58 protein-coding genes, 1 tRNA gene, 1 pseudogene and 1 other annotated feature (1 of these 61 running past the window's edge) are annotated in these 57,671 nt (G+C 36.9%); of the genes and pseudogenes, 47 read left to right on the forward strand and 13 right to left on the reverse strand.

The window, feature by feature from the left end; translation table 11 throughout:
• The 11 genes from H3T47_RS05015 to H3T47_RS05065 all read left to right on the forward strand — a co-directional run.
• On the forward strand, nt 1–1,918 hold a 1,918-nt coding region (locus tag H3T47_RS05015; RefSeq protein ID WP_199282741.1), incomplete at its 5' end, for a type I restriction endonuclease subunit R.
• Between the two features lie 125 nt (nt 1,919–2,043).
• Nucleotides 2,044–2,928 (forward strand): restriction endonuclease, encoded by an 885-nt coding sequence (locus tag H3T47_RS05020; protein ID WP_199282742.1) that lies wholly within the window; start codon nt 2,044–2,046, stop codon nt 2,926–2,928.
• Between the two features lie 29 nt (nt 2,929–2,957).
• Nucleotides 2,958–3,455: a prolyl-tRNA synthetase associated domain-containing protein gene (locus tag H3T47_RS05025; RefSeq protein WP_199282743.1), complete on the forward strand. Its 498-nt coding sequence runs from the start codon at nt 2,958–2,960 to the stop codon at nt 3,453–3,455.
• Between the two features lie 958 nt (nt 3,456–4,413).
• Nucleotides 4,414–4,653, forward strand: a binding site (T-box leader).
• A 47-nt stretch (nt 4,654–4,700) separates the two neighbouring features.
• Nucleotides 4,701–5,885 (forward strand): amidohydrolase family protein, encoded by a 1,185-nt coding sequence (locus tag H3T47_RS05030; RefSeq protein ID WP_199282744.1) that lies wholly within the window; start codon nt 4,701–4,703, stop codon nt 5,883–5,885.
• Between the two features lie 93 nt (nt 5,886–5,978).
• Nucleotides 5,979–6,350, forward strand: a complete 372-nt coding sequence (locus H3T47_RS05035; protein ID WP_199282745.1) for a pyridoxamine 5'-phosphate oxidase family protein — start codon at nt 5,979–5,981, stop codon at nt 6,348–6,350.
• 153 nt (nt 6,351–6,503) lie between these two features.
• On the forward strand, nt 6,504–7,505 hold the full coding sequence (locus H3T47_RS05040) for a D-2-hydroxyacid dehydrogenase (protein WP_046326864.1): 1,002 nt from the start codon (nt 6,504–6,506) through the stop codon (nt 7,503–7,505).
• A gap of 128 nt (nt 7,506–7,633) precedes the next feature.
• Nucleotides 7,634–8,341 carry a GH25 family lysozyme gene (locus H3T47_RS05045; RefSeq protein ID WP_199282746.1) on the forward strand — a complete coding sequence of 236 codons (708 nt, stop codon included), beginning with the start codon at nt 7,634–7,636 and terminating at the stop codon, nt 8,339–8,341.
• Complete coding sequence (locus H3T47_RS05050; RefSeq protein WP_233335852.1) at nt 8,341–9,573, forward strand: DEAD/DEAH box helicase; 1,233 nt, start codon at nt 8,341–8,343, stop codon at nt 9,571–9,573. Before H3T47_RS05045 ends, H3T47_RS05050 begins: the two co-directional genes overlap by 1 nt.
• The gene (locus H3T47_RS05055; RefSeq protein ID WP_199282747.1) at nt 9,570–10,898 is read left to right on the forward strand and encodes a PTS sugar transporter subunit IIC; all 1,329 of its coding nucleotides are present in this window, start codon (nt 9,570–9,572) and stop codon (nt 10,896–10,898) included. Before H3T47_RS05050 ends, H3T47_RS05055 begins: the two co-directional genes overlap by 4 nt.
• 53 nt (nt 10,899–10,951) lie before the next feature.
• A tRNA-Arg gene (locus H3T47_RS05060) sits at nt 10,952–11,024 on the forward strand.
• Between the two features lie 59 nt (nt 11,025–11,083).
• Nucleotides 11,084–11,242 carry a hypothetical protein gene (locus tag H3T47_RS05065; protein ID WP_199282748.1) on the forward strand — a complete coding sequence of 53 codons (159 nt, stop codon included), beginning with the start codon at nt 11,084–11,086 and terminating at the stop codon, nt 11,240–11,242.
• A 196-nt stretch (nt 11,243–11,438) separates the two neighbouring features.
• Here the strand turns inward: H3T47_RS05065 and H3T47_RS05070 are convergent, their stop codons facing one another.
• Complete coding sequence (locus H3T47_RS05070; RefSeq protein ID WP_038521742.1) at nt 11,439–11,675, reverse strand: DUF2188 domain-containing protein; 237 nt, start codon at nt 11,673–11,675, stop codon at nt 11,439–11,441.
• Between the two features lie 306 nt (nt 11,676–11,981).
• On the opposite strand from H3T47_RS05070, the gene H3T47_RS05075 reads away from it, so the two are divergent.
• The 7 genes from H3T47_RS05075 (at nt 11,982) to wecB (ending at nt 17,814) form a co-directional block, all read left to right on the forward strand.
• Nucleotides 11,982–12,473: a PTS sugar transporter subunit IIB gene (locus H3T47_RS05075; protein WP_038521745.1), complete on the forward strand. Its 492-nt coding sequence runs from the start codon at nt 11,982–11,984 to the stop codon at nt 12,471–12,473.
• A 1-nt stretch (nt 12,474) separates the two neighbouring features.
• A complete protein-coding gene (locus H3T47_RS05080; RefSeq protein ID WP_109918154.1) occupies nt 12,475–13,275 on the forward strand; it encodes a PTS sugar transporter subunit IIC in 801 nt (266 codons plus the stop codon).
• A complete protein-coding gene (locus H3T47_RS05085; RefSeq protein ID WP_038521749.1) occupies nt 13,268–14,062 on the forward strand; it encodes a PTS system mannose/fructose/sorbose family transporter subunit IID in 795 nt (264 codons plus the stop codon). The genes H3T47_RS05080 and H3T47_RS05085 overlap by 8 nt, the downstream gene beginning before the upstream one ends.
• A gap of 28 nt (nt 14,063–14,090) precedes the next feature.
• Entirely contained in the window at nt 14,091–14,507 is a 417-nt protein-coding gene (locus H3T47_RS05090; RefSeq protein ID WP_046326871.1) for a PTS sugar transporter subunit IIA, read from the forward strand.
• A gap of 28 nt (nt 14,508–14,535) precedes the next feature.
• Nucleotides 14,536–15,420 (forward strand): PRD domain-containing protein, encoded by an 885-nt coding sequence (locus H3T47_RS05095; RefSeq protein WP_199282749.1) that lies wholly within the window; start codon nt 14,536–14,538, stop codon nt 15,418–15,420.
• Nucleotides 15,410–16,285, forward strand: a complete 876-nt coding sequence (locus tag H3T47_RS05100) for a Nif3-like dinuclear metal center hexameric protein (protein ID WP_199282750.1) — start codon at nt 15,410–15,412, stop codon at nt 16,283–16,285. Before H3T47_RS05095 ends, H3T47_RS05100 begins: the two co-directional genes overlap by 11 nt.
• A 386-nt stretch (nt 16,286–16,671) precedes the next feature.
• Nucleotides 16,672–17,814 (forward strand): non-hydrolyzing UDP-N-acetylglucosamine 2-epimerase, encoded by a 1,143-nt coding sequence (gene wecB / locus H3T47_RS05105; protein ID WP_199282751.1) that lies wholly within the window; start codon nt 16,672–16,674, stop codon nt 17,812–17,814.
• Nucleotides 17,815–17,965: 151 nt separating this feature from the next.
• Here wecB and H3T47_RS05110 read toward each other — a convergent pair whose 3' ends face one another.
• A complete protein-coding gene (locus H3T47_RS05110; RefSeq protein WP_038521767.1) occupies nt 17,966–18,493 on the reverse strand; it encodes a GtrA family protein in 528 nt (175 codons plus the stop codon).
• Nucleotides 18,486–18,932, reverse strand: coding sequence for a flavodoxin (locus tag H3T47_RS05115; RefSeq protein ID WP_046326876.1), 447 nt, complete (start codon nt 18,930–18,932; stop codon nt 18,486–18,488). Before H3T47_RS05115 ends, H3T47_RS05110 begins: the two co-directional genes overlap by 8 nt.
• A 136-nt stretch (nt 18,933–19,068) precedes the next feature.
• Here H3T47_RS05115 and map point away from each other — a divergent pair, with 136 nt between their 5' ends.
• The 6 genes from map to H3T47_RS05145 all read left to right on the forward strand — a co-directional run bounded on the left by map (nt 19,069) and on the right by H3T47_RS05145 (nt 25,451).
• Nucleotides 19,069–19,896: a type I methionyl aminopeptidase gene (map, locus tag H3T47_RS05120; protein ID WP_109918158.1), complete on the forward strand. Its 828-nt coding sequence runs from the start codon at nt 19,069–19,071 to the stop codon at nt 19,894–19,896.
• 5 nt (nt 19,897–19,901) lie between these two features.
• Entirely contained in the window at nt 19,902–20,819 is a 918-nt protein-coding gene (locus H3T47_RS05125; protein WP_046326878.1) for a YihY/virulence factor BrkB family protein, read from the forward strand.
• A gap of 64 nt (nt 20,820–20,883) precedes the next feature.
• On the forward strand, nt 20,884–21,777 hold the full coding sequence (galU, locus tag H3T47_RS05130; protein ID WP_199282752.1) for a UTP--glucose-1-phosphate uridylyltransferase GalU: 894 nt from the start codon (nt 20,884–20,886) through the stop codon (nt 21,775–21,777).
• Between the two features lie 150 nt (nt 21,778–21,927).
• Nucleotides 21,928–23,076, forward strand: coding sequence for a thiolase family protein (locus H3T47_RS05135; protein WP_199282753.1), 1,149 nt, complete (start codon nt 21,928–21,930; stop codon nt 23,074–23,076).
• A gap of 1 nt (nt 23,077) precedes the next feature.
• Complete coding sequence (locus H3T47_RS05140; protein WP_199282754.1) at nt 23,078–24,304, forward strand: hydroxymethylglutaryl-CoA reductase, degradative; 1,227 nt, start codon at nt 23,078–23,080, stop codon at nt 24,302–24,304.
• Nucleotides 24,288–25,451 carry a hydroxymethylglutaryl-CoA synthase gene (locus H3T47_RS05145; RefSeq protein WP_199282755.1) on the forward strand — a complete coding sequence of 388 codons (1,164 nt, stop codon included), beginning with the start codon at nt 24,288–24,290 and terminating at the stop codon, nt 25,449–25,451. The genes H3T47_RS05140 and H3T47_RS05145 overlap by 17 nt, the downstream gene beginning before the upstream one ends.
• A gap of 34 nt (nt 25,452–25,485) precedes the next feature.
• Here the strand turns inward: H3T47_RS05145 and H3T47_RS05150 are convergent, their stop codons facing one another.
• Nucleotides 25,486–25,770 carry a hypothetical protein gene (locus tag H3T47_RS05150; protein ID WP_187159188.1) on the reverse strand — a complete coding sequence of 95 codons (285 nt, stop codon included), beginning with the start codon at nt 25,768–25,770 and terminating at the stop codon, nt 25,486–25,488.
• Nucleotides 25,771–25,840: 70 nt separating this feature from the next.
• Here H3T47_RS05150 and H3T47_RS05155 point away from each other — a divergent pair, with 70 nt between their 5' ends.
• Nucleotides 25,841–26,797 (forward strand): alpha/beta hydrolase, encoded by a 957-nt coding sequence (locus tag H3T47_RS05155; protein ID WP_199282756.1) that lies wholly within the window; start codon nt 25,841–25,843, stop codon nt 26,795–26,797.
• Between the two features lie 231 nt (nt 26,798–27,028).
• Here H3T47_RS05155 and rlmD read toward each other — a convergent pair whose 3' ends face one another.
• Nucleotides 27,029–28,405 (reverse strand): 23S rRNA (uracil(1939)-C(5))-methyltransferase RlmD, encoded by a 1,377-nt coding sequence (gene rlmD / locus H3T47_RS05160; RefSeq protein ID WP_038521786.1) that lies wholly within the window; start codon nt 28,403–28,405, stop codon nt 27,029–27,031.
• 122 nt (nt 28,406–28,527) lie between these two features.
• Between rlmD and recX the strand changes: the two genes are divergently transcribed.
• Together recX and H3T47_RS05170 are read left to right on the forward strand one after the other, a co-directional pair.
• Nucleotides 28,528–29,343 (forward strand): recombination regulator RecX, encoded by an 816-nt coding sequence (gene recX / locus H3T47_RS05165; RefSeq protein WP_038521789.1) that lies wholly within the window; start codon nt 28,528–28,530, stop codon nt 29,341–29,343.
• Nucleotides 29,344–29,351: 8 nt separating this feature from the next.
• Complete coding sequence (locus tag H3T47_RS05170) at nt 29,352–29,831, forward strand: hypothetical protein (RefSeq protein WP_038521792.1); 480 nt, start codon at nt 29,352–29,354, stop codon at nt 29,829–29,831.
• A gap of 3 nt (nt 29,832–29,834) precedes the next feature.
• On the opposite strand, the gene H3T47_RS05175 is transcribed toward H3T47_RS05170, so the two are convergent.
• The gene (locus H3T47_RS05175) at nt 29,835–30,296 is read right to left on the reverse strand and encodes a hypothetical protein (RefSeq protein WP_046326887.1); all 462 of its coding nucleotides are present in this window, start codon (nt 30,294–30,296) and stop codon (nt 29,835–29,837) included.
• A 99-nt stretch (nt 30,297–30,395) separates the two neighbouring features.
• Here H3T47_RS05175 and H3T47_RS05180 point away from each other — a divergent pair, with 99 nt between their 5' ends.
• Together H3T47_RS05180 and H3T47_RS05185 are read left to right on the forward strand one after the other, a co-directional pair.
• A complete protein-coding gene (locus H3T47_RS05180) occupies nt 30,396–31,268 on the forward strand; it encodes a hemolysin family protein (RefSeq protein WP_199282757.1) in 873 nt (290 codons plus the stop codon).
• Entirely contained in the window at nt 31,268–32,839 is a 1,572-nt protein-coding gene (locus tag H3T47_RS05185; RefSeq protein ID WP_199282758.1) for a peptide chain release factor 3, read from the forward strand. The genes H3T47_RS05180 and H3T47_RS05185 overlap by 1 nt, the downstream gene beginning before the upstream one ends.
• Before the next feature lie 49 nt (nt 32,840–32,888).
• Here the strand turns inward: H3T47_RS05185 and H3T47_RS05190 are convergent.
• Nucleotides 32,889–33,110 (reverse strand): annotated as a pseudogene (locus tag H3T47_RS05190) (IS3 family transposase); the annotation flags it as partial.
• 780 nt (nt 33,111–33,890) lie between these two features.
• Here H3T47_RS05190 and H3T47_RS05195 point away from each other — a divergent pair.
• From H3T47_RS05195 to H3T47_RS05205, 3 genes are all read left to right on the forward strand, one after another.
• Nucleotides 33,891–34,319, forward strand: a complete 429-nt coding sequence (locus tag H3T47_RS05195) for a hypothetical protein (RefSeq protein ID WP_199282760.1) — start codon at nt 33,891–33,893, stop codon at nt 34,317–34,319.
• Nucleotides 34,320–34,487: 168 nt separating this feature from the next.
• Nucleotides 34,488–35,333 carry a helix-turn-helix domain-containing protein gene (locus H3T47_RS05200; RefSeq protein WP_199282761.1) on the forward strand — a complete coding sequence of 282 codons (846 nt, stop codon included), beginning with the start codon at nt 34,488–34,490 and terminating at the stop codon, nt 35,331–35,333.
• Between the two features lie 103 nt (nt 35,334–35,436).
• Nucleotides 35,437–36,663 (forward strand): MFS transporter, encoded by a 1,227-nt coding sequence (locus H3T47_RS05205; RefSeq protein ID WP_199282762.1) that lies wholly within the window; start codon nt 35,437–35,439, stop codon nt 36,661–36,663.
• A 213-nt stretch (nt 36,664–36,876) separates the two neighbouring features.
• Here H3T47_RS05205 and H3T47_RS05210 read toward each other — a convergent pair whose 3' ends face one another.
• The 3 genes from H3T47_RS05210 to H3T47_RS05220 form a co-directional block, all read right to left on the reverse strand.
• Complete coding sequence (locus tag H3T47_RS05210) at nt 36,877–37,116, reverse strand: hypothetical protein (RefSeq protein ID WP_199282763.1); 240 nt, start codon at nt 37,114–37,116, stop codon at nt 36,877–36,879.
• Between the two features lie 183 nt (nt 37,117–37,299).
• Nucleotides 37,300–37,581: a DUF1827 family protein gene (locus tag H3T47_RS05215; RefSeq protein WP_038521802.1), complete on the reverse strand. Its 282-nt coding sequence runs from the start codon at nt 37,579–37,581 to the stop codon at nt 37,300–37,302.
• A gap of 128 nt (nt 37,582–37,709) precedes the next feature.
• A complete protein-coding gene (locus tag H3T47_RS05220) occupies nt 37,710–39,911 on the reverse strand; it encodes an ATP-dependent Clp protease ATP-binding subunit (protein WP_199282764.1) in 2,202 nt (733 codons plus the stop codon).
• Between the two features lie 174 nt (nt 39,912–40,085).
• Here H3T47_RS05220 and H3T47_RS05225 point away from each other — a divergent pair, with 174 nt between their 5' ends.
• The 6 genes from H3T47_RS05225 (at nt 40,086) to H3T47_RS05250 (ending at nt 44,714) form a co-directional block, all read left to right on the forward strand.
• Nucleotides 40,086–40,268 carry a hypothetical protein gene (locus H3T47_RS05225; protein ID WP_038521808.1) on the forward strand — a complete coding sequence of 61 codons (183 nt, stop codon included), beginning with the start codon at nt 40,086–40,088 and terminating at the stop codon, nt 40,266–40,268.
• 113 nt (nt 40,269–40,381) lie between these two features.
• On the forward strand, nt 40,382–40,648 hold the full coding sequence (locus H3T47_RS05230; RefSeq protein WP_034977366.1) for a phosphocarrier protein HPr: 267 nt from the start codon (nt 40,382–40,384) through the stop codon (nt 40,646–40,648).
• Complete coding sequence (gene ptsP, locus H3T47_RS05235) at nt 40,648–42,381, forward strand: phosphoenolpyruvate--protein phosphotransferase (protein ID WP_199282765.1); 1,734 nt, start codon at nt 40,648–40,650, stop codon at nt 42,379–42,381. The genes H3T47_RS05230 and ptsP overlap by 1 nt, the downstream gene beginning before the upstream one ends.
• 204 nt (nt 42,382–42,585) lie before the next feature.
• Nucleotides 42,586–42,984, forward strand: coding sequence for a transcriptional regulator SpxA (gene spxA, locus H3T47_RS05240; RefSeq protein ID WP_038521818.1), 399 nt, complete (start codon nt 42,586–42,588; stop codon nt 42,982–42,984).
• 107 nt (nt 42,985–43,091) lie between these two features.
• Nucleotides 43,092–43,799 (forward strand): adaptor protein MecA, encoded by a 708-nt coding sequence (locus H3T47_RS05245; protein WP_038521820.1) that lies wholly within the window; start codon nt 43,092–43,094, stop codon nt 43,797–43,799.
• 75 nt (nt 43,800–43,874) lie between these two features.
• A complete protein-coding gene (locus H3T47_RS05250) occupies nt 43,875–44,714 on the forward strand; it encodes a competence protein CoiA family protein (protein WP_038521823.1) in 840 nt (279 codons plus the stop codon).
• Here H3T47_RS05250 and H3T47_RS05255 read toward each other — a convergent pair.
• Both H3T47_RS05255 and H3T47_RS05260 read right to left on the reverse strand, forming a co-directional pair.
• Nucleotides 44,700–45,320 carry a DsbA family protein gene (locus H3T47_RS05255; RefSeq protein ID WP_038521826.1) on the reverse strand — a complete coding sequence of 207 codons (621 nt, stop codon included), beginning with the start codon at nt 45,318–45,320 and terminating at the stop codon, nt 44,700–44,702. The two genes, H3T47_RS05250 and H3T47_RS05255, sit on opposite strands and share 15 nt — an antisense overlap.
• 80 nt (nt 45,321–45,400) lie before the next feature.
• On the reverse strand, nt 45,401–46,024 hold the full coding sequence (locus H3T47_RS05260; protein ID WP_038521829.1) for a CYTH domain-containing protein: 624 nt from the start codon (nt 46,022–46,024) through the stop codon (nt 45,401–45,403).
• Nucleotides 46,025–46,388: 364 nt separating this feature from the next.
• Between H3T47_RS05260 and H3T47_RS05265 the strand changes: the two genes are divergently transcribed.
• Genes H3T47_RS05265 through H3T47_RS05275 form a run of 3 tightly spaced genes read left to right on the forward strand, consistent with a single transcriptional unit; the run spans nt 46,389 to nt 48,701 of the window.
• Nucleotides 46,389–47,018: a GTP pyrophosphokinase family protein gene (locus H3T47_RS05265; RefSeq protein ID WP_038521832.1), complete on the forward strand. Its 630-nt coding sequence runs from the start codon at nt 46,389–46,391 to the stop codon at nt 47,016–47,018.
• Nucleotides 47,018–47,824: an NAD kinase gene (locus H3T47_RS05270; protein ID WP_038521835.1), complete on the forward strand. Its 807-nt coding sequence runs from the start codon at nt 47,018–47,020 to the stop codon at nt 47,822–47,824. Before H3T47_RS05265 ends, H3T47_RS05270 begins: the two co-directional genes overlap by 1 nt.
• On the forward strand, nt 47,811–48,701 hold the full coding sequence (locus H3T47_RS05275) for an RluA family pseudouridine synthase (RefSeq protein WP_199282766.1): 891 nt from the start codon (nt 47,811–47,813) through the stop codon (nt 48,699–48,701). The genes H3T47_RS05270 and H3T47_RS05275 overlap by 14 nt, the downstream gene beginning before the upstream one ends.
• A 50-nt stretch (nt 48,702–48,751) precedes the next feature.
• Here H3T47_RS05275 and H3T47_RS05280 read toward each other — a convergent pair whose 3' ends face one another.
• The gene (locus H3T47_RS05280) at nt 48,752–49,783 is read right to left on the reverse strand and encodes a lactonase family protein (protein ID WP_038521841.1); all 1,032 of its coding nucleotides are present in this window, start codon (nt 49,781–49,783) and stop codon (nt 48,752–48,754) included.
• A 169-nt stretch (nt 49,784–49,952) separates the two neighbouring features.
• Here H3T47_RS05280 and H3T47_RS05285 point away from each other — a divergent pair, with 169 nt between their 5' ends.
• The 6 genes from H3T47_RS05285 to H3T47_RS05310 all read left to right on the forward strand — a co-directional run.
• Complete coding sequence (locus H3T47_RS05285; RefSeq protein ID WP_038521844.1) at nt 49,953–52,709, forward strand: cation-transporting P-type ATPase; 2,757 nt, start codon at nt 49,953–49,955, stop codon at nt 52,707–52,709.
• An 80-nt stretch (nt 52,710–52,789) separates the two neighbouring features.
• Nucleotides 52,790–53,170, forward strand: a complete 381-nt coding sequence (locus tag H3T47_RS05290) for a PTS glucitol/sorbitol transporter subunit IIA (protein WP_038521847.1) — start codon at nt 52,790–52,792, stop codon at nt 53,168–53,170.
• Nucleotides 53,171–53,183: 13 nt separating this feature from the next.
• Complete coding sequence (locus H3T47_RS05295; protein WP_046326906.1) at nt 53,184–54,410, forward strand: AI-2E family transporter; 1,227 nt, start codon at nt 53,184–53,186, stop codon at nt 54,408–54,410.
• A gap of 42 nt (nt 54,411–54,452) precedes the next feature.
• Nucleotides 54,453–55,010: a tRNA (cytidine(34)-2'-O)-methyltransferase gene (locus tag H3T47_RS05300; protein ID WP_038521850.1), complete on the forward strand. Its 558-nt coding sequence runs from the start codon at nt 54,453–54,455 to the stop codon at nt 55,008–55,010.
• A gap of 1 nt (nt 55,011) precedes the next feature.
• The gene (locus H3T47_RS05305; RefSeq protein ID WP_038521853.1) at nt 55,012–55,404 is read left to right on the forward strand and encodes a DUF1149 family protein; all 393 of its coding nucleotides are present in this window, start codon (nt 55,012–55,014) and stop codon (nt 55,402–55,404) included.
• Nucleotides 55,405–55,423: 19 nt separating this feature from the next.
• Nucleotides 55,424–57,671, forward strand: partial view of a DNA translocase FtsK gene (locus H3T47_RS05310; RefSeq protein WP_199282767.1) — the 5' portion only. 212 nt of this gene lie beyond the right edge of the window; only the first 2,248 of its 2,460 coding nucleotides appear in the window; the start codon lies at nt 55,424–55,426; the stop codon falls past the right edge of the window.

Consider the following 57,671-nt stretch of genomic DNA (forward strand, 5'->3'; position numbering starts at 1 on the left):
AAACGACATTATTGTTATTGCTGATGAGGCCCATAGGAGTCAATATGGTTTAAAGCCCAAGTTTACTAGTAATGGTTTGAGATATGGCTTTGCTGAGTATCTAAGAGATGCATTGCCTAATGCTTCGTTTATAGGCTTTACTGGCACCCCTTTGTCTACAGCAGATAAGTCAACAGTGGCTGTTTTTGGGAATTACATCGATGTATATGACATTACGCAAGCTGTTAATGATCATGCAACCGTAAAAATTTATTATGAAAGTCATGTATTTCCCCTTAAGTTAAAAAGTGATGCGGATGAAAAATATCAAAGGCTTATACAACAAGTTGACTTAGATGATGACCCTACTAATGAAGATAATGCCAGACGAAATCGTGAATTTTCGCGTTTAGAAGCTTTGGCAGGAGCACAACCACGTTTAAAAAGTATTGCAAAACATTTTGTGAATCATTTTGAAACTCGTCAAAAAGAAACGTTTGGCAAATCAATGATTGTTGAAATGTCACGTCGTAACGCGGTTAGATTGTATGACGAAATAATAAAATTGCGTCCAGATTGGGAGAGTAAGGACTTAAAAAAAGGCAAAATTAAAGTTGTAATGACGTCTTCTGCTGCGGATGGTCCAGAGATGTCCAAGTTTCAAACAAATAAATCCGAAAGACGAATCTTGCAGCAACGAATGAAAGACGATAACGATGAATTACAAATAGTGATAGTCGTTGACATGTGGCTGACTGGTTTTGATGTACCTTCATTGAATACTATGTACATTGATAAGCCGATGAAAGGTCATAATTTAATTCAAGCAATCGCACGGGTTAATCGCGTATTCAAAGATAAAGATAGTGGCTTAATAGTTGATTATATTGGTATTGCAGAAAATCTAAAGGACGCTTTAAAAGTTTATTCTACAGATGATCAAGGGCAAGTTGCTATTAATATGGATAAAGCGCTTGCCGTATTGAAAGAAAAATATGACATTATTACCAATGATTATCTTTATGGAATTGACTATTCTGATTTTAATTCTCCTGATGGTGCAGTTAGACTGAAAGTTACGCAAAAAGTCGCAAATGAAATTTTGCATGAGGATGAACAACGTCAGAAAAAGTTCTTAGACGTGGTTACCGAGTTAGAAAAAGCCTATGCTTTAACTGCAACGCAGCCTCAAGCACAAGCTTATGGTAAAGAAATTGCTTTTTTTAAAACTGTTAAAGTTTTTATTATGAAATTAAAAGCGCCTGATAATTCAACGAACTTTGGTAACCATAAAGATATTAAATATCAAATGCAACAGTTGCTTGATCAATCAATTATTTCTGAACCAGATATCGATATTTACAATGAATTGGGTATCAAAAGACAAAGTGTTGATCTTATTTCTGATGAATTTTTGCAAAAAGTCAAAAGCATGCCTGAAAAAGACATTGCAATCACTTTATTAGAAAAGTTACTTAAAGGTAAAGTAAAAGCGATGATGAAAACTAATAAGGTAATGTCAGCAAGATTTCAGGAAATGCTTCAAAAAGCCATTGATGAATACAATAAGCGTGGAATTACTAGTGAATTGGTGATACGAAAGCTTATTGAAATGGCGAAGAAAATTAATGCTGAACAAGAAAGAGGAAAAGATCTTGGACTTAGCCAAGAAGAAATTGCATTTTATGATGCTTTAGCTGATCATAAGAAGGCAGTTGAAGTTTTAGGAGAAGAAAAATTACATTTAATTGCTCAAGAACTTGTTAAACTAGTTAAAAAAGAGGCTGGTGTTGATTGGGAAAAACGTAGAAATATCCAAGCAAAAATGAGAGTTGCAGTCAAACATTTATTAAGAAAATACGGTTACCCACCGGATATAGCTCCAGCAGCAGTTGATACCGTTGTTGAGCAGGCAGAGTTGATGGCAGCAGATGATTAATACAGCTCTTATGGAACCAAGATAGCAATTAATTTTATCTGCTATGTTTTCTTGAATCAAAAAATTTTGCTAAAATTAATTATAGTGTAAGAGACAATAATAATTAAAAACAGGTGAGTATTTAAATGGCTAATCGACAAATTAATCTTCAGAATATAACTATGAAAGAAATTCTGATTGCAATGCGTCGTTTGGGTGGTCAAGTTACAAGACGGGAAATTAGTTCAGATATTCGTGACAATTCCACTGCAATCTCAGAACAAGAAGTAGATAAAATTAAAGTGTCTAAGAAAACGGGTAATAAATATAAACCTTTTGACTATACGCTGAATTATGCGGTTATCTATTTGGTGAGAACAGGCTATTTAGCTGAAGACGGTCATCAAGTAGAGCTAACTGAAAAAGGGCGTAAAGTTGATCTTGATACTTTTGATCCGGAAAAGGATGTACGGCCATTCTTAGAAGATAATGATTCTCAGGAATTAAAGAAAAAGAACTTGGCTGAAATTGATTCTGCTAAGGAAACTACGGATGAAGATACAGAAGAAGATCAGTGGAGACAAGATTTGCTAGATGCCCTGATGAAAATGAGTCCGAAAAAGTTTGAACTTTTTTGCCGCGGTTTACTTACCAAAATGGGGATTGACGTTGATAAGACGATTGGTGTTAACTATGTTGCTGACGGTGGTCTTGATGGTTTTGGCTATGTTCGTTCAAACGATTACCGTACTACCAGAGTGGCTCTGCAAGCAAAACGCTGGCAATCTAATGTGCCCGCTCCTGAAATAGATAAGTTTCGCGGAGCAATGGATAAATACAACGCGGAATTTGGTATTTTTATTACTAATTCTGATTTTACTCGCGGCGCAATTAAGACAGCACGTCAGGGAACCAGAATTATCACTTTGATTGATGGTGAGGAAATCTGTGACCTGGTGGCAAAATATAATTATTACGTGGAGCCTGTGACTACGTATCGATTGAAATCATTTTATACAGAAAAAGATTAAACTATTTAACACGAATTTAGTAAAACTGAATGAACAAAAACGAAACATTACATTACCTTGATCAACACGGAATTAAATATGAAATAGTAGAGCACCAGGCTGTTTATAATATGGCAGAAATGGAAAAAATTGCTCTGCCGCATCCTGAAGCAGATGCTAAAAACCTGTTTGTGAGGGATGACAAGAAACGTAACTACTACCTTTTAACTATTAAGGGCGATAAAAGAGTCAACTTACAGCAATTTCGTGAGGAAAATGGCACACGCAGGCTTAGTTTTGCCTCACCGCAAGATTTAAAAGAAAAATTGGGCTTGGAACCGGGCTCAGTCACACCTTTAGGACTGTTAAATGATTCTGAGCATCAAATATCCTTTTACCTTGAATCATATTTTAGGCAACAATCGAGAATTGCCGTTCATCCCAACGACAATACAGCTAATATTTGGTTAAAGCCGCAAGCTCTAATTCATTTCATAAAGGATTTGGGCAATCCAGTCAAAGTAGTGAAAATGTCGTCCAAACAATAACTCCTGATATTAAGACACAAGATTATCAACTTGTGCCTTTTTAGTTTTAAAACATACAGTATTTATGTTTGTATACAATTATTAAATAAGTAATATTAAATTGTTACGAAATGGTAAACTTTTATATTTATGATTTTAATTAGTTAAAAAAAAACTACTTTCATTGTAGAATTTACAATCGTTACTGCTAATATCTGGTCAGAACTAGTAATTTACTTAGGCAGGTACCAAGAATCTACAGCCTATTGTTAGGCAAGAGCAGTAACGCTGCTAGTATTAAGTTTGTAGTTTGAAAATTAAGCGTGACAGTAATTTCCGTAACTTATATAACTCTACTTTCTCATAAATAAAACATCTTTCTTGTGTATAATCCAATTCTTAAAAACCATTTTAGTTAAAGTTACTCAGGAACAAATTTAGTCATTTGAAAATAAATCCTCTATCAGTTTAAATAAAATATCTAATATCTCATCAACGTTTAAATATCAGAGATAGGATGGTAAAAAGCTAGTTGTCTTGATTTTTCGGCAAAAGGTCAATTAGTAGCCAAATTATTATTTTGTAAAAGAAAAGCGCATGTGAGTCAGGGATAGATTAATTATTAGCATTTTTTATTAAGCTGTCAGTTCAACAGGTAAGAGAAACTAATTTTACAGTCATCAATGGAGGTGCGACGTTTAGTTCAGTTTCGCCATTATCAGTTGACAGAAAAATATTACCTAGCATCAAAGTGACTAAATTAAATTGGAAAAGATTGTTGCATTAATTTCAACTGCTATGAACTTGGTCATTCAGCATTTAAAAGATTAAAACTATAAACTAGTTGGCAAGCGCAAAAGTTTGTGGTTTTAATCAAGTAGTTTATGCTATACCCCTAAATTTAAACTGCCTTTTTGTTTTTTACTTCGTAGAGTTGACATGATTAAGAAATAATGATAAATTAAAAGTCAATTAAATATTAAGCATCTTGCAAAGCAGAGTAACTATCTTATTGCTAATAAAGAGAGCTATCATTTTGGTGAAAGTTAGCTAGTGGTGGTTAGTGAACATGGGCTTCTAATTGATGTCTACTGGTGATAATCAGCCTGTAGCGGAGTTGCGTCCGTTAATTTTGCAAGCTATTGTTTGATAGTTAATGAGGTTTATTACGTGAGTAATAAATGAATAAAAGGTGGTAACGCGAGCACTCGTCCTTAAGAAGAAAAGGATGAGTGCTTTTTTAATACAAAAATTGGAGGTTTGTTGATGACTAAAACTGCATATACTAATGTTAATTTATTTAATGGGGTTGATAATAAAATTCAACCCAATACGACTTTAGTAGTTGATGATGATAGCGGTAAAATTACCGCAATAACGAAGAACTCTGCACCGCAAGCAGACAAGACAGTTGATTTAAATAATAAATACGTGATTCCCGGTTTAATCAATTGCCACACGCATATCATTATGGATCCGTTAACTCCAGATGGCGGCAGTGAAACTGATGTAGTTTCTTCAACTGTTCGTGCAGTAAGTAATTTGCATGATTTGCTTAGGTCCGGAGTAACTTATATCCGTGAGTGTGGTAGTACCTATAATATTGACATCGCCCTTAATAACTTAATTAAGCAAAATAAATTGACCAAGGTCCCGGAAATTGTCCCTTCTGGTCACCCATTTTCTATGACTGGTGGTCACGGTGATATGCCTAATTTTGGTGTTTTGGTAGATTCACCTGATGAAATGCGTAAAGCTGTCCGCCAAGGAATTAAAGCAGGTGCCAAAGCAATTAAGGTCATGGCTACAGGCGGCGTAATGACAGAAAATGACTTTATGGATGACCCCCAATTAAGTGAAGCTGAAATGCACGTTGCCGTGGAAGAAGCTCATCACAAAGGTTTAACTGTGGCCGCACATGCAGAAGGCAACCCAGGAATTCTGAATGCAATTAAAGCCGGCGTTGATAGTATTGAGCACGGCTTTTACGTTAATGATGAAGAAATTAAGTTGATGCTGGAAAAGGAAACATACTTGACCCCAACGATTGTTGGTGCTTGGGCATTCATCGAATATGCACCGGGTAAAATTCCTGACTGGGAAATGAACAAGATTGCGGTTGCTTGGAAAGACTTGCGCGGTAATATTACTAAGGCCAAAAATGCTGGTGTTAAAATTACTCTTGGTACTGATGCTGGAACTCCGTTTAACGACTTCACGATGACACCTGAAGAACTGCCTTTACTGGTTGAACAAGGCTTTACTAACTTTGAGGCTTTGGAAACCAGCTATAATTCGGCCAAACTCCTCAAAATCGCTGATGAATATGGTTCATTAGAGGAGGGTAAATACGCAGACTTTTTGGTACTTGATGAAAATCCGCTAGAAAAAATTAGCGCGGTTGTGCAAAAGGATAAGGCAGTTTATAAGAAAGGTAAGAGAGCTTACTAATTATAAGCAAATGATTTTGCAATTTCGAACAAATGTTCTATAATAAAAGAAGCTACTGAAAAAGTAGCTTTTTTATTATGGGGAGGAGAAAAAATGAATCAAAAATTTTTAGACGTCATGAGTGATGAAGGCCCAGTCACAATTGTTACTATTAACGCCAATCCTGCCAGCGTAGTAAACACTTGGATGTCCTATGTTAAAATCGACGAAAAGAATAATTTGCTTTATATTCCTGCTGCGGGGATGCACAGCATTGAGAACGATTTTGCCAAAGATAATCATGTCCTGTTAACTATGGGTTCTAAAAAAGTTGAGGGCACAGCTGGACCTGGAGCCGGTTTTCATGTTAGGGGAACTGGTCAGTTTTTGGCAGAAGGGACAGAATTTGACGAAATGAAAAAGCGCTTTCCGTGGATGCGTGAAGTTTTGCAAGTCAAAATTGATCAGATTGAACAAAAGATATAAGACAAGTCACTTAGTTAAAACAAAAATAGATTCCCAATTTAGTTTTTAAGCAAAAATTATTAATCGCTCTTTTTTAAATTTATCTTTAATTTTATCTTAATTTTAGATACAATAATAGATATAAATTTTTTATCCAAAAAAGGAGGATTAATAATGAAAGCTTTACTTTACAATATGACCCCGGAGCAAAAGGTCTATGTAGATAAGTGGAACGAAAATCATCCAGAAGATGATTTGGTCACAACTGATGACAAGCTCGATGCTAAGACTGTGGAGATGGCAAAAGGTTATGATGTTGTTAGTGTTTTGCAGGTCTTTGATATAGATGAGGAAGAGGTCTATCGTAAATTAAGCTCTTATGGTATCAAACAGATTGCCTTAAGGTCTGTTGGCTACAATATCGTCAATTTTGACTTTATTCACAAGTATCACATGATCGTTACTAATACCCCTGCATATTCTCCCCGTGCAGTTGCGGAAAATACTCTCACTTCTGCAATGTACTTGTTAAGAAAATGGGGTCCAATTTTAAATAATGAAAAAGAACACCTGAATTTTGTCCGTGAAGAAAATTTGATGAGCGATGAAATTTATAACCAAACAGTTGGTATTATTGGTGTTGGTCGTATTGGTTCTTGTGTAGCTGAAATGTTTCATGCTTTAGGAGCAAAAGTTATTGGCTATGACTTGGTTGAGAATCCTGCTAATGAGGCGTTTTTGGAATATACTGATTTCGACACAGTAATTAAAAATTCTGATATTTTAACTCTGCATACACCGCTTGAACCTTCAATGGAGGACATGATCAGTGCTAAGCAATTTAAAGAAATGAAGAATACTGCATATTTGATTAATGCAGCTAGAGGACCCTTAGTTAATAATCATGATTTGATTGCAGCGCTGAAGAACAAAGAAATTGCCGGTGCTTCTCTTGATGTAATGACTGGTGAAGAAGCAATTGTCATGAAAAAGTTCAATGATATTTCGGAACTACCTGTTGATTATCAAGAATTAGCCCAAATGCCTAACGTAGTATTCACGCCGCATTCGGCATACTACACCAAGACATCTGTTAAAAACATGATTGAGCAAAGTATGACGGACGTCAAAAGAGTTTTAAATGGTCAAAAACCAATATATTTAGTAGAGGAATAGTTTTAACACAAAAGGTGCCTGACTTTTTTTAGTCAGTCGCCTTTTTTAATATGACAAATTGTAGTTACCAATTATAATTAAAATGTTGGTATAATGGACAAGTGTAGAAAAAACAAACGGAGAAAAAGTTGAAAAGGTTTCATCACAAATTCACATTACCAGCAATTTTAATACTACTGGCAGCTGCAATAGGTCTCCTTTTTGCTGGCATCAGCAACATGCGTAATCAAACAACTTTACCACCCAATGGGACTGCCAGTGCTATTGGCGTTGAGCTAAATCAGAGCTTTGGCTTTATTGATTTGCATGAACTGCAAGCAAACGGTGTTTCCTTTGTCTATTTGCGCGGGACTCAAGGAAGATCATATTTTGATGATGATTACTTAACTTACCGCGATCAAATTTTAGGAACTAAAATGGCTTTTGGCACCATTGTTGCCTACAGTAACGAATCAACCCCGTTGCAACATTATCAATTTTTTATGAAAAAGGTGGGCACAAATACAGGTAGCCTCCCAATCTGGATTGAACCTGCAATAGATGACTATGATTTGAACTACATTAAACAAATGGCCCAATTTGCTAGGATGTTGCAACAACAAAATAAGCGGGTAATGGTGGATGTTGATATTAAATATAAAAAGTACTTTGGCCAGGATGTTCAATTTATTACAGGTGGCAGGAAGGCGCCCAACAAATTACAGTACTCTTTTTGGCGTTATACCAATAATGGGCGTGTAAAATCAGTGAGGAATTTTGAAAATGGGGTCACTATGCTTACTTATAACGGTACAGTGACGCAATATAAGGAAAAATACGGACAACTAACACAATAATGAAAAAAGAAATCCAAACAGTTTTAACAAATTTAAAAATGACTGAACCAACTTTAATTCAGGAGAAAACGCGTACCCCAATCTTAAATGGCGCAAGCTGTATTGCGCTGGCTAAAACCGGAACGGGAAAGACGCTGGCTTATGCTCTACCGTCGCTTGAAAAAGTTGCGCAGGGTAAACCAAATAGTTTAGTCATTATTGCGCCTACCACTGAATTAGCTGTGCAAATTCGTCACGCCATTAATCCCTTTATCCATGCCTTGAAGTTGACGGGAATCACACTTGTGGGTGCTGGCAATCGTCAACGTCAAGAAGATAATTTAAAAAAGAAGCACCCAGAAGTTGTGGTTGCAACTCCCGGCAGGTTTTTTGATTTCTTTTCGGCTGGTCGAATTAAGGTAGACCAGATCAGGACTTTGGTAATTGATGAAGCGGATGATGTTTTAGAGTTTAATAAAATGGAACTACTAAGTTCTTTAGGACAAAACATGACGCCCGATTCCCAAATTTTGCTTTTTGGTGCCACTGAGTCTGAAATAACCCAACAAGCACCAGAAATTTTTGCTCGGCAGTTTGAAAAAATTGATGTCAGACCGGATCAGAAAACAACTGTTAAAAATTATTTCTTACAAATAGATAATGCGCATAAAATTGACTTTATTCAGCGCTTACTTAGACTTGATGGTTTCAAAGGAATTTTATTTTTTGATTCCAATCAAACTATGATGCGGTTTGCCGGTATTTTGGCTCACACAAAAACCAAATTCGGCATACTGGCTAATGATTTTGGCAAGCAAAAAAGAGCAGCAGCTCTCAATGACTTTAAAGTTGGAAAAATCAAACTGCTTTTAGCAACAGATTTAGCTGCTCGGGGTTTGGATATTGCGGGTGTCACTTACGTGGTAAACTATGATATTCCTAGTGAAGAAAACACCTATTTGCATCGTGCTGGTCGGACTGGCAGAATGGGGGCCACGGGTTATGTTGTGACTCTAGGTGACGACCATGATTTGCGCGATTTAAGAAAATTGTTGGGTACCAAAATAAAAATTGAGCGCGTGTATTTTGCCGGTTTTCGGCTAACAGAAAAATTACCGCAGAAAAAAGCTCAAAAGAATGATTCGGCGAATAAAAAAGCAGCTTTAACAACTAAAAAGAAAAAGCATAAAAAACACAAAAACAAGAATAAGGGTTATCATCCCCATTATTTAAAGAAAAAGGAGCAAAAATGAGTCGATTAGTTACTTGGCTGGAAGACTATATTTTGCCTTTAGCAAATAAATTAGGACAAACCCACTGGTTAGTGGCTTTACGGGATGCGTTTATTTCTGTAATGCCAATAACTATCGCCGGTTCAGTTGCGGTACTCTTAAGAAGTCTGATTGCAGCTGCCAAAAGCGAACTGGGCTGGCATACCTTTGCCTGGGCCATGCAGCCACTGGTTTTGGTTTGTAACGTAGTTTGGCGGGGAACTTTTGCTTTATTTGCACTTTTCTTAGCCATGTCTTTGGGATACCATTTAGCCAAAAGTATGGAGGTAGATCCGATAGCGGGGGCAATTGTTTCATTGTCATCTTTGGCGATGAGCATTGCTAATTTTACTAAAATAAAAGTTAACGGCAAACTTGTCCCGATACATAAAGTATTTAATATTTCGCAGTTTTCAACTACAGGAATTTTTACGGCAATTGTGTTCGGCACGATTGGTGTTGCTATTTTTGCAATTTGCTTTAGGGCCCGCATTAGACTGCGTCTTTCCGCTAATTTGCCCTATGCCGAACAAATGGCTTTTGATTCACTTGTTCCCGCGATTATTGCAATCTTTTTTGTTGGTATGATCAATTTCGTGTTTCAAACCATCACTGGTACCTTTTTTGGAAATTGGCTGCTTAATTCAATCCAAAAACCGTTGGTAAAACTAGGACAGGGCTTTGGCATGGTAATGCTGGTGACACTACTGGTACAAATATTCAGCTTCTTTGGCTTTAATGGTCTGAGCGTGTGGGCACCATTACTGGATTCAATTTGGCTAACCGCCCAGAATGTCAATGTAACCGCTGCTCGCGAAGGCACGGTAATGCCATTTATTTGGGTTCGCGGCTCTTTTGATGCTTTCGCTTGGTTCGGCGGAGCGGGTGGCACATTAATGCTGATTGTTGCTATCCTGCTTTTTTCAAAAAGAAGCGATTATCGGACAATTGCTAAAGTTGCTTTGGCACCAGGAATTTTTAACATTAATGAACCAATCGTGTTTGGTCTGCCCGTAGTATTAAATCCCGTTTACTTCATACCTTTTGTACTTGCTCCAATGGTCAATGTCGCATTTTCTTATGGCGTAAGTATGATGAATTTGGTTAATCCGGTGCAAGTAGCAGTGCCGGCAATTGTGCCACCAATTATTGGTCCTTTTTTGGCATGTAATTACGATTGGCGCGCAATTGTATTGGCGGTAATCAATATGCTAATAGCTTTAGCGATATGGACTCCCTTTGTTTTCGCTGCAGATAAAATTGCTGAGTCGAATAATCCGCAACCATATTTTACCCGTCAATATTAATTACTAAAAAAGTTGGCTTTTACCAGCTAAATTTGGTAAAGTTAATCTGTTGCGACCCTGTAGTTTATCTGGATAGAACAATGGTCTCCTAAACCGTAGAGGTGAGTTCGAATCTCACCGGGGTCATATAATATACGTTCTAAATTGTTAATGCCACAGTATTCAGTGTGATATTAACAATTTTTTTGATTAATCTAACTTTAATTGTTTTTCCTTGCAGCCTTTTAAGTGCCTGGTTAGCACCAAATACTAATGATCGTGATTTAAATGATTTATATGATCCGGTGATAACCAAACATGGTAAAAAGCGTCATTTTAATGAAATAGAAGAAGCTAATTCATAAAGTTAAACTTTAATTGATGGTAATCAAAAAGTCCGATTATCAAATTAATAATCAGACTTTTATAAGAAAATTTTGTAAAAAATAAAATATGAATAAAATTTGTGTTTTAAAATTAGAAAGATAAAAAATAATTATAATGCCAGTTTTTAGTAAAGATACCTACAAAATAGTTTAATACAGGATGTATTAATACATTCTATCCTTTAGTTTTGGGACTATCGTGACCGTATGAATTTTTTAAATTAATACGGCCATTTCTTTTTTGACTGATTAATTCTGTCTTTTCTTTTTTAGCTAAACCTTTAGCGTATTCAAGAGCATCTTCTTTGCGATCAAAAAGTTTAGAAATTTTATCACTACCTGCAATTTTCACTGCCCATTGGTCACCGTGTGTTGTAACCCACACGTTTTTGGTGACTTCTTCTTTACTCATTATTTATTCACCTCTTTTCATGCTAATTATACAGCTAGTTGTACTATAAAGTGAAAGGATACACATTTAATAAATAATAATATATCAAAAAGCGATTCATAATCTCGCATACTGCAGAATTATTTACTAATTAAAACGCTTACTTGACAGTGAGCGAAAATAAGGTTATTATGCACTTAAATCAGGATTGTAATCGCATACTTTTATAGTAATGTGAGCAAAACCAAAATAATTGCAACTTTGTTGCGCTTATTTTGGTTTTTTTTATGCCCTAATTTAATTATTAGTTTTAGGAGGAATAAATGAATGGTAGTTGTAGGTACAAGAATAGACAATAGATTATTGCACGGAATTGTAGCGACTTCATGGGCCCCACAATCTGGCGCAACAAGAGTAATGGTAATTGACGACGAAACTGCATCAAGTCCAGTTTTAAAAGACGCGATGAAACTTGGTCGTCCAGCAGGAATGGCGGTTTCTGTAATTACTGCAGCAACTGCTTTGGCAAATTTCAAGCGTAATAAATACGACCACCAAAAAGTATTTATTTTAGCTAAAACGCCAAACATTTTTCTCGAACTGAGAAAAAATGGGGTTTTGTTTAATGAATTAATTTTAGGAGGAACCCTGACCTATGAAAATTCTGTCCGCATAACGAACAGAGCATACGTTAAGAAAGAAGACATTCCTGTTTATAGTGAACTGGCTCAATTAGGAGTGACGATTAAATCCATGTATACCACGAAAGATAATCCTATTGATGTCATGGCTGTTTTAAAGGAAAAAGGGGAAATATAAAATGGGACTAACAATTAAAGAAGTTATCTTAATATCATTACTCGCCTATGTCTATTCTTTAGATAGGCACAGCACGCAAATTGCCGGGAAAATCACGATATTATACGGTGCATTGGCTGGCTTAATTCTAGGCGATTTTAAACAGGGACTTGAGATTGGTGCCACGTTGCAATTAATGTCACTAGGAGTGGCAAATTTAGGTGGTGCATCAATGCCTGATTATCCTACTGCTGCGATTATTTCAGCTACAATCGCTATCACTTCAGGCAAAGGGATGGCAGCAGGAATGGCAATTGGCTTGCCCGTGGGCATGTTAGGTATGAACTTTGATGTTTTAATCAAACTGATTAATTCAGCAATCGCCAAAAGAGCTCAAAATTTTGCTCATAAAAAGCAATTTGGCAAGATGACGAGAACTATTCCACTTGCTACCATAATCTATCCGCTAGAATCAACAATACCAGTTTTCATTGCGATTGTTTTTGGTAAATCAGTAGTTCAAGCGATTTTAAATTTCATGCCTCAATGGTTTACCGTTGGGCTAAATGTAGCAGGAGGGATGCTGCCAGCAGTTGGTTTTGCTATGCTGCTGGTCTACATGCCATTAAAAAAATATGGTTATTGGCTAATCGTGGGCTTTGTCGCTACAGCTTATTTAAAAATGCCAGTTTTAGGAGTCGCACTACTAGGTGCAGCTGCAGCTATACATCTTTACTTAAGTCTTTCAAGTAAGAATAAAGTAGTGGTTAATACCCATAATAATGTAGGTAATTTATCAGAGGAGGATATGGAAGATGAGTGATCATAAACTGACCAAAAAGGATATTTTGAGAACCGCTTTAAGGCATTATTTAGGAGTTACAACTTTCAATTATGACACAGGAATTGCTCCGACAATTGTTTGGGAATTGTTTCCGGCTTTAAGAAAAATATACGCAAATGATGATGATTTAGTTTTATCTTTAGATAATCATTTTAGATACTACAATTGTAATCCGTGGCTATCTCCTTTAATCACCGGTGCTACTTTAGCAATGGAAGAAAAAGATGGCGTCAAGTCTATTGAAGCTGTTCAGAACCTGAAAACAGGATTAATGGGTCCGTTATCTGGCATTGGTGACACCATTATTTGGGTGATGATGCCGACCATATTTGGTGCTATTGCGGGATCAATGGGTAAAAAAGGCAACCCCCTGGGTATGTGGCTATTCCTAGCTGTTTTTCTCATTTGCTTTTTCTTAAGACCCTACCTTTATTTTGTGGGTTACCAAACGGGAACAAATCTTATTGCGAAATTAGGTCAGAAGCTTGATGCTTTTACAGACGCGGTTTCGGTATTGGGTATCATGGTTATAGGATCGATAGTATCGTCAACTGTTAACGTGCAAACGGGCTGGGCTTTTCAGACTGGTGGGGTCAAAATTACATTGCAGAGCATTCTTGACCAAATCTGTCCGTCTCTATTACCCGCAATCTTAGTCGCTGCTCTCTATTATATGTTGAAAAAGAAAGTTAAAATGGCAACCTTAATTTTAGCAGTGATTGTAATAGCCATGTTAGGAGCTGCCATCGGGCTTTTTAAAGCCTAAATAAAGTATAAAAGTGGAGAAATTGATTTTGGTAAAAATAATTATTGTCACTCACAAAACTTTGGCTCAGGGATTTAAAGATTCCCTCAACTTTTTTACAGGACTTGATAAGCAAATTGTCGCCATCTGTGCTTATGAAAATAGTAACCAGTTTCCGGAAAAAGAATTGGCTGCAGAAATAAGCAAAGTGAAGTCAAACGAAAAATGTCTTATTCTTACTGATTTATTAGGTGGTAGCGTTAATCAGAATGCCGCTAAATACATTAAAGAAAATATTTTTTTAATCACAGGAATTAATTTAATTGTTGCTATTCAATTGGCACTGCTACCTGCAGACAAATTAACATCTGACAGCATTATGCAGGTTGTACAAGATGCCAGAAAACAAATAGTGTTTGTAAATGATTACTTAAAAAATAAAAAAAGTGACTTCGAAGATGAATAGCTAATCAGCCCTTTTGTGGAGTAATTAAATGATCATTGTGAAAGTTTTTAATAATAATATTGTTTTAGTTAAAAATAAAAAAACCGCTAAAGAAAGTATTCTTTGGGGCAAAGGAGTTGGTTTTCAGAAAAAAGCTGGACAAAAAATTGTCATGAACAAAAACGATGCGATTTTTGTTAAAGAAGCAGAATCAGATTGGTCTAGATCGTTTCTCTCACTAAGTGAAGAAATACCCCTCAAATACTTCGAAGTGGCCAAAAAAATAGTTCAAGATGCTAGTGCAAATATGCAAGCCACTTTTAACCCGTTTTTACTGATTTCTTTAGCAGATCACATCTTCTTTACCATTAAACGGGCAAAAGAAAAAAATGGGGAAACTGAATTACCAATTAGTGAAATAAAAGAAGACTACTATAAAGAATTTAAGCAAGCACAACTAGCCAAAAATTACATTGAGCAGGAATTTGATGTTGCTCTGCCTGAAAGCGAAGCTGGTTTTTTAGCCATTCATTTTGTAGAGAATGAAAAAGAGTCAGTAAAAAATTACGATGATAGTAAGCAAATTAAAAATCGTGCTACTAATGACATTTTAGAGATTATTGCAGAAAATTTGCACCTTGATATGACTAATGAAAAAGTCAATTTTCGGCGCCTGAAAACTCATTTAAAGTTTTTGCTAACCAGAATTCAGAATAAGGAATTTTTTAGAGATAGTAAGGAAGATAAAAAACTTTACCGGCAAATAATAAAGAATTATCCGGAACTATTAGACTGCGAACAGGCAATTAGTGACTATTTAGCAGAAACCTTTAATTATCACCTTAGTAAATCGGAGCAAATATATTTGATTATGCATCTCAGGCAAATAGTGAAACAAAAAGATACTCAGAAAGAAGCAAAAAATGAAGATTAAAGAAGTTATCGATAAAATGATAAATTATCATTCCGGTCAAAAACTCAGTTCGGATATGAAACGGGATCAGATTTTGTTTGGCAATGAATTTAGCAATAAAGAATGCACCGGTATTGTGACTACTACATGGGCTAATATTGACGTGATTAAAGCAGCGATTAAACGGGGCGCAAATTTGATTATCTCTCACGAGGCTCTGTTTTGGAACCACGGCGATCACACTGATTGGCTGACGGCTAATAAAAATAAAACTTTTGCTCTGAAAAAGCAGCTGTTGGAAGACAATCAGATTGTAGTTTGGCGTGATCATGACCACATTCATTTTGGTGGCATACCCGTTAAAGATCAATACTTCGATGGTATTTTTTATGGCTTTGCCCAAGAAATGGGCTGGGCTGAATATGCGACAGGAGGTGTAAAGGGAACGGCTGGATATTTAAGAGCTAAGTATCGTGAATATCAAATTCCGCAAACGACAGTTGCTAGTGTAGCCCAAAAATTAATGGCAAAAGGAGATTTGAATGGCTGCAAGATTTTTGGTGCCCCTATGACGCCGGTAAGTAAAGTGCTGATACCGACACATAATTTAGGGGATGCTAAAGAATTAATCACCAAAATTGATCAGGAAAATTTTGACTTAGTTTTAGGACTTGAAGTCATAGACTTCACGTTAAGTGAGTACATTAGAGATAGTAATATGTTAGGACTTAATAAAGCATTGTTGACTGTCGGTCATTTTAATTTGGAGGAGTTTGGGGTTAAGTATATGATGAATTATTTGCCGCAGATTTTTGCTAATCAAATACCATGCAGTTTTGTTAAAGCTGGAGATAGTTATAACTATATATTAAATAAAAATCAATAGGATCATACTTACTGTTTTATTTAATAAATCGTAACACTTGTTAGTGTTACGATTTTTGTTTAATTACCAAACTTTTAGACGAAATGCTAACTTAGAAATATTATTCTAATGGTGAATACCAAATTTTCATTACTAAAAGGCCAATGATAAGAAAAAGAATTAAGGCAATTGCTAACAAAGTTTTTCTTTGCTTTGGCTTTTTTTTGGAATCGCAACTAAAGACTAGGCAAAAACTGGCTACAACAATCAATAAACCAGTGATTAACAATAAGGTAAAACTATAATTCATTTTTTCACCAACTTTTGCTTAAGAATAAAAATTAAGGAAATAATAACTTGTCTTTTTGTGAATATTTTATTAATATGATAATGATGTGGAGGACTTTATGAGTAGAATTAAAGTAATGACGGTTTTTGGAACTAGACCAGAAGCTATTAAGATGGCTCCTTTAGTGCAAAAACTAAAAAAAGATGAACGTTTTACAGAAGTCACAGTAGTAACTGCCCAGCATCGAGAGATGTTGGACCAGGTACTTAACATTTTTAAAATTAAACCTGATTATGACTTTAACATTATGAAGAAAAATCAAACCTTGGAAGGTATCACAACTAAGGTATTGCTTGATATGGTTAAGGTATTAAAGGAAGTTATGCCTGACATTGTCTTGGTTCATGGGGATACTACTACCAGTTTTGCAGCAGGGTTAGCCAGCTTTTATCTTCAGTGCCCACTCGGCCATGTTGAGGCAGGACTTAGAACATGGCATAAATACTCACCATTTCCTGAGGAAATGAACCGGCAAATGACCGATGATTTGGCTGATCTTTATTTTGCACCTACTAAAGTAAGTAAGCAAAACTTATTAACAGAAAATCATAACGCAGAGAATATTTTTGTGACTGGCAATACAGCTATTGATGCTCTATCAGAAACTGTCCAAGCAAATTATCATCATGAAGTTTTGGATCTAATTAAACCAGGGAGTAAAATTATTTTGGTGACAATGCACCGTCGGGAAAATCAAGGCGAACCAATGAGACGGGTATTTAAAGTTATGAAACAAGTTGTTGATAGCCACGATAATGTTGAAATGATTTATCCCGTCCATCTTTCTCCACGAGTACAAAAGGTCGCCCATGAAATTTTTGGGGATGATCCCAGAATTCATTTAATTGCGCCACTAGATGTAGTAGATTTTCATAATTTGGCTAAGCTCAGCTACTTTATTATGACTGATTCCGGCGGCGTTCAAGAAGAAGCTCCGGCTTTAAACAAACCTGTCTTGGTTTTACGTGATACCACGGAAAGACCAGAAGGCGTTAAAGCAGGGACGCTTAAGTTGGTCGGAACCCAGGTTGATGCTGTCAAAGAAGCAATGGTTGAACTACTTGATAATAAAGAGATTTATGATCAGATGGCCAGTGCTAAAAATCCTTATGGTGATGGGCATGCGTCTGACAGAATCATGGCTGATATTGCGTATTATTTTGCTAAAAATAAAGAACAACGTCCACAAGACTTTGAATAAACCACTTAGTTTTGCTATTAAAGCTGCTAGTTTTGAGCTTTTTTGTTTCTTTGGGCGTTAATCAAGCAATTATCAAAAGAATATGATTGCTCACCAAGTGAATGCTTAAAATAAAAAAAGATAATTTAAAAAGGTGATAACTTGTACGCTATCACCTTTTGTTTTTACGAGCTTTAATTTTTTCTTTTGCCCTCTTAATCATCGTTGTTTCCTGTGCTTGAAACACGGATCTAGTAGTCAGGTAATTGAAAATACCTACTAAAACTTGATCAACAATTTTCACGAATAGGGCGTCTAAGTGCAGCCAAGACAAACCAACCAGCATGATTAAACTGTCAGGAATAAGACTAATAATTCTGTAAGTAAAGAATACAATTAATTTTTGCCAAGTTGAATGTTCCTCATCTACGTTGTTAATAAAAACGGCTTTTTGATTAAATACGAACGAAGCCAAGTTTGAAATAATAAATGCAATAGTATTAGAAACTAGCACCACACTATGCCACCACTTATGCAGTACCATAAACACTACTGTATTGATTAGAGCTGCAATAAAGCCAAAAACCATGTAAACAAATAGATTACGGTGTCTTTTAACCAGATTGTTGGCTAGGCGATGGATTTTAGGATCTGATACCGAGTTAAATTTTCTAGAATCCATTTTTTTATTCTTAACCATTTAGTTGCTCAGCCATTTCCTTAGCTGCGTTGTCAATAAGGTCGAGGTCGTCATCGCCAGGGGCATTTTCAATTGTTACAGGTTTTGTAACTTCTTTGGCACCTACTTCTTTGAACATTTTTTCAAAATCAAAAACATTTTCGCAAAAATGATCGTTGTATACTCTGTCGCCACTGCCCATAACTGCAAAGAACTTGCCGCTTAAATCTAATTCTTTTAATTGATCATAAAAATCAGCAATTTCATCAGTCATTTGTCCTTCACCATAAGTATAGGTGACGAAAATGCACAGATCAGTTGTTAAATAATCACTAGCATCGGTAAATTCAGCTTCACTGGTTTCAACATCAAAACCATAATCTTGTAAATCTTCATCTAATATATCTGCTATATCAGCATCATTACCGGTCATACTTGCGTAGACAATTCTAGCCTTCATTTTGTTCATACCTTTCACAAAAACTGATTCACCAAAACATTATACCCAATTTTACTGCTTTTATGAAATTCTTTAGTAAACTTTTAAAAAACGCTATAATGTAATCAAACATCATTTTACAGAGGGGAAATTAAATTTGATTACAATTAAATCCGTTAGAGAACTCAAGGGTATGCAGGCATCAGGTCGATTATTAGCTTCAATGTTTGAAGGCTTGCGCGATGTAATTAAACCGGGAATTACAACTTGGACGATTGAAGAATTTTGTCAAGATTTTGTTAAAAGTCGGGGAGGTCGACTTTCAGAACAAGGTTTTGAGGGCTATAAATACGGCACTTGTATTTCTGTTAATGATCAGATTGCTCATGCAACACCAAGAAAAGACTTTGTTTTAAAAGAGGGCGATCTGGTAAAAGTTGACGTTACTTGCAACCTTAATGGTTATGAAACAGATTCATGTACCACTTATCCAGTAGGCAAAATTTCTAAGGCAGACCAGGATTTAATGGATACCACAAAAAAGGCTATGTATTTGGGAATTGATCAGGCAGTTTTAGGAAACCGCATTGGTGACATTGGGGCTGCTATTCAGCATTTTGTAGAAGATGAACACCATTATGGTGATGTGAAAGAACTGGTAGGTCATGGTATCCAACCAAGCATTCACGAAGATCCTGAAGTGCCTCATTGGGGCAAAGCCGGACATGGCCTGCGCCTGCGTGAAGGAATGACTATCACTTGTGAACCAATGGTTGAAGCTGGAGGCGACTGGCGGATTGTAGAAAAAAGCGTACCAGATCCTAAAGATGACTGGGTGTTTTATGCCACACCTGATGGTTCAAAATCTGCCCAATTTGAACATACTTTTGCCATTACTAAAGATGGTCCTAAGATTTTAACTTTGCAAAAACCATACGATGGTTACGAAAAATATCTACCTCATTTTGACGAAATGGATGACTAAGGTGCATGGGAAGAAAAGCTGAGGCAATCAAAAAACGGTCATTTTTATTTTATAAAACTGTCTCCTTAAAATTTACTCAAGGTGAAGTTTTAACCAGTGCAATTGCGATTGCTTATTATGTCTTGTTTTCGATTTTTCCATTAATCATTATAATCGGGAACGTTTTACCGTTATTTCATATTGATACTGACCCAATTGCCAGTTATTTAAAATTAATTTTTCCAGATAAGATTGCCAAATTTATCATGCCAATAATAAATTCTTTACTTAAGAGTAAGTCTACTGGCTATATTTCTTTTGGTATTGTTTTGGCTTTGTGGTCCGTATCTTCTTTGGTTAACGCAATTCGAATTGGTATGAACCGTGTTTATGGCGTACGTGCAGTTGAATTAAAACAAAAATGGCAAATTACTGTTTGGACAAGATCAATCACTATTATGCTGACTAATTTAATGATTATCGTTTTTGCTTTGCTTAGTTTGACGCTCATCTTTGGTCAGCAGGTACTGGAATTTTTAAAACCTATTTTTTCTTTTTCAGTTGGGGAAATTGAAAAAATATTTAGTTATCGCTATCCCGTCATCATAATTACGATGATTGGCGCGCTATATTATTTAAATTACTTTTTGCCTAATATTAGGCTGAAAAAGAAAGTTATTTGGCCGGGTGTATTTACCACCTTATTCGGCTGGATTATTTTGTCTTGGCTTTTTGGCTTCTACCTGCATCATTTTCGAATTAGCTGGGAAAACTATGGTATTATTGGAACATTTATCATATTTATGCTTTGGCTCAATATTTCGTCGATTGTATTTCTGTTAGGTACTTGCGTTAATTCAGCTATTGTGACGCTTAATTATGGTGGCGTCCATTATTCTGTAGGCCGACTTGCTGAATATATTCAAAGAAAGCGCCACCGGTAAAAATTGGCACAATGGAAAATATTTTGGTATATTAGGTTTGTGATTTATAGAAAGTGTACAGGTAATGAAAGTAAGGAAAGCAATTATTCCGGCAGCAGGACTGGGTACAAGGTTTATGCCGGTAACCAAGTCAATGCCTAAGGAAATGTTGCCAATTGTTGACAAACCTACAATTCAATTTATTGTCGAAGAAGCCAAGAAATCTGGTATTGAAGACATTTTAATTGTCACCGGTAAAAATAAACGGTCAATTGAAGATCATTTTGATTCAAATCCAGAACTTGAACAAAATTTACAAGAAAAGGGCAAAACGGGACTGCTAAAAATGTCTCAAGACATTACGCACTTGGGCATTAATATTTACTATACCCGCCAACCTTATCCGGCAGGTTTAGGGGATGCAATTGCGCGCGGACGCAGTTTTGTCGGAGATGAGCCATTTGTCGTCATGCTCGGCGATGATTTGATGATGGATAAAGTGCCGTTAACTAAGCAGCTAATTGATCGCTATAATGAAACTCATGCTTCTACAATTGCTGTCATGCCGGTGCCTCACAAAGAAGTTTCTAAATATGGCATTATTAAGCCTGAAAATGAAATTATGCCCGGTTTGATTAACGTTAAGTCTTTTGTTGAAAAGCCGGCTGTTGATAAGGCACCAAGTGATTTTGCCATTATCGGACGCTATCTTTTAACACCAGAGATTTTCCCGATTTTAGCTGAGCAAAAACCTGATAAGGGTGGAGAAATTCAGTTGACAGATGCAATTGATACTATGAACAAAACTCAGCGTGTTTTTGCCCATGTCTTCAATGGCGTACGCCATGATGTTGGTAATAAGGAAAACTATTTGGAAACCTCAATTGAATACGGCTTAAAGCATCCTGAAACAAAAGATGTTTTGCGCAAATATATTATCAATTTGGGTAAAAAATTGGAAAAGCAAGGTAAAGAATAATAAATAGTTGAATTTTGCAACTTTGGAAACCATTAATTAATGGTTTCTTTTTTTGTATAAAATTTTTCTTAATGTGGCGCTTTTTACTGTCTTTGAGCAATAAATTTTTGTATCATGCACGTTGAAACTTTTTGCTAGGGGATAGGTAAAATGAAAGATATTTATATTGTTGCAGCTAAAAGGACTCCTTTTGGTCGGTATCGCAGTTTGTGGGCAGAAAAAAGCGCTGTCGATTTGGGCGAATTAGCACTATCAGCAACTTTAACAAGCATTGATTTAGCAGCTGAAAAACTTGATGCGCTATTTATGGGCAATGTTTTAGGAGCTGGTTTAGGTCAAAATATGGCTCGGCAAATTGCTTTAAATGTTGGGATGAGTGAAAAGAGCAGTAGCGTTACCATCAATGAAGTTTGCGGTTCAAGTCTGAAAGCACTTCGCGTGGCTCAAGGACAAATGGAGTTAGGTGACTTTGACTTAGTGGCTGTGGGCGGCGCAGAAAGTATGACTAATGCGACTTATTTGGCAAAAGATAAAGCAAAGCCCCAGTTTCAGAGCGAAATGCTCCAAAATGGTCTAACTGATGCTTTTTCCGGTTCACACATGGGATTAACTGCCGAAAATGTGGCCGCAAAGTATGGTATTAGTCGCTTAGAAATGGATCAATATAGTGCAAAGTCGCATCACAAAGCAGCAGAAATTGTCCAACAGGATTTTTTTAAAGACGAAATAATTGCTGTAAAAACTAACGGAAAATTTGTCCAGCAGGATGAAACAATCCGTCCAGATACTAATTTAGATGCGCTAAGCAAACTAAAGCCTGTTTTTAAAGAAAATGGTTTAATCACTGCCGGTAATTCTTCTCCATTAAGTGACGGTGCCAGTATGATTATTTTGGCGACAGGCGAGAAAGTCCAAGAATTAAACTTAAAACCACTTGCGCGACTAGGCTCATTTGCTGAATCAGGTATTGATCCCGCATACATGGGCATGGCGCCTTATTTTGCAGTCAAAAAATTATTGCAAAAAACAAATAACATGCTAGATGATTACGATGCAATTGAAGTTAATGAAGCTTTTGCTGCTCCAAGTGTTGCTCTAGCTAAGCAGCTGGAAATTCCAGAGGCCAAGCTAAATATTTTTGGTGGCGCTATTGCGTTAGGGCACCCACTGGCTGCTACAGGTACTCGTTTAGTGGGGACAGCAATCAATATCATGAATCACATCAATGGTCGCAAAGCGCTAGTTACCCTTTGTATCGGTGGTGGACAGGCAATCGCATGTGAAGTTGAGAGATGTTAAAATGAAATTTTATGAATTACCACCTGCTAAAAGACGGGAATTGCTTAAGCAGCAGGGAATTGAACTGGATGAGATTGACCCCGAGGTGCTAGACGAACTTAATTTGTTAAGTGAAAACGTGGTGGGGCAATTGCGTTTGCCGGTTGGTATTGTGCAAAATCTCCGTGTTAATGGTCAAAACTATCAAGTTCCTATGGCCACTGAAGAACCATCAGTAGTGGCTGCGGCCAATCATGGTGCCAGTATTGCAGCAAAGGCTGGAGGTTTTATAGCGGAAAGTCACCGTGACGGTATTTGGGGTCAAATCATACTGCAAGTCAGTGAAGATTTTCAGGCGACTAAATTGCAGGCTTCTTTTCCAGAACTCATTAAGCTGACAAATAATAAATTTGCCAGTTTAGTCAACCACGGTGGCGGTGTGAAAACTATTACTGCAAAACAAGAAGCAGAACTGCTTTTTTTAAAAGTCCTAGTCGATCCAGCTGAAGCTATGGGAGCAAATAAGGTAAATTCTATTTTAGAGTACATGGCGGCTAAACTTGCTGCTTGTCCTGGTATTGAGCAAAAATTATTTGCTATTTTATCTAATTATCCCAGTCAAATAACTAAAGTTAAAGTTGAGGTGCCTGTTGCAATAATTGGCGGCAGAAAAACAGCTCAAAAAATCGCTTTGCTAAGTAAAATTGGTCAAACTGACCCCATGAGAGCTGTCACCAATAACAAGGGGATTATGAATGGCATTGATGCTGTCTTGCTGGCAACCGGCAATGATACCCGGGCTGTAGCAGCAGCTTGTGGGGTCTGGTCAAGTAGCAGCGGCTCATATACCAGCCTGAGTGAATGGATTGTGCAGGAAGACAAACTGCTAGGTCAGCTCAGCGTTCCTTTACCAATTGGCACCGTTGGCGGTTCAATAAATTCCAGAAAAGATATCAAGCAAAGTTATCGCATTTTGGGCAAAAATATTACCAGCAATCAACTAGCGGATATTATCGCTGCGATTGGTTTGGCTAATAATTTGGCTGCTTTATTGGCAATCGCCACTCAAGGTATTCAAAAAGGACACATGAAATTGCAAGCCAGGAATATTGTTGCCAGTCTTAAAGCAACCTCCCAAGAGCAAAAGGCAGTTTTGCAAAAGCTGGTCAGCTCTAATAAATATAGTCAAGCAGCTGCGCGAGAATTTTTACAAGAAGTTAGAAAGGAAAACAATGCAAGTCGGAATTGATCAAATTGGTTTTTATACTCCAAATAAATATGTTGATATGGTGGATTTGGCGCATGCGCGCAATGAGGATCCCAATAAATTTTTGATCGGGATTGGACAAAGAAAAATGAGTGTGGCTGATCAAACTCAAGATGCCGTGTCAATGGGAATAAACGCAACTTTGAGGTATTTAGATCAGGTTGAACTCGAAAAAGTCGGGCTATTGATAGTGGGAACAGAAAGCGGGGTTGATCAATCTAAATCAGCTTCACTTTTTATTAAATCAGCTTTAAACTTGCCTGTAAATGTGAGAACTTTCGAAATAAAAGAAGCATGTTTTGGTATGACCGCTGGCATAATGATTGCTCGTGATTATGTGCGCTTGCACCCAAACCACAGCGCAATTGTTATTGGAGCAGATATTGCACGGTATGGTGTTAACACCGGTGGCGAGGTCACTCAGGGTGCAGGTAGTATAAGCATCCTGATCAAGGCTGATCCCCAAATTATGACCTTGAATGATGGTCATAGTGCTTATAGCGCAGATATTAACGATTTTTGGCGTCCCAATGATTCCCCAGTGGCACTGGTTGATGGTAAATATTCCAAAAACGTCTATTTGGACTTCTTTAAACATACTTACACTGCATATCAAACTCAAACAGGTAGCAAAACCAGTGATTTTACAGCGCTACTTTATCATTTGCCTTTTGTGAAAATGGGTTTCAAGGCAAACCAGTTGGCAATTGAAAAAGAAGATGACGAAACTAAAAAGCGTCTGACAGATAATTTTACTGCAAGTGCTTGTTATAGTAAGGAAATTGGTAATATCTATACTGCATCTTTATACCTAAGTCTTCTGAGTTTATTGGAAAATGCACAGTTGCCAGAAAACGCCAAAATTGGTTTGTTTTCTTATGGTTCCGGTGCAATGGGAGAGTTTTATTCTGGGCAAATTGTTAACAATTATGAACAAGCTTTGCATAAGACTGCAGATCAAACAATGATTGCGCGAAGACAAAAATTAAGTATTCCAGAATATGAACAAATTTTTAATCGAGCTTTGCAAATCCCAGAAGATGGTTTGGAACTTGCAAGTGATGAACAGAGCGGCATGTGGTATTTTGCCGGTACTGAAAATCACGTCCGGCAATATCGGCAAAAATAGATCAATCAAAAAATGCTGCTTTTAGCAGCATTTTTTAAGTTAGTCTAATAGCATTTTTGCTGGTCATAATTTGTATCCCATAAACTGAAATTTTTTGGTCATTCTGACTTATGTATATGGGAATACTACGACCATGAATATTTTGTACCAATTTAATAAATTTGTCTTTGGTTAGGGGCTTTTTGCCCGGAATAAATAGGCAAGCTGTACTGGTAATCTTTACTTTTGCCAGCGGAATTGCCTTTTGGTCAATAGTTAGGTACAAGTTAGTTTGGTTATTTAAATCGTTGGTTAATTGTAAAAAGTCAGTTAATCGCATTTTATTATTCCTATACAAATTAAAAATGTTATACTATAAGATATTATTTTAGTAAGGACGGCTTAACTAAGTGAAAAAATTAAAACATAAAAAGTTGTGGGTGGCATTAATTGTTATTATCTTACTAGTATGTTTGCTGTTTACGGGAGCTGGCTACTACTTTTTCACAGTAGCATGTGTTCCGGGTGAAAAAAGCTTTTTATCATCGTCCAGCAAGGTGATCAAGAAATCAGACCCACTTTACCGTGAAAAAATCTGGTTTAAGAAAACCGCAAAAGAAAAGTGGTACATGACTTCGGCTGACGGTAAATATAAGTTAGATGCTAATTATATTCCTCATAAAAATTCTAGTAAAACAGCTATTGTTTTGCCGGGTTATATGGATACCAAAGAAGATATGGGTGAATATGATGCCTTGTTTCACGAATTGGGCTACAATACTTTAACACCTGATCCACGGGCACAAGGCAAGAGTGAAGGAAATTATATCGGTTATGGTTGGCCAGAAAAAGATGATGTCAAGAAGTGGATTAATTATTTGTTGCAAAAGACTGGTAAGCAGCAACAAATTGTAGTTTATGGCTTGAGCATGGGTGCGGCAACTGCCATGATGACCAGTGGTCTGAAACTGCCTCATCAAGTTAAAGTATTTATTGAAGACTGCGGCTATACTAGTGTTAAAGACGAAATTGAACACGAGGCAGGAGTTTTATACAATATGCCTGCCTTTCCACGTTTTCCTTTAGTTGAGATTTTAAGCGGCATTAATAGGCTGAAAGTTGGCTACTTTATGGGTAATGCCTCCAGTGTAAACCAATTACATAAAAATCATCGGCCAATGCTCTTTATTCATGGCAGTCGTGACAATTTTGTACCTACTAGAATGGTCTATCCTAATTATAAGGCTACTAAGGGGCCAAAGGAAATATGGGTTGCACCCAAAGCTAAACACGCCAAGTCATTTTCAAAGCATCCCAAAGAATACAAAAAACGGGTTGCAACATTTTTAGCTAAATATATCAAATAGATTACGCTTTATGCTTGCTAGCGCTTACATATATCTGTTAAGATAAATGTGTGGTTAAGGTTATCATATTTTCTATCTCCATAATTTGTTTGTTGTCTAATCTTAAATGGCAAGCTCAAAAAAGTTTATTTAGTTTTATACAAATGATTATTTGCTTAAAATCGCGCATTTTAAACATTTAAACCTAATCCACTAAAAAATAGTTGTCGCAATTTGCGGCAACTATTTCATTTATCTTAAAGTTAACTTAACAACACATTCACAGCGCGGTGTTTGCGGCAACATGTCTACATTTTCTATTAGCCTGACATTATAGGCCTCGCTTAATAAAACTAAATCCTGCGCCAAAGTGGAAGGGTTGCAAGAGATGTAAACAAAGGTTTTAGGCTTAACCTTCAATAAGGTTTTGATTAAGCTTTTAGCTAAGCCGGTACGTGGGGGATCGACAATTAATGCGTCAATCGGCACGCCATTGTTGGCTAATTCAGGTAAAATCTTTTCTACACTGCCCTGAATGTAATTAGCATTTTTAATATGGTTGAGTTCCACATTATGGTTTGCATCAGCAACTGCCTCAGGGATGGTTTCAATACCAATAACCTGCTTGACCTGATCAGCTGCTAAAATTCCCAGTGTGCCCACACCACTATAAGCATCAATCAGAGTTTCTTCAGGCGTTAGGTCTAAGAATTTGAGCGCTCTTGAATAAAGGGTAATGGTTTGTACTGGATTTAATTGGAAGAAAGCTCGTGGTGACAATGCAAATTTTTTGCCGAGAATTTCATCAGTAATCTGATTTTTGCCGGCCAATTTAGTGGTTTTGTTGCCCCAGACTTGCGGATTACGCCAGTCAGTTTCATTTTGATAAACACTGACTACGTTAGGAAGCTGCATAATTTCTTGGGCCAGCTGACTTAGGTTTTTAATACTGCGACCGACAGTAATTAGTGTTACCTGAATTTCACGGGTAGCATGTGCTTGACGCACCACGATTGTTTTAAGACCATCAAAATGCCGGTAAGGATCAGCTATTTTAATGTGCATCTTCTCTACCAGATTTTTGATTTTGCGCTCAGTTTCTTGAGTGTCTTTATTTTGAGTGGGCATTTCCGGCAAATCAAACAGCTGGTGTGAATTGGGGGCAAAAAGACCTAGACTTATTTGACCGTGATTTTGTTCAATTTGATATTGCGCTTTGTTGCGATAATGCCATTCTTCAGGTGCAGGAATAGTTTTTTTAACTTTATATTTGTGATAACCGCGGGGATGGTATTTTTCAAGAGCTTCTAGAACATTATCTCTTTTAAATTCAAGTTGTTTTGGATATGCTAAATGAGCAAGTTCCAGTCCGCCAATTGCGGGGTCAACATTATTAGGGAAAGCAACTCTATCTGGACTTTTCTCCTTAATACGTACCAGTTCGGCATCAATGTAGCGCGGATATTCTTTAATAATCTTGGCTACTACCACTTCGCTTGGTAAAGCACCTGGTATAAAAATGATTTTCTTGCGGTAATAACCAATTCCTTCACCATTAATACCAAGTCTTTTGATGGTAATAATAATATCTTTATCTTTTTGTTTCTTTTGATTAAAATTCTTGTACATAGTTTTCTTTCTACAATAAAATAGTAAATGTTAACAATTTATTGTACTCCCAGAAAAAAGTATTTAGCAAGAATGAGCAAAATTTGCTAGCATGGAGTTGATGAGTAGAAAGGTAAATTATTATGCCAATTATTACTAAAGTTAGCAGTCAAAAAAGACCTGGACGCTACAATATTTTTTTAGATGGCACATACTCTTTTTCTGCCAGTGAGCAAACAGTGGCTGAGTTTATGCTCTTGAAGGGTCAGGAATTAACTGAAGAACAAATTGTGGCAATTAAACAGTTTGATGCCGGTGCAAAGGCAACTAATATTGCGACAAATTATTTAAGTTATGAACCCAGAACAGTTTTTGAGGTTTTACAATACCTTAATAAACACGACATTGACAATGAGTCGGCGCAAGCAGCAGTCAGTCAGCTAACAGAAATGGGCTTTTTGGACGACGCCAAGTACGCCCAATTACTGGTTAGACAAAATTTGCGCATTGGTACTGATGGACCAATTGGTATCAGTAATAAGTTGAGGCAGAAGGGTATTGCTCCGGAAATAATTGACAATACTATAGCTGAAATAGCTGATGATGACTGGTTTAAGCCGGGTGAGAAGGTCCTTAAATCTATGAAAAGTAAAGTGGGGAAATTTTCCAGGCGCGAGCTTGAACGTAAAATGACAGCCAAGTTATTAAGTCATGGCTTTTCTAGTGCTCTTACCAGTGAAATAATTGCTCAAATTAATTTATCGCAAAATGACGAAGATCAAATAGAAGCATTAAAAAAGCAGGGGATAAAAGCGTATAAACGGTTTCGTCGTTTGCCTGAAGGTCAGAAACAAAACAAAATACGCAACTATTTATTTACTCACGGCTTTACCACTAGCGAAATTGATGCTTTTCTAGCTGGTGAGATTATTCCCTTAGCTGAATTAGATGAATATTAGGAGATTTTATGAAAAAACTGCAAAAAAAAGTAACTTTTGTTGGACGCCCTTTTCCGGACCAATTAATGGATGAACAAAAAACTTTCACCGAATCAAATATGGCAATGGAACAAGACCAGACTTTTCTGAATTTTATTGCCCAGAATAATTTAAATAATACTCGCAGTAGTTTGGTGGTTTTTGGTCCTGAAAATTTTATGTACTGGTACGGGGTAATTGCGCCAAACGAGATTGAGGTTCCGCGAGGATTAATGAAATTTGTGCTGCCTGAAACCCAAGTAGCAGTTGAGGAAAAGGATAATCAGAATATTTCTTTTTTTAGTCAACCCTTAAATATAGTAATTTCACAATTTTTAGCTACTGTGGCAGATACAGGAATTAAAATTTATCAAAATCCCGGCGATAGTTTAACCCCTTATATTTTGCAAAATTTAGATTTAAAGACAAAAAAACTGACCCAAGAACTATATCTTGAAGACAGTCTTTAACAGTTAGTGTTGTTTAGGATCAATTGACAGGTTGTCATACTCAACATAAGCGCCCAGACAAGTTGATAAAAGCATTACCAGCATCACAATTCCCACAGATTTACCCACTATTTGATCTAGGGTTAAAAATTCACGCACGACAAAAGTGGCTGCAAAACAAAGAATAAAATCTAAGATTACATTGGCAACTTGTAGAAAATAGCGCCGTCTAATACTGAAAAAGCGTAATAATTGTTTTAACAAGCCATCATCTATTTCAACGGCTAACAAGTCAACTGGTCTTTGAATCGTGGCTTTGATGGCAAACATTATTAAAGCTCCGACTATAGCGCCAATGGTAGTGCGGAAAAGATCGGCTGAATGCAAAACAAGAGCATCGTAGCCAATGCCAATAATAGTTAAACTACATAAATAAGGAATTAAAAGTAGGAACGTAAAAACAAGTATGACATGACTTTTTTTCATGGTAAAACCTCATTTCTTACGTGCTATTCTAACATATTGTTTGTGTACATGATATAATGTTGATATTTAATACGTTATTTTAAGAAAGAGAGCAAAAAAATGACTAGCGACCCTGAGAAGGGGAATTTATTTGAGCGTTTCAGAAATAAATTTTCCCCTACAAATGATGAAGAAACAAGAGAACATTTAATTTCAGAAATTGAAGATTTACATCAGCAGAAAAAAATCAATGATAATGAATTTTCAATGTTAAATGCAGTTTTGGATTTTCAGGGACGGATGGTACGTGAAGTAATGGTTCCGCGAATTGATGCTTTTATGGTTGATTGCCAGGAGAGTTTGCAGGATCATCTTAAGGAAATACTGCGTGAACCATATTCCAGAATACCGGTTTATCAACACGATAAGGATAAAATAGTAGGCATCATTCATATTCGGACGGTTTTGCGTAAAGCTTGGGAGAAGGGCTTTGACAAAATTACTTATGATGACGTTATGAATCCACCCCTCTTTGCTCCAGAGACAACTGAACTTAGTGATTTGTTGTTTGAAATGCAGCAGACGCAGCAGCAATTGGCTATTTTGACGGATGAGTATGGTGGAGTGGTTGGTATTGCTACAATAGAAGATATTATTGAAGAAATAGTCGGTAATATTGATGACGAAGTAGATCAAACCGAAGTTTTGGTACACCAGATTGCCCAAAATAAGTATGTCATTTATGGTAAAATGCCTCTTGATGAATTTAATGAAGAATTTGGTACTGATCTGGAAATGGAAAATGTAGATACCATTGCAGGTTATATGATTACCAAATTAGGCATAATTCCAGCCAAAGGAGAAAAATTAGCGGTTAAATTGGATAACGGCATGGTTTTGACAACTAGAAGGATGATGCGTTCAAGACTGATGACTGTTTTACTGACTATACCTGAGGAAAAACCGAAGAAGAAAGAAGAACAAAATACTTAATGAGTAATGAACTATTAGATAAGGTTAAAAAAAGAAGGACATTTGCTATTATATCGCACCCGGATGCAGGGAAAACTACGATAACGGAGCAAATGCTTCTTTTTGGTGGCGTAATTCGTAGTGCAGGAACTGTTAAAGCTCGTAAAACTGGTCACTATGCGACTAGTGATTGGATGGAAATCGAAAAGCAACGTGGTATTTCCGTTACCAGTTCAGTTATGCAGTTTGAGTATCAGGGAAAAAGAATTAATATTCTCGATACTCCCGGGCATGAAGATTTTTCCGAAGATACTTATCGGACCTTAATGGCGGTCGATTCCGCGGTTATGGTCATTGATTCGGCTAAAGGTATTGAACCGCAAACCAAAAAATTATTTAAGGTGGTTAAGCAAAGAGGAATTCCGATCTTTACTTTCATGAATAAGCTAGATCGTGACGGCAGACCGCCACTTGATTTGATTGCTGAACTTGAGGACCTGTTAGGTATCGAAGGCGTAGCCATGAATTGGCCGATTGGTTCTGGTCAAACGTTGGCAGGCTTGTATGATATCGCCAACAACCAAATTGAAATGTACCACAAAGATGGACCTGACCGCTTTTTAGCACTTAATAAAGAGGGTAAGTTACCTGCTAGTGAACCATTTAGTCAAAATCCCCAGTTTCAGGATACTCTGGGAGAAATCGAATTAATTAAAGAAGCTGGTAACCAGTTTGATCTTGCTAAAATTGTTAAAGGAGATCAAACCCCAGTATTTTTTGGCTCTGCCTTAACTAATTTTGGAGTTGAAACATTTTTAAAGAGCTTTGTCAAGCTTGCACCTTCACCTGCCAGCCATGAAGTTAATGATAACGAAAATTTAGCCCCAGATGATCAAGATTTCTCCGGTTTTGTCTTTAAAATTCAAGCTAATATGAACCCTCATCACCGTGACCGTATTGCATTTGTCCGTATTGGTAGCGGTGAATTTAAAAAGGGACTAGATGTTACTTTGGCTCGTACGGGTAAACCGATTCGCTTGAACAATGCAACTGAATTCATGTCAAGTGAAAGAATGCAGGTTTCGGATGCCGTGGCAGGTGATATTGTCGGATTATATGATACGGGTAATTTTCAAATTGGTGATAGTATTTATGCTGGTAAGCGCAAGATTGTTTACCCTCCGCTACCGGAATTTACCCCGGAGTTATTCGTCAGAGTCACTGCTAAAAATGTGATGAAGCAGAAGTCGTTTCATAAGGGAATGGTGCAGCTGGTTCAAGAAGGAGCCATTCAGTTATACCAAAATTATCAGACTGATGAATATATCTTAGGTGCTGTGGGACAACTGCAATTTGAAGTTTTTAAATTTAGGATGAAGAATGAATATAATTCCGATGTGGAGATGACAAATATTGGTCACAGAGTTGCACGTTGGATTGATCCTGATCAGCTTGATCCCGCTATGGCTAATAGCCGTAACCTTTTGGTCAAAGACCGCTACGGTCAACCATTATTCTTATTTGAAAACCAATTTGCTGAGCGCTTCTTCCGGGATAAGTATCCTGACGTGAAATTAACAGAAAAGCTCTAAATAAAAAACTTGATGTGAACCCTAAAATTAGGACACTTTATATTAGCTGCTAACCGAGGACTAACTTCCGATATTCAATCGGAGTTAGTCCTTTTGGTTTGATCTTGATTCTTTTCTGATTGTAATACTCAATGTAGTCTCTAACCGCATCCTCCAGTTCAGTGACATTCTTAAACTGCTTTTCGAAACTATAAAACATTTCTCGTTTAAGTATGCCGCAGGAGCCTTCCATTAACCCATCATCAAGGGAATTGCTCTTGCGTGACATTTGATTGACTAATACCATGTTTTTTCAGCCACGCTTGAAATTGGCCCTTTTAGTGACTAGATATGGTAGATTAAGGGAGTTATTGGTAACTTCTTTCTAGAATTTTGTGGTTAATTACATTCTATTAAAGAAGTCCAATGGACTTTTTTGTTTTCTAATCAGGGCAAGTGTTCAACTTCATTTTACAATTTACCATTTTATTATTTTGTTAGCGCGTATTATCTGAACATGGAAGGAGTTAAGCACAGATGCCCGGAGAACCCCCAGGGTATCTGCGCATGGACCGATGTCAGGACAGAAGTTTTAGTTTCCTATAGGAAAAATAGGCAAGCATAATATGAGTTTATGCTAAAATTTAAATTAAAGAATAACGCTAAATAGATAAAGGCAAAGCTATGAAAATTAACGATATAATAATAAAAGGTATAAAAAATAGTGAAAAAATTGATACACCGTCAGTTATTTATTTAAAAGATGTATTAGATTTAATATAGATGAAGCGTTAAAACAATTATCGGAAGTAAAAACTAATGAGACAAAATTACTTTATTCTATAAAAGCTTGTTATAACTCAAAAGTAATTTCGCTTTTATCAAGATTTGTGGCCGGCTTTAATATTTCATCTGTACAAGAATATAAAAAATAGCTCGGTTTAATAATAAAATTGTTTCGGCTACCGGATTTGAATATGATAAATTCGATTTAAATAAAAATTCTGTTTTTTATTTTAATTCAATAGTACAATTACAAGATTTCTTAGAAAGTAATAATTTCCGACTAAACTTGAAGATAGGTATACGAGTTCGTGCGCCTGAGAATTTATATTCAAAAGAACAATATTTTTCTCACTTTGGATTTTCATTGGATCAACTTAAAGTTTTAGAAAAGATAGCCACAAAATACAATTTTTGTGTAACTAGCATTCTTATTCATCAAGAAAATAAAGTATATCGTGATTGTTCTACACTAGGCGCATTTATAAATACTTTGTTAAAATTTGATTTTTTAGAAAATCATTGCGTTAGTAAGATTGATAAAAATGAAGATGGATTGTTTTATGTAAATTATGGTAACAAAACTATTATTTGTAAGTATTTAATAGTTGCTACGGGTATTTTAACCTTTCCAAACATATTAGATAAACCAGAAGAAGTAAGTATAGGCCTGCATACGCCAGATGAAATGATAAAAGAAACAGTAGAGAAGCATTAGTAGCATAAGCTATTAATTGTAAGAATCGATAAGGACTCTATTAGAAAAGACAACTATTGCTGATCCTAGTAGTAGATTTCCTTTCTTTTCTAGAGAAAGGAACTGGTTAAATAGCTATCAACATAAAATAGAGCTTGATGAAGAATAACCATAAAAGGTAGATTAGTTATGAAAATTGGTGAAGCCTTGAAGGAAATGCAGAAAGAGCTTGGACTAACCGGAAAAGAAATGGCTGCTGGCATTATTACAACTGGTACGTATTCACGTGTGATCCATGGTACTAGGAGAATAAGCAGTGATTTATTAATAAAATTACTACTAAAACACAATATAGACTTATCTTATTTCTTTGATAAAGTATCTGATACTTACATGCCTCCCTCCAATAGGTTAGAACAAAAATTATCCTCTCAATTTGGACTTGCATTTAATAATCATGATAGTGTAGCAGCAGTTACAACATTCGAGCAGATTAAAAAGGCTAATGTTAGTATTCATTTTAAAAAAAGAGTACAGATAGCTGTTGCTTTTTTGACAAAAACTACAGATGATTTAGATAATAAGTTTAAGAAATCCATTATAGATGATTTAAATAAAGATAGTAACTGGATTTTTAATATTCAAGCTTTACTTTTGTTTGCTACATCATTTGAAATTTTACCAATTGAATTTGTTGAAAAAAAGATGGTCTTTTTCTTTAATAAAATATCACGATCTAAAAACATCTCAGAAATTATGAAAGAAAGATTTGCCATCGTTTGTGTTAACTATTTACATTGGAAATATTCTCAAACAATAGGATTGAATGGAAAAATAGGGATAATTGGAGCTAATGTAGTGAATGCTATAAATTATCTTCAAAGCTTAGAGTCAACCACTCATTTTATCATTTATATAATATCAGCTAAATATTATTCTGCATTGTTTTCTGGTAATTTAACCCGTGCTAAGCAGATTAAAGAGAATCTGCTTGATATGGGGTGTACATTAGTGGTTAAAAATTGGCCACTGTGAAATTTTTGTTTATTTAAAAATGGATATTTATTATTTATTTATAGCCAACCGGTTATGAGTATTATTAAAAATAAGAAAAGGATTATAATTAAAAAAGTGTATTATGTTATGTAAAAAATATGCAAACGTTTATAAGCTGCTAGTTGGCCGAGTCACGACCAACATCGCCGACAGCCTGTTCTACATGGCGGTGCTCTGGTACTTCAAGGAGACCGGGCACTCACCTTTCATGGTAGCGATCCTGTTGACCGTTACTTCCGGGATTGACATGGTCTCGTTCGGCCTGGGCCCCCTGATTGACCGCATCTCAATGAAGAAGCTGCTGAACTATTCCACCATCATCCAGGCCGCAATCAGCGCCGCGGTGGTGGGGGTGCTGCAGCTGGGCCAAGGCGGCATCGGGGTTGACGCCGTAGTCTTAATTCTTTACACGGCCTCCACGGTTCTTTCAACCATTATTTACCCGGCCGAAACCAAACTGCTGCCGCTGTTTGTCGCGGAAAAAGACATGCTCCACTTCAACGGCCTGTTCCAGGTGACCTACGGCGTTTTGGACTTAGTTCTGGACGGTTTTGCCACCTTTCTGATTGCGACAACGTCAATCAGCATGACCGTGGTCATCTCCGGCGTGGTTTTTGCGCTGGCCCTGCTGACCTACGGGCGCCTGCAGATTAACGCCCTGGCCAAGGACGTCTTGGAGAGCGAGGAGTACTTCACCGGCTCCTACTGGAAGGACCTGCACGTCGGTTGGCAGACGCTGAAAAATGAAAAGAATATCCTGGAACTGATCCTGCCGCTGTGCGTCGTCAACTTCTTCTACGGTATTTTCGACGTGGGCCTGCCGTATTTTGGGCAGAGCTACGTTCATGACTCGGCAATCGGCTACGGCGGCCTGCTGATGGCCTCGTCTCTGGGCGGCATCGCCGGTGCCTTCCTGGTGCAGCACTTCAAGCTGGGCAAGAAGAGCATGGAATTGTTCATCGCAATTTGCTTTATGAGTGCTGGCGTTTTCCGCCTCCTGGTTCCGCTGACGGCGGGCCTGAGCGTCCTGCTCATCCTGTTGAACTCGGCCATCTCCTCTATGTGGCTCACCATGATGAACACGGACTTTGAGGCCTTGGTGCAGGTCAGCTTCTCGTCTGCGGTGCTGGGGCGCATCGAGACCATCAACGACAGCATCCTGTCCGTCATGATCCCGCTCGGAACGATGGCGGGCGGGCTGGTGGTTGACCGGCTGGGCGCAATCAGCACGCAGTACATTTACGGCGTTACGCTGCTGCTCGCGGCGGTCTACTACCTCGGCGTGGTCAGGCACAAGGCCAAGAAGTAAAAAGAATCCGCATGGCATTAACATGATTATTCATCAGATTATGTTGCTATAGTTTGGCGATGTTTTGATTGAGCATTCAGACTAAAAATAGATATGCCCCTTGAAATTAAAGTAGTTTAATAATTTCTGGTTAAGGACTAACTTCCGATATTAAATCGGGGTTAGTCCTTTCAGCTTGCTTGTTCCGGTGAAGGTAAGTTCTTGAAGGGCTGTTCAAAGCCGTAGAACATATTCCACTTTAAGGTGCCAAAGAAAGCCTACTATCAGTCCGTTGCCTTTGCGCGGTATGGACTGGTGGATGCCACGGCTTTTTAAACCTAAATCTAGTGCTACGTGATAAAGGGACTCATGGTTAACTATGAGTCGCCTAAGAGCCTGCTTTTTAAAATTACTTGTATAAGCAGTGAAAGGTTGATCTAAAACGGCTAGACCGTGACGGTCAATTAAAGCCAACAAATAACCAATATTAGATCTGCCAACCTAATAACGCTGACTTAACTCAGTAGGGTCGATTTGATAATCATGCCAAACATGATAGATTTCAATTTATCTTGTTTAGATAATTTAGACATAAAAATAACCCCCAAATTTGTCCTAAATTTGGGGGTCATATCAACTGGCATTATGCCAGTTTTTTTATTTATCAATATGAATTTCAATCACATGTTGACTTTTGTCAAAAGTTAAAACATACGAAGGATTTTTTTGTTTAACTAATCGTTCAATTACAAAGTCTGTTTCATCTTTACGGACGCGTCGATTGTGATTTTCCAAGACAATCCCGATAGCTTTATCACTTTCGGTGTATATAACAGAAGTATTGCCTAGAGAATATACTTTAACATAATTTACATTAGTGGTATTTAGTTGACTATGAACAAGGTCCCGATAACTATTGGTTACATCTATCAAATGCATGGATTTCACCTGTTTCTTCTAGTAGCTCTTTTTTATTTTAGTATACAACTAATCATAACTTTTTTCTTTAATAAAAAGCATGATTATCATAATTTGCAATAATCATGCTTAGTGAAAAATCAATTTAACTAATTGTTTTCGGTGTTAACCTCGGTATCACCGGTATTTTCATCATTACTAATCACAATCTTGCCATCAGCTACGCTAGCTAATAAGTGCTTAGCTGCAGGATGATCCAATTTATAGTCTGCTACTTTGTCTTCAATCTCTTCTTGAATAGTTCTCCTAAGAGGTCTTGCACCCATAGCAGGATTATAGCCTTCTTCGACTAACTTGTTCTTTGCTTCATCACTAACAGTAATCTGTAAACCTTGGTTTTTAACCATATCGTTGACTTCTGTTAACATCAAATTGACAATTTTTACTAAGTCTTCCTTAGTTAATTCGTTAAATTCGATTACATCATCCAGACGGTTGAGAAATTCCGGCTTAAAGAACTGGCTCATTGAACTTCTTGCTGAATCAGGCTTATCATTAGCATTTTCAGCAGTAAAGCCGACACTGGTATTTTTAATACCCTGACCCGCGTTAGAAGTCATAATGATAATAGTATCTTTAAATGAAACCGTTCTTCCCTGTGAATCAGTTAAACGACCGTCATCAAGTATTTGTAAGAACAAATTCATAACAGCAGGATCAGCTTTTTCGATTTCGTCAAGCAGTATTAGGCTGTATGGGTGACGACGTACTCGTTCAGTAAGTTGTCCAGCTTCTTCATAACCAACATAACCCGGAGCAGAACCGATCAATTTAGAAACAGAGTATGACTCCATGTATTCAGACATATCAAACCGAATTAAAGCATTTTCTGAACCAAACATTTGTTTAGCTAGTTGTTTGGCAAGTTCGGTTTTACCAACTCCCGTTGGTCCTACAAAGAGGAAGGAGCCGATTGGTCTACCAGATTTGTTAAAACCGATCCGATTCCGGCGAATTGCCCGCGCCAACTTGTCAACGGCTTTGTCTTGACCGATAACATGCGCTTTAAGATTTGGTGCCAAGTTTTGTAACTGGTTTTCTTCCTGCTTTTGCAAATCGCCAACAGGGATACCAGTCTTTTCTTCGACAATCTTGTTCATAATCTTACTGGTGATTACCGGAGATTTATCTGGATCAACTTTTTGATCCTTCATTTTATTATATTTTTCAATTTGGTCGCGGTAGTATGCGGCCTTTTCGTAGTCTTCATTCTTTAATGATTCCTGCTTTAATTTTTGCGCTGCTTCAATCCGTTCCTTCATTTTTTCTTTATCAACATAAGGAATGGTTAAATTCATTCGTGAACCAGCTTCATCGAGTAAGTCAATGGCTTTATCAGGTAAAAACCGGTCTTGAATGTAACGCTCAGACAATTCTGCAGCAGCTTTGATCGCATCATCGGTATAGTGAACGTGATGATAATCTTCGTAACGCTTTTGAATACCCTTTAAAATACGGATGGTTTCAGCTACTGACGGTTCTTTGACATCAACAGGTTGGAAACGTCTGGCTAAAGCAGAATCTTTTTCAATTTCGCGATATTCTTTTAAAGTGGTAGCGCCAACAAGTTGTAAGTCACCACGAGCGAGGGCAGGTTTAATGATGTTGCCGGCATCCATTCCGCCTTCGGCATTGCCTGCACCAACGATTTCATGAATCTCATCAATAAAGAGAATAATATCATCATGGCCTTGTACTTCTTTAAGTAGTTGCTGCATACGCTGTTCAAATTGACCACGAATACCAGTACCTTGTACTAATGAAACTACATTTAGTGATATGATTCTTTTATCTTGCAGCTTGGCAGGTACCGAGCCATCGACAATTTGTTGGGCCAAGCCTTCGACTACAGCTGTTTTACCGACACCGGCTTCACCAATTAAGACTGGGTTGTTTTTAGTTCTGCGGTTCAGAATTTCTATCACGCGCGCAATTTCTTTATCACGGCCAATTACTGGATCGATTTTGCCTTTTCTTGCTAGAGCGGTTAGATCTGTTCCGTACTGATCAAGCAGTGACCGACCACCGCCAGCACCATTATTGCCGTTAGCGTTGCCCGGACCACCAGTACTCATTCTAGGATCCCCTGGGTTACCAGCGTTGCCATTATAGTTGAAGAAATCGCTGAGATCGCCGAAGAAGCCGTTATTGTCATTGTTCATATTAATATTTCCTTGTTGTTTAAGTTGTTGATAACATTGTCCACATAAATTAATTTCTCGACGCTGTCCATTAACTTCTGCAAAAAGGTGAATGGAGGCTGGTCGTTTTTGACAGTTTTGACAAAGCAATTATATTACCGCCTTTCATATCAATTTACTAAATTATATAATTAGCACTCGCAATAATCAAGTGCTAAAACTTATTTCTTATTATTTGTAAGTAGCTTAAATATGATAAAATAATTCTAGGCAAAATCAAAAAAATTGCTGTAATGATATCGGTTTAAAAAAAGCGGTGGTAAAATGGATTATCAAAAAATTTTAGAGCAGTTGGCAAATGGGGAACTTGATCATTATGAAGTTGACCCGCAAAATGCTTTTGAATTTCAAGCTGCATTAAGGTCTTTTGGCAAAAGGCAAAATATAACCGGAAAGGCTTTGAGGGGCGGTAAAATAATTTATTCGCAAACCAAGACTGAAGTTTAATGATGTAAACTGTTACATTTATGTTGTCTAATTCACAAAAAAATGATAGTCTAAGTAGGCGAATAGGTATTTACTACCGGTTTGATTTTTTGAATTCAAAGGAGATATATATAATGGAAAAACGCGATTTTCATGTTGTTGCAGAAACAGGTATTCATGCTCGTCCAGCTACATTGCTAGTACAAGCTGCTTCTAAGTTTGGTTCAGATATCAACTTGGAATACAATGGTAAATCAGTTAACTTAAAGTCAATCATGGGTGTTATGTCACTTGGTGTTGGTAAGAATGCTGATGTTACTATCAGTGCTGATGGTGATGATGAAAAAGATGCAATCAATGCTATTTCTGAAACAATGAAAAAAGAGGGTTTGGCTGAATAATGACCAAGACATTAAAAGGAATTGCTGCAAGTGATGGTATTGCTGTAGCACCAGCTTATCTCTTGGTTGAACCAGATCTTTCATTCACCAAAGCCACAGTTAGTGATGTTGATAGTGAATTAGCTCGTTATAAAGAAGCAATTTCAGTTTCTACTGCTGAAGTTGAAAAAATTCGCGATAGTGCGAAGAAGAGTTTAGGTGAAGATGAAGCTCAAGTCTTTGAAGCTCACTTAATGATTCTAAATGATCCTGAGTTTACGGGTGCAATTGAAAATGAAATTAAGGAGCAGAAGGTTAATAGTGAAGCTGCTCTTGATGAAACTGCGCAAAAATTCATTACAATTTTTGAAGGCATGACTGATAACGAATACATGCAGCAGCGTGCAGCTGATGTGCGCGATGTTTCTAAGAGAATCATGGCTCACTTACTGGGTAAAGAATTACCAAATCCAGCTTCTATTGACCATGAAGTTGTGGTGGTTGCTCATGATTTAACCCCTAGTGATACAGCTCAATTAAATAAGAAATACGTTAAGGGCTTTGTAACTGATATTGGTGGTAGAACTGCGCACTCAGCAATTATGGCACGTTCTTTGGAATTGCCAGCAGTTGTCGGTACAGATTCTATTACCAAAGATGTTCAAAATGGTGAGACTGTTGCAGTTAACGGTCTTAATGGTGACGTGATTGTAGATCCAACTGATAGTCAAATCGCTGATTATAAGCAAAAGAGTGCTGATTTCTTAAAGCAAAAGGCTGAATGGGAAAAATTAAAGAATGAACCTTCTGTCACAGCTGATGGCAAGAAATTCACAATTGCTGCTAATATTGGTACACCAAATGATATGCAAGGTGTAAACGATAATGGTGCTGAAGCCGTTGGATTATACAGAACTGAGTTCTTGTATATGGATTCAAAAGACTTCCCGACCGAAGACGAACAATTTGAAGCCTATAAGGAAGTTATTGAAGGAATGCACGGTAAGCAAGTTATTATCAGAACCATGGATATTGGTGGCGATAAGCATCTTGATTACTGGGATTTGCCAGAAGAAATGAACCCATTCTTGGGTGTGCGTGCTATCAGACTTTCACTTCAAAATGAAGAAATCTTCCGTACACAACTAAGAGCTCTTTTGCGCGCATCAACTTATGGTAAGTTGGGAATTATGTTCCCAATGATTGGTACTTTAGGCGAATTACGCAAGGCTAAAGCAATTTTGGCAGAGGAGCAAGAAAAATTAGCAGCTAAAGGCGTTAAAATGGGTTCTGACTTAGAAGTTGGAATGATGATTGAAGTTCCTGCCGCTGCTGTTTTAGCTGATCAACTTGTTAAAGAAGTTGATTTCTTCTCAATCGGTACTAATGACTTGATCCAATACACAATGGCTGCCGACCGTGGCAATGATAATGTTTCTTATCTTTACCAACCAGCCAACCCATCAGTTTTACGCTTAATTAAGCACACAATTGATGCAGCTCATGAAAATGGCATTTGGTGTGGCATGTGTGGTGAAGCAGCTGGAGACAGTACAATGTTCCCAATCCTGCTTTCAATGGGATTAGACGAATATTCAATGAGTGCTACTTCAATTTTGCGCATTAGAAGTTTAATGAAGAAGTTGAACACTAATGATATTAAGGAATTAGCTAATAAAGCTTGTTACGTTTCAGAAACTGCTGAAGAAAATGAGCAGTTAGTTAGTGACTTAATGAAAAAAGTGGACAAATAAATATTGATTAAAAAAAGGATACATTCATAAAAATTTAATGTGTCCTTTTTTAATTTCTTTAATCTTTCTTGGTAAAAAAGTCATAGAATATTCACTTTTAAAAATTACCATAAAATTATAGTTAGTTATGGAAAATCTACTTACAAAAAAGAAGTAGTATGCTATAATAATTTAGAAGACTAATTCTGAAGGAGCGTGAAATATATGGTCAATTTATATATATCTCCGAGCTGTACATCATGCCGTAAAGCAAAGGCTTGGCTAAAAAAACATGACATTCCTTTTAAGGAAAGAAATATTTTTTCTGAGCCTTTAACTAAAGAAGAGCTTTTACAAATTTTACGTATGACCGAAAATGGTACTGAAGAAATTATTTCTACGCGTTCAAGAGCATTTCAACAATTAAAAGTAAATCTTGATGACTTGTCAATCGATCAACTACTTGACTTGGTTGAAAAGAATCCAAGTCTTTTAAGACGTCCAATAATTATGGATGACCGTCGACTTCAAGTTGGCTATAACGAAGACGAGATCAGACGCTTTTTACCTAGAAAAGTCCGTCGTCTTGAACTTGAAGAAATGCAAAAAATTGCAGATCTATAAAATTCATGAAAGTTTAAAATAAAAGCGTTAGTTTTTAAACTAACGCTTTTATTTTATTGGGAAAGTACGCTACAATAGAACAAAGAACCTGATGGAGGTGAGAACTCATGCAAGTAGATCATATTAACGACAACACAATTCGCGTGAGAATAGGTAAAAAAGAACTGGCTAATCGTGGACTTAAAGTTTTAGATTTACTGGGCGATAAAAATAAAATTCAACATTTCTTTTATTCGATTTTGGACGAAATAGATACTGATCACTCATTTAGTCAGGATGCGCCGGTTACTTTTCAAGTAATGCCTAATAACGGTGGACTTGATTTACTTATCACCAAAGTAACAGATAAAGATCGGAATAATTTAGCCCAATTATTTGATAATGATACCGCTAATAATGGGAAGAACAATCAAGATTCACGGAGATCTTTTCTTGATCTGGAAAATGAAGACGAAGGAAATAGTGAAGAAGATACTTCTTCTACTCCTAAGGGTAAGAAGGAATTTTGGAAGTTACAGAAGAAACAGGGATATTGTTTCAACGATCTTAATCAAGTAGTGGAACTGGCTGATAGTCTGTTAGCTGCTGATTTAGAATCCAGTCTTTACTTTGAACGAGGAAAATTTTACCTTGAACTGACATTTACTGATACTGATTATGCAGAAATCAAACCTGCCGACGCATGGGCGATTGCAAATGAATATGGTATTAAGGTTAAAGCAAATGAAATGGCTCGCGTACGTATCAATGGCAAGCGGATAATTGCACATGATGCTTTAGGTTGCTTGCGCCATTATTTTAGCAAAATTAAATAGAAAATATTTTTAATTAGATAGAAGGGCAAGAATTAATTCTTGCCTTTTTTGCGTACTTATTTTTAGGTGATAAAAATGTACGCAGCTTTGTTGAATAATGTCTTAGTATTAGCTGTTGATGAAGCGCAAAAGCAGCAAAATAAAAATTTAAGTCAAAAATATTTTTGCCCGCATTGTCAAAGAGAAGTGCAATTGGTAAACAAAAAAGAGGGGTCATATTTTAAGCATCTTGCTCAAGTGATTAATATGTCTGGGGAAAATAAAGAACATGCTCTAAGTAAAGAACTGCTTTATACAGCTCTTAGAAAAACGCATTTTGATGCACAAATGGAAGCTAGTTTAGCAAATGGGCAATTGCGTGCTGATATTTTGGCCAGCCCAAAACTCGCTTTTGAAATTCAATGTGCTCCTCTTAATAAATCAGAATTTCGTCACCGCCACTTGCTTTACCGGCATTTAGGGGTGAAAGACATTTGGATTGTAGGTAAGAGGCACTATTTAGAACAAAATTTAAAAAAGTCGCAACTTATTTTTTTTCGCAATAATCAAGCATGGCAAGATTATTATTTAGAAATTAATCCGCAACAAAAAATATTGCGCCTTAAATATAACGTCTTATTAGAACCCATTACGAATAAACTTCATTATCAAATACAAGTTTTTAATTTAAATCCAGTTGGATTAAGAAATTTATGGCACTTTCAGCCAGATTTACAAAAATATCAGGTGAACTCGCAAAAGCAAAAAGAGTACCTGCAATTACAACTTGCGCAAAAAAGTTTAAAAGGCCTGCAAATAGCAGAAAAATTATACAAAAAGCGGCAAACCATTGAAGATTTGCCGCCTTGGGTTTTTCAAAATTTTCGCGCTATTAACACTTGTGATAATATCACCAAGTATTTAAATCAAACGTAAGTGTCTAATAGGATAGTAATTGCTTTTTTCTTCATTGATACAGCCGTTACTTTTAAAAAGCTTAACCAGTTTATCATGAGCTAATATTCCTTCCAGCATAATGCCGCTGTAATTACCACTTTCATTGAAAATAATTGTAGTCGGAATATTTCTCACATTAAATTTACGAACTAATTTTTTGTCTTGGAAAATTGAATCGTCAATATAGTGGGCAATCCTGCGATCATTTATGCGATTAAAATTTAAGTTAAGGTCACTAGCAACTTGTCTGGGCAAATCTTCAGAGTATTTATTAAAGTCTTCGCTCATTGCTCTTTGCAGGGCAACTAAATAAGCGCGTGCCTTTTTGTTACCGTATTCAAGTTTAATTGCATGATAATGACGTAGCGCCTGAAAAGACGCAATGGTATATTGCGGTATATCAGTAATTCTTTGACCAGCTTTTTTTCTTCTAATGATGTCTTCTTTAATAACTTTAGCATTTATTACGGGAACAAAATGATAAGAAGAATTAATATTGAGTTCATCAATTGCATCTTTAATTAATGTCTCTGTGTTATAGCAATAAATGCCAACAGGATTCACAAAGAGAAAAATCTCAAACATGATCAGGCTCCTCCAAAACTGATTATTATGTACAACTCTATCAAATACCTATCCTTTGAACAAAAAACATACCTTCTCTATCATATTTTAACACGATGAATGTAAGCGCGTGCAATTTTTGCTCGATTGGTATTGCTTTTGGTTTGAGTAAAACCATATTCTTTCTTTAGCTTATCCAAAACCACGCTAATTGTTTGAGGGTTATTATTTTCTATTTCAAGTTCAAAATCTTCATAGCCGTCGGGATAGGTACTGTCATCAAAGGTCAGCTCACAATTTTCAGGACCATTTGCAAGTATGCGGTGCGTTTTACTATAGGTTTGCAAATTTAGTTGCAGATTATGGTCAAAGTGCTGGTTTAAATATTTACCAGCGCTGTATTTAAAGGTAATGTGCTGATTATTAAGACCATTTTTGACATAATCCTGGGCTTCTTTTAGCGAAAGATTATCATTTATTTCAATCGCCTCATGAAATTTATTTTGCAATGGATTTTGATGAGGCACTTTGAGCGTTTGTTCAGCCCGATCAGAAAAAATACGGATACGGCAACTGATTCTACTTTTTTTGAGTAATCTATTGCTGGTATCGAAGTAATAATTTTCTTGGTTAAAACTTTCTTTTACTGTAAAATCACTACACAGCTTTTGGAAAATTTCTTGTGGTAAAAGTATTTTTGCTTCTATCTCGGTATTTTCTGCCATTAGTACTACTCCATTCTTTTTATAAATATAAAAAGTGTCTATAAAGTATTTTGTACACTTCACTACGAAAATTCAAAATTTAACTCTGAAAAAAATAAATAAATCGAGTAGGTATTCCGCAAATTACTATTCTAATACGATTTCTGATAGAAATGCTATAAGAGTACATATTTGCTAAAATTAATAAATTTATCATAATCTTAAAAGGTTGATTGTGCAAGGAATAAATCCTATGGCTAAAGAAGTTTTTGGAGTTGTGTATAGCTCAAAAAGGGCAAGAATGCTTAAACAAGGTAATCCTATGAAATTGCTATCATATATTTTATGTTAAAATGGATATGCTGTTGAGAAAGGAATTATTTCTATGAATTTTGATTGGGATAATTTTTTATGGCCTTATGATGAGGCCGTGCGAGAATTAAAGGTGAAGTTTCGTTCTTTGAGACAAAGTTTTTTGACTCAAGGTGAACATTCACCGATCGAATTTGTGGTCGGCAGAGTTAAAACTGTTGATTCAATTAAAGAAAAAATGCAAAGGCGTGTTATCAGTCCGGATGTGATTGAGACTGACATGCAGGATATAGCAGGGATACGAATAGTTTGTCAATTTGTAGATGATATATATAAAGTAGTAGACTTAATCCATGAGCGGGATGATATGGAAGTGATTGAAGAACGAGATTATGTTCAAAATGCTAAGCCTTCCGGTTATCGTTCTTATCATATGGTGATTTCATATACTGTCTATTTACCTACTGGATCAAAAAAATTGTTGGCAGAAATACAAATTAGAACTTTGGCAATGAATTTTTGGGCAACTGTTGAGCATACTTTAAATTATAAGTACCAAGGCTCTTACCCCAAAGATATTTCCCAAAGGCTAAAATCCACTGCAGAAACAGCCTATAAACTTGATGAAGAAATGTCTTTAATTAAAGATGAAGTGCAAGAGGCTCAGAAGGTTTTTACCAAAAACAAGGGTAAGGAAAAATAATGAGAATTACAATTGCCCATAACACTAATCAAGAAACTTTAAAAGTGGTAGCGCATTTGCGGAAATTATTAGAAACGAAAAAAGGGGTAGTTTTTGATGCCAAATACCCTGATGTGGTTATTACTGTTGGCGGTGATGGAACCCTAATTAATGCTTTTCATCGTTATGAAAATCAAATAAGCTCAATTCGTTTTATTGGCATTCATACTGGTCATCTTGGTTTTTATACTGACTGGCAAGGCCCTGATGTTGATAAGATGGTGGATGCACTGTTTTTACGAGAACCAGAATCGGCCGCTTATCCATTGCTTGATGTAAAATTACTGACTGAAGCTGGCGAAAAAAAGCACTTTTTGGCGTTAAATGAATCTGCAGTCAAACGGATATCCCATACACTTGAAGCCAAGGTTTATATAGATAACCAGCTGTTCGAAAATTTTCGCGGTGATGGTCTATGTATTTCTACGCCGACCGGGTCAACCGGCTATAACAAGTCAATTGGCGGGGCGGTGATCCATCCTCGGTTAAAAGCGCTGCAAATGGCTGAAATAGCTTCTATCAATAATCGTATTTTTAGAACACTATCTTCACCCATTGTACTTGCGCCAGAGCAGTGGATTACAGTAGTGCCCAAGGCTGATCATTTTGTCATGACTGTAGACGGGCGCCGCATCAATGTCCGTAATGCTAAGAGAATTGATTATCGTATTTCTAGCAAAGAAATACATTTCGATCGTTTTGGACATACTCATTTTTGGTCACGGGTTCAGAGTGCCTTTATTGGAGATGAAGATGACAGTATTTAAAGTTTTGGTACAAGATAAAGCCCCCAAAAAATTAGGGGCTTTTTTATTGAAAAATGGTTTTTCAAAAAGAGCTGTCAATAATGCCAAAAATGCTGGCGGTTTATTGCTGGTCAATCACAAAAGAAGATATACAAATTATCTTTTACATACCGGTGATGAAGTTATTTTCGTGCCAGGTAAAGAAAGGGATAATCCCTGGCTGGTCCCTTCACAAAAACCAGTGGATATTATTAAAGAAACTGATAATTATTTAGTGGTTAATAAACCGGCTGGTATTTTATCCATACCCTCACGCTATGATGATAATGCAGTTGTTAATCAGGTTTTAGGCTATTTTGCTCAAAAAAATGAGCGTGGTGTCAAACCGCATGTTGTTACTCGCCTTGATCGCGATACGTCAGGTTTAGTTCTAATTGGTAAAAATGCTATTGCCCATGCACGTTTTAGTCAAATTCCTAAAACAGACTTTGTCAAAAAATATCATGCAATAGTTCACGGTAATTTTACTCAAAATGAACTGGCTGGCATAATTGATCAGCCAATTGGGCGGAAGGGAACTGCAATAGTGCGCTGTATTGACCCTGAAGGTAAGAGAGCCAAAACCGCTTATCAGGTTATTGCACAACGACCTGGTGCCAGTTTAGTTGAATTACGGTTATTTACCGGGCGGACGCATCAGATTCGTTTACACATGCAATATATTGGTCATCCTCTTTTTGGCGATCCCTTTTACGGTATAGAAGATGATTTTAGCCGGCAGGCACTAAGCTGTTTTTATTTGGAATTCCCAGATCCTTTTAATCCTGCCAAAAAAGTACAAATTGCGATCGCAGATGCATCGGATATGATGAAATTGTGGCAGAGCTTTAAAAAATGATAATAAAAAAGGTTGTCTCTAAATAGAGACAACCTTTTTGTTTTCCTAAATTATTCACTGAAAAGTACGCGTGTACCCTCAGGGACAAAAATATTTTTTTGGATAGGAGTAAGACAGCCATTTTCAGCGTCACGAGTATATAAAGTAGCATTATCAGTATTTTGATTAGTAGCTACCACGTATTTCTCGCTCTCATCCCAGTTAAAGTCACGCGGAAATTCTCCAAAGGTTGAAATCCTTTGCCGTAATTGTAAGGTGTGATCAGCATTAACGGCGAAAACCGTAATAGTATCGTGACCCCGATTTGAAGTATAAATAAATTTGCCATCTCGGCTAATTTTAATTGCTGCTGAACCGTTATGATCTGAAAAATCATCGGGGATTGTTGAATAGGTGGCAATATTTTTAAAATGCCAGTTAGTTTCATCAATTGCTACCAAATTGATCTTGCTTGAAAGCTCACCCACAACGTAAAAGTAACCACCATCAGGACTAAAAACGATATGACGGGTGCCAAATCCAGGCTCATTTTGATATTTAGCCAAGTGTTTTAGTTTGTTGTTATTGAAACTATAAAAATCAACACAGTCATTGCCTAAATCACAACTCACTAAGTTGCCTTGAGGGGTTTCGTCAAAAAAGTGCGGGTGGGGGCCATCTGCTTGTTCTGGACAAGGACCAAGTGTGTCAGCTGTGTGGGTTACTGAATCTAAATAGGTCAAACTACCATCTTGATCGTAAGAAAAGACAGCCAGAACAGCAGTGTGATAATTTGCTGTATAAAGCAGTTTTTTGTTTCTGTTGATCCCGATATAAGCTGGTGATGAACCAGGGGTCAAGTATGAATCTTTTTCCGTATATTGACCATTGACTAATTCAAATGAACTAATGCCGCCTTTATCCCCAGCATTGTTAATAGTAAAGATGAATTTGTCATCTTGTACGAAATAAGTTGGTCCACCAACCTTAATTACTTCTTTAGCAGGCCCCATTTGCATTTCCAGGCCGTCTGCTTTTTTAAGCGGCAATTCATAGATTCCTGTGGCCTTTTTCTTGGTATACCCGCCAATTAATAATTTCATGTTTGAAAAGCCTCCAATTTAATTTATAATTGTTTCAATAATTAGTATAGCATGACATGCAATTGTAAAAATTTTGAACAGCTCAACATATATAAAAAGTGTTAAAGTATGTTGTCAGTTATATTAGTTACTATAAACAAAAAATATGAATTTAAGAGGTATGTTGAAAATGGATGAAAATAAAATTCGGGAGCTTTATGCCAAGAATGATATTTCTGAAGTTTATACTAATCTTCACTCATCTTCTGCAGGTCTGACTTCTGCAGAAGCAACCGCAAGATTAGAAAAATACGGTCGTAACGAAATTAAAAAGTCGCAAGAAGAATCAGAATGGAAAGCATTTTTTAAAAATTTCATCAGTATGATGGCAATTTTATTATGGATTTCTGGTTTAGTTGCTATGTTTAGCGGAACAATAGAGCTGGGAATTGCAATCTGGCTGGTTAATATTATTAACGGTCTCTTTAGTTTCTGGCAGGAGCGAGCAGCTAAGAGAGCCACAGATGCTCTGAATAACATGTTACCGACCTATGTTCAGGCCATACGTGATGGCAAAAAAATACAGATTGATGCTAAGGAATTAGTTCCGGGCGATGTTTTCATTCTACAAGCTGGTAATGCTATTCCAGCTGATGCCAGACTAATCACTGCTAATTCCATGCAAGTAGATCAAAGTGCTTTAAACGGTGAATCTGTTCCAGAATCTAAGACAACGGATTATGCTCCTGGAGAAGGCAGCTATGCGGAGACCGACTTGGTCTACTCCGGCACAACTGTTGGGTCTGGGACAGCACGTGCAATTGCTTTTGCCACGGGAATGAATACTGAATTTGGTAAAATTGCCCAGTTAACACAAAAGCAGAATAAGGTAGATAGTCCTTTGACTCAGGAACTCAACCGCTTAACTAAGCAGTTATCCTTGATTGCTGTTTCGATTGGTATCGTCTTTTTGATCGCTGCCATTTTCTTTGTTAAGTATCCGTTTGCTAAAGCATTTATTTTTGCTTTAGGGATGATTGTTGCGTTTATCCCAGAAGGATTATTGCCAACTGTTACTTTAAGTTTGGCTCAAGGGGTTAAGCGCATGGCTAAAAAGCATGCCATAGTTAAGGAATTAAACTCTGTTGAAACTCTGGGAGAAACTACGGTTATTTGTTCTGATAAAACTGGAACTTTAACTCAAAACCAAATGACTATCCACTATTTGTGGACTCTTAAAAATGAGTATAGAGTTACTGGTAATGGTTATGTGAATAACGGGCAAATTGAACTAAACGATAAACAGCTTTGGTACGAAGAAAACCCAGATTTACATAAACTGGTACAAATTGCATCTTTAGATAATGATACTGCTGTTCAGCCAAGTAAAGTAAGGGGCGGAAAACCAAAGATTTTGGGAACGCCTACCGAGGCTTCTTTAATTATTATGGCTGAAAAAGCCGGCTTTGATCGGCAAAAGGTTTTGGTCAAATACCCCCGTTTACGTGAATTACCGTTTGATTCTAACAGAAAGCGGATGTCTACTATTCATCGCTGGAATGATCACCAATATATTATTTTTACTAAAGGCTCATTCAGTGATGTGATCAAACAATGTGATCAAGTTCAGGTTGACGGTAAAATTCGGGAAATGACACCTGATGATAAGAAACGTGCTCAACAATATAATGCTGAATATGCTGCTAAAGGTTTAAGAAGTATGGCGATGGCTTATAGAATTGTTGACAAAGTAGATACCGATGTCACTAAGTTAACCATCGAGTCAGCTGAACAGCACTTAGTGTTTGTTGGACTTACCACTATGAGCGACCCGCCACGTCCAGAGATATACAATGCAGTCAAACGTTGCCACGAAGCAAAAATCAAAATTATTATGGTTACGGGCGACTCGAAATTAACTGCAAAATCTGTTGCAGTGCAGATTGGTCTAACTTCTGATAAAGCTCGGGTTATTTCTGGTGACGAACTAGAGTCTATGAGCGATGCTGATTTACGTGAGGCTTTAAAAGGCGAAGTTATTTTTGCCAGAGTTGCTCCTGAACAAAAATACAAAGTTGTTAAAACATTGCAGGAGAATGGCGAAATCGTCGCGTCTACCGGTGACGGAGTTAATGATGCTCCTGCATTAAAACAAGCGGATATTGGTATTGCAATGGGTTTGTCTGGTACTGATGTTGCCAAAGATGCGGCCAATATTATCCTAACAGATGATAACTTTGCTTCAATTGTAGCCGCAATCGAAGAAGGTAGAGCTGTTTATAGTAATATTCGCAAATTTTTGACCTATATTTTAACTTCAAACGTACCTGAGGCCTTTCCTTCAATCTTGTTCCTGTTTTCAGGAGGCGCAATACCACTGCCAATGACTGTTATGCAGATTCTAACAGTCGATTTAGGAACGGATATGCTTCCAGCATTGGGATTAGGCGAAGAAGCAGTTGATCCTGATGTTATGAAACAAGCACCGCGGCAGCGCAACGAACACTTGCTTAATAGAAGCGTCATTATCAAGGCATTTTTATGGTATGGTTTGATTTCCAGCGCGATTTCAGTCGGAGCTTATTTCTTCGTCAATTTTCAAAATGGGTGGCCACAAAATCCGTTAGCCGCTAGCGGCCAAGTTTACATGCGTGCTACTACTATGGTATTAGGGGCAATCATTTTTACGCAAATCGCCAACGTATTGAATTGTAGAACAAACAAGGTTTCACTTTTCAAAAAAGGCTTGTTTAGTAATAAGAGTATTTGGTTTGGCATCCTTTTCGAAATTCTTTTATTCTTTTTATTAACGGTTACTCCAGGATTGCAACAGTTATTTAATACTACTAGATTATTACCTGTTGACTGGATATTCCTATTTTGTTTACCAGTACCGCTGGTCATAATTGATGAAATAAAGAAATGGCTTTTATACCATCAAAAATAAAGAAGTCACAAAGAAAACCGCTTATATATTAGTTAAGCGGTTTTTGTTATGCTAAAATTAGAGCTTAAGGAGAGCAAAAAATGAAGTGGACAGCAACTATTACAAAAATTGGTAAACAAGCTATTGAACCTAAGGGTAATATGGTGATTTTATTTGGCGAAAATGTTACTCCAGAACTGGTAGACGTTTCCGTTATTCAAAAATTCGATCCTCAAACCCCTTTAGCTAGTTTTATTATGAAAAAAGGCGACACAATTACAATTGATGGTCAAACCTATGTGGCCGATTTTGTCGGTGCCATGGTTACCAGTGATATGCGCGCTTTGGGTCATGTCACATTATTTTTTAATCAGAAAAAGTCTAAAAATCCTTTAGCAAATGCCGTATATTTCACAATAGAGGATAAGCAGACAATACCTGAATTTAAAATTGGCGATGATATTGTATATGAACACATTTGATTAGGATGATTTGATGGACTACGAGAAAAAACATAAAAAGAGAACCATCTTTCAAAAATGGTTTTTAAATAACAGATTTAGTATTGCTTTACTAAATATTTTGTTGTTCTTCCTTGTAATTTGGTTATTCAACAAAATTTCATTTGTTCTTAACCCGGCAAAAGTTTTCGTGAGTGCAATTTTACCACCACTGATGCTGGCTTTAATTCAATTTTATATTATGAACCCGCTGGTAGACATTTTAGAGCGGAAATTTAAGGTGCCGAGACTGATTACAATCTTGGGACTATTTATTCTAGTGGCAATTTTATTGGTTTGGATTGTGAATACTTTGCTACCAATAGTTCAAAGTCAAATTAATTCTTTAATTGTACATTGGCCGCATATTTGGAAAGATGCGACCAACGCTGTGCAAGATGCACTAAGCAATCCACAACTACATAGTGTGAAGGGCAACATTAACGATGCTATTAATCGTGCACAAGATATGCTCTTTAAGTCAGGTCATGAGGCAGTCAATGCGGCGTTAAGCAACATTTCGTCAGCAATTAGTGTTGTGACTATTATCGTTATGACTTTACTTACCGCACCTTTTATTCTGTTTTTTATGTTAAAAGATGCTCATAACTTGCGCCCATACTTAATGCAATTTGCTCCAAAGCGCTGGCAAAAAAGTTTCGGTGAACTTCTTTACGATATTAATACTGCACTGGCATCTTATATTAGGGGACAGCTTACTGTTGCCTTTTGGGTCGGAGTCATGTTTGCCATTGGTTACAGTATCATTGGCCTACCGTACGGCATTGCCCTTGCAGTTTTAAGCGGTATTCTTAACCTTATTCCATATTTTGGTACTTTTATTTCCTTTATACCTGTAATCGTGATTGCTATCATGCTTTCTGTACCAATGGTAATTAAAGTTTTGGTTGTTTTTGCAATCGAACAGACCATTGAATCAAGGGTTATTAGTCCTTTGGTAATGGGAAACAAGATGGAGATGCACCCGGTAACCACTATTTTATTATTAATAGGTTCAAGTTCTGTTTGGGGACTTTGGGGCGTCATCTTTGGTATCCCAATTTATGCTATTTTAAAAATCATTATTTTACGTGTGTATAATTACTATCGTAAAGTTTCACAAGTTTTTAGAGAAGATGAGGTTGAAGAAACTGTACCAGTGATTTCTGATAACGACAAAAGTGTCAACGGCGATCAAGCTGAAAAAAAGTCTAAAAAATAAGTTAGGCTTTTAGTGAATTTTTGGTTAAGGAGAAGAAAGAGATTGACAAATCACGTAGTTTTATATGAACCACTAATGCCTGCAAATACAGGTAATATTGCCCGAACATGTGCTGGAACTAATACTGTTCTTGACCTGATTGAGCCCCTAGGGTTTCAAATTGATAATAAAAAGATGAAACGGGCCGGACTAGACTACTGGGATAAAGTAGATGTTCGGCTACATGATGATCTTAACGCTTTTTTAAATCAACTTGGCCCCAATGATGAAATGTACCTTATTTCCAAGTTTTCATCTAAGAATTACGCACAAGTTGATTATACTGATCCCGCAAAAAATTATTATTTTGTATTTGGCAAAGAAACTACTGGTTTACCAGAAACGTTTATGCGAGAATATTATGAACGCAATTTGCGCATCCCGATGTCCAATAATATTCGTTGCTATAATCTAGCTAATTCAGTGGCAATTGTTTTACTTGAAGCTTTGCGGCAGCAAGGTTTTCCTAATTTGGAAACTTCTCATCATTATGAAAATGATAAGTTGAAGGACAGCTATAATCGCCCTGAACGCTATGAACGCAATTTAGGAGGAAAATAAGATGGATTTTGAAAAAGAAACTCCTGTTTTGGTTAAAAATTTCCATTATGACATTAATGAAGAACCTGAAGTCAAAGATCAGGTGAACTTTGGACTTAAAAAAGTCGAAAAGCAAAATGAAGATGGTACAACTGACGCTGGTGTAGATGGCAGTTATTTTGACGTCACCGTTGTTTTCGATGTTGCACCAGCACCAGGAGAATTTGCAGTTAGTGGCATGATTAGTCAGATTGTCAAAATAAAAGATTACTTTGGCGATGGGAGCGATCTCGGTAAGGCTGATTACCAGCTTCTTAGCCGTCCCCTAGTTGAATACATTGAAACTTTAACTTATGAAGTTACTCAGATTACTCTTGATAAACCAGTTAATTTGAACTTCAAAGCTAATTTTTAAGTTGTGAACTGGTAAGATCATGCCTAGAAAGAAAAGGAGAAAAAATACCAAAGTCGCCAACAAGAAACAGACCAATGGGCTCATGTGGGCAATTATTGGACTTGCACAAATTATTATTGCTGTCTTAGCTTTTGCTAAATTTGGAATGTTAGGAAAGCAAATTGCCAATGTGTTTCGGCTCTTTTTTGGCGACTCTTATTTACTTGCCGCTGGAATTTGCATTATTTTTGGTTTGGTGATGCTTATTTATAACAAGCCAATGCATTTTAAATTTAAGCGCAGCTGTGGCCTGTTTTTAGCTATTTTAGGTTTTTTGCTGATTCAAAGTAGCCTCTTTTTTGAACATGAATTGGTAAATAATGCTTTTATGAATGCTTTTTGGCATGAAATGGCAGCAGAGTTTAGCAGAATAGCAGTGACTAAATCTGTAGGCGGCGGCATAATTGGTGCATTGTGCTATCAAATATTTTATCCGCTGCTAGGGCATATTGGTCTCAGAATTATCGCCATCTTACTAATTCCTAGTGGCATTTTGATGTTTTTTGACGTTAAATTTGCTACGCTGATCAAGAAGTTTCAATCCTTCAGCCAACTTTTTATAAACAAGAATAAAGCAGCTGGTTCTAAGATAAAGGACAAGTACAGTTTATTAAAGGAAAGACAGGAACAAAAGAAAGAGCAGGAAAATGCACGCAATTTGCGCGATCCGCTTTCTGATAATTCAACAATTTTTCCAGACGTAGAAGACTTTTCAGTTGATGATGTTCCAACTGAAAATAGTACTGCTGCAACTGGCGTAAATGATTTTGATTCCGGCAGTGCTGAATTTGATGATGTCCCTGAACATGAACCAGTAGAGCCACAGATACAAGTTGCCAGCCAAAATAATATTGCTAAGAAGCAAACTCATCAGGAACCGTTAAAAAATGCTACTAAATTACCACGTTCTCATTCATTTATTGCAGAAGATCAAAAACTCAAGCAGGATTTAGCAGCTGTTGATCATGGCGAATTTAATAAAGAGCAAGAAGTAAGTGCAGATTACCAAAAGCCACCGTTGAACTTGCTCGACAATGTGAGAAATATTGATCAAAGTACTGATAAAGCTCTTATTCGCCAAAATACGCAAACTTTACAATCAACATTTAAGAGTTTTGGCGTCAAGGTAATTATCAAAAGGGCGATTTTAGGTCCAACGATTACGCGTTATGAGGTTCAGCCTGCGGTTGGCGTCAAGGTTAGTCGTATAGTCAATTTAGCTGACGATTTGGCACTGGCCTTGGCCGCGAAAGATATTAGAATAGAAGCACCTATACCAGGTAAGCCCTATATTGGTATAGAAGTGCCAAACAAAAATACTTCAGTGGTGGCATTTAAAGATGTTATGCAAAATCAAGACAGGAAGGCTAAAAAGGATCCAATGCAGGTGCCTTTAGGTAAAGACGTAAGTGGTCAGACTATTTCTGGTGATTTGACTAAAATGCCCCATCTTTTAATTGCCGGTTCGACCGGATCAGGAAAATCTGTAGCCATAAACACTATTTTAACCAGCATTTTGATGAAGGCATTACCAGACCAGGTCAAACTGATTTTAATTGACCCTAAAATGGTTGAACTTTCTGTTTACAATGGAGTGCCCCATTTATTAATTCCGGTTGTGACGGATGCCAAACTTGCGGCAAATGCACTAAGTAAAGCTGTCAAAGAAATGGAACGCCGTTATAAGCTTTTTGCAGCTGGTGGCGCCCGTAATATGAGCGAATATAATGAAAAAGTGCGTCTAAATAATCAAGATAAGTCAAAGCCGGCTATGAAACCTCTACCTTATATTTTGGTTGTAGTTGACGAACTTAGTGACTTAATGATGGTTGGTGGTCGTGATGTTGAAGGTGCTATTGTACGTTTAGGGCAAATGGCTCGTGCTGCCGGTATTCACATGATTTTGGCAACGCAAAGGCCAAGTGTGGACGTCATTACCGGATTGATTAAAGCAAATGTCCCTTCACGTATCTCTTTTGCAGTTTCAAGTGGAATTGATTCACGAACTATTTTGGATCAAACTGGTGCTGAAAAATTGCTGGGCAGAGGAGATATGCTTTATATGCCTGTTGGTGCTTCAAAGCCTGAACGTATTCAAGGGGCATTTGTTTCTTCTCATGAAGTTGAAAATGTAATTTCATGGGTCAAAAAGCAGCAAAAGCCGGAGTATGACAAGGGAATGATTCCGCAAAAGGGTCAAGAAACCTCTGAAAATAAAGAAGAAGAAC

The sequence above is a fragment of the Lactobacillus sp. W8093 genome (assembly GCF_016100925.1).
GTDB lineage: Bacteria > Bacillota > Bacilli > Lactobacillales > Lactobacillaceae > Lactobacillus > Lactobacillus helsingborgensis.

What these genes read in the sequence shown, in the direction of transcription:
- H3T47_RS05125 (WP_046326878.1), top strand. Translation starts at nt 19,902, where the DNA reads ATGGGAAGAAAAGCTGAGGCAATCAAAAAACGGTCATTTTTATTTTAT.
- H3T47_RS05280 (WP_038521841.1), bottom strand. Translation starts at nt 49,783, where the DNA reads ATGAAATTATTAATTGGCGGGTATACCAAGAAAAAGGCCACAGGAATC.
- H3T47_RS05215 (WP_038521802.1), bottom strand. Translation starts at nt 37,581, where the DNA reads ATGCATTTGATAGATGTAACCAATAGTTATCGGGACCTTGTTCATAGT.
- H3T47_RS05025 (WP_199282743.1), top strand. Translation starts at nt 2,958, where the DNA reads ATGAACAAAAACGAAACATTACATTACCTTGATCAACACGGAATTAAA.
- H3T47_RS05305 (WP_038521853.1), top strand. Translation starts at nt 55,012, where the DNA reads ATGGATTTTGAAAAAGAAACTCCTGTTTTGGTTAAAAATTTCCATTAT.
- H3T47_RS05255 (WP_038521826.1), bottom strand. Translation starts at nt 45,320, where the DNA reads ATGTTTGAGATTTTTCTCTTTGTGAATCCTGTTGGCATTTATTGCTAT.
- H3T47_RS05285 (WP_038521844.1), top strand. Translation starts at nt 49,953, where the DNA reads ATGGATGAAAATAAAATTCGGGAGCTTTATGCCAAGAATGATATTTCT.
- ptsP (WP_199282765.1), top strand. Translation starts at nt 40,648, where the DNA reads ATGACCAAGACATTAAAAGGAATTGCTGCAAGTGATGGTATTGCTGTA.
- H3T47_RS05080 (WP_109918154.1), top strand. Translation starts at nt 12,475, where the DNA reads ATGGGACTAACAATTAAAGAAGTTATCTTAATATCATTACTCGCCTAT.
- H3T47_RS05180 (WP_199282757.1), top strand. Translation starts at nt 30,396, where the DNA reads ATGACTAGCGACCCTGAGAAGGGGAATTTATTTGAGCGTTTCAGAAAT.
- H3T47_RS05140 (WP_199282754.1), top strand. Translation starts at nt 23,078, where the DNA reads ATGAAATTTTATGAATTACCACCTGCTAAAAGACGGGAATTGCTTAAG.
- H3T47_RS05145 (WP_199282755.1), top strand. Translation starts at nt 24,288, where the DNA reads ATGCAAGTCGGAATTGATCAAATTGGTTTTTATACTCCAAATAAATAT.
- H3T47_RS05260 (WP_038521829.1), bottom strand. Translation starts at nt 46,024, where the DNA reads ATGGCAGAAAATACCGAGATAGAAGCAAAAATACTTTTACCACAAGAA.
- H3T47_RS05170 (WP_038521792.1), top strand. Translation starts at nt 29,352, where the DNA reads ATGAAAAAACTGCAAAAAAAAGTAACTTTTGTTGGACGCCCTTTTCCG.
- H3T47_RS05290 (WP_038521847.1), top strand. Translation starts at nt 52,790, where the DNA reads ATGAAGTGGACAGCAACTATTACAAAAATTGGTAAACAAGCTATTGAA.
- H3T47_RS05295 (WP_046326906.1), top strand. Translation starts at nt 53,184, where the DNA reads ATGGACTACGAGAAAAAACATAAAAAGAGAACCATCTTTCAAAAATGG.
- H3T47_RS05085 (WP_038521749.1), top strand. Translation starts at nt 13,268, where the DNA reads ATGAGTGATCATAAACTGACCAAAAAGGATATTTTGAGAACCGCTTTA.
- H3T47_RS05110 (WP_038521767.1), bottom strand. Translation starts at nt 18,493, where the DNA reads ATGGTTAAGAATAAAAAAATGGATTCTAGAAAATTTAACTCGGTATCA.
- galU (WP_199282752.1), top strand. Translation starts at nt 20,884, where the DNA reads ATGAAAGTAAGGAAAGCAATTATTCCGGCAGCAGGACTGGGTACAAGG.
- spxA (WP_038521818.1), top strand. Translation starts at nt 42,586, where the DNA reads ATGGTCAATTTATATATATCTCCGAGCTGTACATCATGCCGTAAAGCA.
- H3T47_RS05070 (WP_038521742.1), bottom strand. Translation starts at nt 11,675, where the DNA reads ATGAGTAAAGAAGAAGTCACCAAAAACGTGTGGGTTACAACACACGGT.
- H3T47_RS05050 (WP_233335852.1), top strand. Translation starts at nt 8,341, where the DNA reads ATGAAAAAAGAAATCCAAACAGTTTTAACAAATTTAAAAATGACTGAA.
- H3T47_RS05175 (WP_046326887.1), bottom strand. Translation starts at nt 30,296, where the DNA reads ATGAAAAAAAGTCATGTCATACTTGTTTTTACGTTCCTACTTTTAATT.
- H3T47_RS05250 (WP_038521823.1), top strand. Translation starts at nt 43,875, where the DNA reads ATGTACGCAGCTTTGTTGAATAATGTCTTAGTATTAGCTGTTGATGAA.
- H3T47_RS05200 (WP_199282761.1), top strand. Translation starts at nt 34,488, where the DNA reads ATGAAAATTGGTGAAGCCTTGAAGGAAATGCAGAAAGAGCTTGGACTA.
- H3T47_RS05245 (WP_038521820.1), top strand. Translation starts at nt 43,092, where the DNA reads ATGCAAGTAGATCATATTAACGACAACACAATTCGCGTGAGAATAGGT.
- H3T47_RS05075 (WP_038521745.1), top strand. Translation starts at nt 11,982, where the DNA reads ATGGTAGTTGTAGGTACAAGAATAGACAATAGATTATTGCACGGAATT.
- H3T47_RS05100 (WP_199282750.1), top strand. Translation starts at nt 15,410, where the DNA reads ATGAAGATTAAAGAAGTTATCGATAAAATGATAAATTATCATTCCGGT.
- H3T47_RS05040 (WP_046326864.1), top strand. Translation starts at nt 6,504, where the DNA reads ATGAAAGCTTTACTTTACAATATGACCCCGGAGCAAAAGGTCTATGTA.
- H3T47_RS05265 (WP_038521832.1), top strand. Translation starts at nt 46,389, where the DNA reads ATGAATTTTGATTGGGATAATTTTTTATGGCCTTATGATGAGGCCGTG.
- H3T47_RS05225 (WP_038521808.1), top strand. Translation starts at nt 40,086, where the DNA reads ATGGATTATCAAAAAATTTTAGAGCAGTTGGCAAATGGGGAACTTGAT.
- H3T47_RS05135 (WP_199282753.1), top strand. Translation starts at nt 21,928, where the DNA reads ATGAAAGATATTTATATTGTTGCAGCTAAAAGGACTCCTTTTGGTCGG.
- H3T47_RS05230 (WP_034977366.1), top strand. Translation starts at nt 40,382, where the DNA reads ATGGAAAAACGCGATTTTCATGTTGTTGCAGAAACAGGTATTCATGCT.
- H3T47_RS05035 (WP_199282745.1), top strand. Translation starts at nt 5,979, where the DNA reads ATGAATCAAAAATTTTTAGACGTCATGAGTGATGAAGGCCCAGTCACA.
- H3T47_RS05055 (WP_199282747.1), top strand. Translation starts at nt 9,570, where the DNA reads ATGAGTCGATTAGTTACTTGGCTGGAAGACTATATTTTGCCTTTAGCA.
- H3T47_RS05205 (WP_199282762.1), top strand. Translation starts at nt 35,437, where the DNA reads ATGTTATGTAAAAAATATGCAAACGTTTATAAGCTGCTAGTTGGCCGA.
- H3T47_RS05095 (WP_199282749.1), top strand. Translation starts at nt 14,536, where the DNA reads ATGATCATTGTGAAAGTTTTTAATAATAATATTGTTTTAGTTAAAAAT.
- H3T47_RS05270 (WP_038521835.1), top strand. Translation starts at nt 47,018, where the DNA reads ATGAGAATTACAATTGCCCATAACACTAATCAAGAAACTTTAAAAGTG.
- H3T47_RS05185 (WP_199282758.1), top strand. Translation starts at nt 31,268, where the DNA reads ATGAGTAATGAACTATTAGATAAGGTTAAAAAAAGAAGGACATTTGCT.
- H3T47_RS05020 (WP_199282742.1), top strand. Translation starts at nt 2,044, where the DNA reads ATGGCTAATCGACAAATTAATCTTCAGAATATAACTATGAAAGAAATT.
- recX (WP_038521789.1), top strand. Translation starts at nt 28,528, where the DNA reads ATGCCAATTATTACTAAAGTTAGCAGTCAAAAAAGACCTGGACGCTAC.
- wecB (WP_199282751.1), top strand. Translation starts at nt 16,672, where the DNA reads ATGAGTAGAATTAAAGTAATGACGGTTTTTGGAACTAGACCAGAAGCT.
- H3T47_RS05115 (WP_046326876.1), bottom strand. Translation starts at nt 18,932, where the DNA reads ATGAAGGCTAGAATTGTCTACGCAAGTATGACCGGTAATGATGCTGAT.
- H3T47_RS05150 (WP_187159188.1), bottom strand. Translation starts at nt 25,770, where the DNA reads ATGCGATTAACTGACTTTTTACAATTAACCAACGATTTAAATAACCAA.
- H3T47_RS05275 (WP_199282766.1), top strand. Translation starts at nt 47,811, where the DNA reads ATGACAGTATTTAAAGTTTTGGTACAAGATAAAGCCCCCAAAAAATTA.
- H3T47_RS05030 (WP_199282744.1), top strand. Translation starts at nt 4,701, where the DNA reads ATGACTAAAACTGCATATACTAATGTTAATTTATTTAATGGGGTTGAT.
- rlmD (WP_038521786.1), bottom strand. Translation starts at nt 28,405, where the DNA reads ATGTACAAGAATTTTAATCAAAAGAAACAAAAAGATAAAGATATTATT.